Source organism: Mycobacterium sp. NGS67, assembly GCF_059812185.1.
In genome coordinates this window covers 1-43,235 of the sequence record NZ_JCALCF010000039.1, presented here as the reverse complement: position 1 = coordinate 43,235, position 43,235 = coordinate 1, and the positions used below count along the sequence as shown (strand labels likewise).

Below are 43,235 nucleotides of genomic sequence, written 5' to 3'. Positions count from 1 at the left end.
GCCTCCAAATGGCGCCCATCGGCGCTGCGCACCAACAACTTCGGATCCTCGTCGGTGGGTGTCACCGTCAACCAGTGCCCCGGCGGCACCCGTAACTGCGCGAGCACCGAAGCCACCTCGTCCTCGGGCAGCGCCACCCAACCCCGCCCCGCGGCCACATCCTCGGCGATCTCGGCCGGGGCATCCACCCACCCCGAGGACACCAGGCTGTAAACCTGCACCCGGCCCCGCTCATCAACCCGGGCCGCCCACCACAACCGCCGCCGCCCCGCCGCATCCACCGTCACCAAATACCGCATCACACAACCACTTTCATCGCCCACCGGAACCATTCGGCCCGGCTCCTGTCTTGTCCCGGTCGTCCTGATCGTCCAAGCCCCACATAAGCGCCGGCGGCACCGGCATCAACCACGGTCCCGATCGAGGGACAACCCAAGTGCGCACATCGGACATCACCTCCGGCGGGAGCTCCCCGGCGACAATCTTCGCGATGTTGGGCAGCGCTGGGCTGTCCAACTCGAAGTACGAACTGTGCGCATCGGGATGCCGAGCACCGTTGACATCCCACACGTGTCCACCGAACCAGACGTGATGCGGCATCGTCCCGTGCCCGATCTGCCCGAATGTGAGAAACCCAAGACCGGTCCTCCTGGCCCAGTCCACGATGTTGATGAGGTCGTCGGAGCGGGTCATGGTGTGCACCGGGGCCTCCCCCGGCACCAGGTATTGGCCTTTGAGTTGCAGCCCGGAAACGTCCGCAACCCGCAACCCGGGGCTGCCCAGGTTGATGATCCCGTCGGCATTGAGCCCGTGCAGGCCCTTGGCGGCCTCGCCGACCAACACCGTGCCGTAGGAATGCCCCACGACCCACAGCGTGTGCTCGCCCGTCTGGTTGCTGTGCTGCAGCCGGTCGCAGTGGTTGCGCAGTTCAGCCGCCCCCTCTTTGGCGAACCGGGGGTTGGCCGCACCGGTGACCGGGTTGAGCAGGCTCTGCGGCGCGCGATAGTTCTGGTAATCCACCACCGACACCCGACTGTCGTCCAAACGCTTGAATAGCTGATCGTGAATGCGCCGACAGACCTCCATGTAGCCCGGTCTCTCGACGCCACTCTTGAGCGTGTAGGGATTGAGCCGCTCGTGACTGGTCATAGTTCCCGGCGCGAACACCACCGTGTGCGTGGCGGTATCGGGATTGCCCACCGCGGTGATACTGCGGCCATCGTGTTCGAACCCGAGCAGGAACCGCCTCGACTCTTCGGGTCGATCTCGGACCGACTCGAGGATGTTCTCCAGCGGGCGCCGCTGCCCGGGGTCGGTGATGGTATCCAACAGGTCCTGAGCGGCCTGGCGGGCATAATGGTCGCAGACTTCGACCGGCAGTTCGGCATGCTCACCGAACATCGGTTCCAATCGGTAGAGGTGCCCGCGCTCCTCTGGCGTGAGCCCATCCCAGAAGTCCCGCAGCGCCTGCCGCTCCGCCGAGGTCAGATCCGAGCCGTCGAACAGCGGCTCGTGCGGGTGCGCGTATTGAGCACCGTCGCGGATCGCGTGGTCGCCCGCTGGATCCGTCGGATCGCGCTGGATGGCCCGATGCTCGTCGATCAATTCTCGGGCGCGTTCGACGCGCTGATCGACAGGCCGAATTCGATCGGGATCTCCGTGTGGCGCTTGCTGTTTCGCGACCGGATCCTCGACGGGTCTGCCATGGCTGTCGGCCGCCGGCGGGTGCGCCGAACCGACATGGGCCGGACGCAGCGGCGCGTGAATCTCCGCGCTGCCCGGAGGCCCAGGTACCGCATCGAAGATTTGGGCCTGTCGTCGCTCCAACTCTCGGACCCGGCCCAAATCTGGCAGCCCATCGCCGTCCGGTGCAATGCCCGTCGTCTCACCCTGATGGTCCGGCCGTTGCCCGATCGCCTCGGCAGGCTCAACGGGTCCGCGGCCGCCAGGGACGCTCTCGTGCGGTAGGCGTGAGAAGGGGTGTGTCGGGGTTCCGTCAGGGTTGAACGTGACGATCTTGCGTCCCACCACGCCGGGGACTTCGGGCAGGTGCGGCACGAGCGTCGCGGAACCGTTGTCGAATATCCGGACGCCGTCGGGGTGGGGTTCGACGATGCTGAGGTGCGCACCGGGGTGCCCGGGCGGCAGAGAGGCTGGGTCGTAGAAGTCGACGACCCACACCGATTTTCCTTGCTCCAACGCGTGGGCGATGTCGGCGGTCGTGGCCTCGCGCAGTGGACTGTTGAGCGTCCGTTCCAATTCCGCGGCCGGAACGCCCTGGCCGTTGTGGTCGGCGATCTCCCCGATCCGAGCCTCCGGGTGTTGCTGGGCGAACCATTCGACACCCTGTCGCACGCAATCGCCGGGTCCGGGGTAGCCGGTGGCCGGTTCGGCCGTCCGTGCCCCCGCCGGGTCGCCGCCGAACCGATGCTGCGGGTCGTGGGGCGCTTCGAGGGTGAGTTTTCCCGGCTCGTCGTTGACGATCTTGCTGAGGTTGTCCAGAGATTCGCTCACCCGGGCGTGCGGATTCTCGCGCAACGAGACAGGTCTGCCGTCGGGGCCGATGACCTCCGAAGCGAACATATTGGTATGCGAGCTGATCAGGCCCGGTAACTCCGGTGCAAGGTACTCGGCGCGGACCCGTACCCCGCCCCAGTTCGGATCCGCGGGATCGATGCCCAACCCGAAACGGCCGAGGATCTTTCCCGCTCCCGGGTTGGCGAATCCGTCCAGCATGTGACCGCGGATCGGCAGGTCGGCGATCCTGCCGTAGAGGGGATAGCCGCGCTGCGGCGAGCTGCCGAGCTTGGTGACGATGTCCTTGCTGGACGACGCGACATACACCCGATCGCCGACGCCGAAATCACGTGCGTGGCCCAGCGGCCCGGCGCCCGGCGACCCCGCCAGAGTCACCGAGCGGACGTACCCGCCCAGCCGACCGCCTGCGCCGGCGAAAGCGGTGGTCGTCGAGCCGTAGGAGTGTCCGATCAGGTGGATGGTGGGATTGCTGCCGAAGGATGCGTGCAACGCCGCGACATCGTGCGCAAGCCGGTGTCCACCAGCCTCGGCGAACTTCGGCGAGATGGTCTGGCCGAGGATCCGCATGCCCGACGGGGCGTCGTAGCCCAGGAAAGCCACCGTGAGGCGAGGCGCGCCCTGGCTGCGCTCGCCGGCCCGGATGTGCAGCTGTTCGGCGTCTGCCACGATGCGGTCGAAGCTCAGGGCAGTGCTGCGGATACCCGGTGTGTAGACCGCGATCTTCTGCGGTGCGTGCAGGTCGCCGATCCCCATGATGACTTCGCCGTCACCGCCGAACTCCCGTGGATCGAACCGCAGCAGATGCCGCGGCCCGGCGCCGGGCGCCGGGTCATACCGCTCGTGCCAAATCCGGTCCACCGACCTTGCTTCGGCATCCAGCCGGATAGAGCGCATGACTTCCCTGGGCGCTGTGCCCCGGGAAGTGTCCGGCAAGTTCGCGAAGTCCTGCAATCTCGGTCGCGGATGATTTTCGGGGTCACGCAGATGCGCGTCCATCTTGTTGGCCCAGTCGCGAATTACCTCCGGGTTGCACTCCGGATGCTGTTGGGCGAAGCGCTCTTGCAGGTTGTGCTCCACGAACTTGGTGTGCACGTCCGGCGGCAGACCTCCTTTGAGGTCGCCGAGTTCGCTGAGACGCCCGGGCCGGGTCTCGTGGCTGACGATGGTGTCCCGCATCGCCGGGTCGAGATCGTTCCAGCGTTGCAGTCGTTGACTGTTCTGTTCATGAACCGACTGGGTCCAGGCTTTGCTGTTCTTGTCCGCGGCGACCAGCGGGTCAGCGGTGTCGCCTTTGAGGTAGTCGATCGCGCGTGCGACGTCCTCCGGGCGCGACGGCTGTAACGACGAGACTTCCGGTGCGGCCTGGTTTTCTGGTTCGCGCCACCCGTCGGCCTCGGGTCCGCGGGTCTTGTCCGGTCCGCCGGCGTGCTCGGCCCCACCGGGCTTGTCGGCTACCTGAGGTCCGTACGGCTTGGATCGATCCAGCGGTTCGCCGATGCGGGGCTCGGCAGCCGGCCGGACGCCGGCGCGATCACCGCCGACGCCGTCACCCGACTGCTGTGGCGTCCGGGTATCGCCCGGCCCGGCCAGATCCGCAGTGGCCGAGCGCAATGATTCACCCGATCCGCGGGTCGCCGCGGGCTCGGCAGGCCGTGGCGGTCCGCCGGCCTCCGTCGAGCTGCGCGTCACCGTCGGTTCGGCGGTTGGTGCGGCGGCGCGCGCCTCGGCAACCTGGGCGACGGGAACACCGTTGTGCCCCGTTGCCGAGGCCCCCAACGACGTAGTCCCCGAAGACAACGTGGCGCCGCGCGGCGTTGCCGTCTCGGACCGAGGCCCGGGTGCGGCAGGATCTGCGCCTCGCGCCTCCGGTGACGGTGATCGGATTCCGGCAGGCTCATTGCCGCCGTGCGGGTGCGATACCGGCACGCTCGCGTTGGGATCTGCGGTTACCGACGGGTGGCTGATGGGGTCAGATCGCGGCGGCGCGCCGTCGAGGTTGGTGCGAACTCCGGTGTCGACGGCGTGATCCGCTACCGGATGCAGAGACGCCTGCGTGGTTGCTGTCGGAGCCTCTTGCCAGGGCGCTCGCTCCAGGCCGTGACGTTCGAGGCCCTGCGCAAGAGCGTCTGGAAGCGGCTGTACGCCCAGCTTTGGACCGACGACATTGTTGACTCGCTCCGAGGCGACGTGCGTGACGGGGTCGATGGCACTGAAGGCAAGACTGGTTTGTGCGACGTGCGAGAGATCGACTTTTCCTTCTCGGATGTACTGCTCAGTGGCCATACCGCTGAAGTTGGCGGTAAATCCACTCAGGGGTACTCGGGCCCCGGAGATGACTCGTGAGGTGACGGGTGCGACCGTAGCCATCCGTTGCCCGAGACTGCCCAACCGCGACGCCGTCACCCCGGCGATGGGGGCACCGACACCACCCATGACCGCCCCCGCCAGCGTCGACTTGCCCAGCTGGCCGAGGTCGAAGTGGTCCCGTTTCCCGATGCCCATCTCGAGGCCCTGCGTGGTGACGTCGTAGCCGGCCATGCTCCCGGCACCGATCAGCGAACCCTTCCCGGCTATCAAGCCGGTTCTCACGGTCGCCTGAACCACCGCGTTCGCCAGGGGCTTTGTTGCCAGCTTTGTCAACGCCGTGGCCGCCACTTTCGCCACGATCCGGCCAACGGCGGTCCTGATGGCAAGGTAGATCGCCGCTCGGGCCACCCCGACCGCTACCGCGTCGACAAGTGGGCCGAGGAAGAATGACAGGACAACCGACGCGGCTAGTGCGGTCAACGCGATGATGAACGCGTTTTTGGCGTCCCTGATGCTGCCTTCGACTTCTCGCAGCCGGTGCTCCAAATTTTGGAAGTTCTTGACCACGACGTCGACCCCGGCTGGAATGTGGCTCAACTGGTCGGCGAGATAGTCGTGGAACTCACCTGAACCGAAACCTTCGAGAGCGTGATTGCGTGCCCCGTCGATGACCGGGCTGACGCTTTTCAGCGTCTCGGCGAGATGTTTCCACTGGTCGGCCTGGGCACGGCAGGCGTCTTCGTCACCGTCGGGCCACTTCGCGCCGACTACTGTTTCCAGCAGCCAGCGCAGCGTCCCCGGAAGATCTATTCCCATGGTTCAAACGCTCCGCGCCATCCGTCGTTCAGCGCGCGGCACTGCACTCTGCCCAGATTTGCGTAGCGTCAGGCCAGGCCGCGGGCCTGCTTCAGGATGACGTCGGCCGCCTGGGTCAACACCGGCTCGACGGATGCCACTGTTCCGGCTTGCTGGTTTGCCTGCTGCTGAGTTGTGGTGCGGTCGGGCTCGAATTTCTCGTTGAATGCGTTGCCGATCTCGTCGCTGCCCCAAGGCTTGTCGGTGATCTGGGCCGCGGCGTCGGCCACCGACTTCAACGTCTGAGCGGCCTCTTTCCAACGTGCGGCCGCGACCCGTGCCAGCGGTTCGTTGAAATCGAATGCGGTCACCAATGCCCCCTACCGGTTCACATTCCCCGAATCGTTATCTTAAGGCACTGACAAGCGGTTAAACCGCACCGATTCCGGGCGGCCGAATCAACACTATTCGTGCAGGTAGTACCCGCTGGATATGCGCAGCTCGAAGTTGCCGTCGTCAGCGGGATCTCTGATCGTGGCCATCAGGCCGTCCCTGACATGGATGTCGAGCAGGGAGCGTCCCGGCCGATCGCCTGTGCTCACGGTGAGGAACCCGATGTACGGTTGGGCCCGCGTCCGGATGTGTTCTTCGCTCACGCTCAATGTGACCGGCGCCGTCAGTTCGAAGCCCTCGTATCCCGCCTCACCGGAACGGCCCTCGCCAGGCTTCCATCGCCCGTCGGTCGGCGGGCCGACAACGAAACCAAGGAATGCCCCCCAGTCCCGAACCTCAGCCAAAGTGCGCTGTGCAGCAGCGGGAACCGCGTCGCGGGGCGTGTGCCGCCGGTTGGGCTTCTCGTCGTAGACGATCGGCCCTCGTTCGTCCTCGGGATCCAAGGGCCAATGCCGAGACCCGACTGTGCCCGGCCAGTCGTGGCTGGCTTCGAGGTAGCGCAGGTAGTAGGTGGCGCTGGTGACCTCGATCTTGACGGTGTTGGAAGCGGTATCCGACTGATACGGCGGTGGGGGAAGCTGCAGGGAAATCCGCGACCCGTAAGGCCCGGCGAGGTAGTGGGCCCGCCACGCCGGATGCAACTCCGGAACCGGATATGGCTCGCACACCTTCGGCAATATCCGCTGTGAGAGCAGAAGGGAGTCGACGGCGTTGCGCGGCACAGCTACCGCACTGCTCAGGCCCACACCATTGGAGTCGGCCCCACTGATGAACAGCCGCTTGCGGCCGCCCGAGGAAGTCACGCGCGGGTATTGCTCGAGCCACGAGTTCATCGGCTCGATGCCCTCTTCGGCCAGCGCCGCGACGATTTCCCGGACAAACAGCACCCCGAACGCGCTGACCGCATTGGCCTGCTGCCAGGTCAACCACCGCCGGCGAGACACCCAGCCATTCGCGCAGCCCGGCAAATCGACTTCCGGTACCGGCTCTCGGAGACCGTCGCGGAAAGCGGACCGCAGCTGCACCCACGACCATTCGAGACACCCGTACTCGTTCCACGGCGGCGGCACCCGCCGAGCATACGGTGAACGACGGCGCCGAACACCTCAGCGCTGCGCGCGGATCCGGGTGGCGAATCGGGACGCAAAATCGAAGAACATGCCCTCCGGATCGCGCATCGTCGTCGGCTCGACGACGGCGTCGTCGGCAACCAAGAAGATCGTCGCATCGATCTGGATCTCGCCGGGCGCCACCGGCACATACAGGTCCCAGCCGCCGTCGATGCGGGCGGCACGCAGCTGGTCCACTGGGTAGCCGCGCTCGCGGCAGTATTCGTGCACCAGCGCGGTGGCGGTGGCCTGATCGATCGGTGGGAACGCAGGCAGCAACACATCGGCGGCGTCGAGCTGGGACAGCCCCTCGGCCACATCGAACCCTTGCGGTATCCCGTCGGCGAACAGCGCGTTCAGATGCTGCTCGGTGCAGATCCCGGCCTCGGCGGCACGCACCAGGCGAGCCGGTGCATGCGTGTTGGCGGTGCTGAACTCGACGCCGATGCGTCCCAGCACCCGGGTGATCAGACTGGCGGTGCTCTTCGCCGACCACACGCCAGGGATCCCGCGGACTATCTCGTCGGTGGGAGTCCAGGTTGGCTCGTCCCGAACGAGCGCTGCGGCCTCGGCCAACTCAGCCCGATACCAGTGCCCGCCCTGCCACCAATAGCAGAACGACAACATCCCCGATGCGGCCCGCGGATCCAGGTATAGGTTGTGCACCCAGCCGGGGGCACCGCGGTACAGATCGGGCCAGGCAATCGCACCCTCATACGCCGCCGACAGCAGCCGGGAATCGTCGCGCCCGCCGGACAGAACCGCCCGATTCCCGGGCAGACGGGCGAGTACGCACCCGCCTGAGTCTCCGACGTGAGCTTGGAACGACGGATCGGTGCGGGGCCCCACCGGCGCGTCCGAACCGCGGCATATCGCGGCCAACACCGCGATTCGCGCCCACAGCTGCGGCAGCGGCGGGATCTCGTCGTCAGCAACTCGGATGTCGCTGATTTCGCCGGCAGTGGCGCTGTTGCGCTGCGCGTCGGCAGCGCTGCGCATCTGCTGGCCCACGTTGCCCATGTGCGCCAGCAACCACAGCGGCAGGTGGGCCCGCGGGTACTGCTGGACGTCCCGGATATAGGCCTCGCTGGAGAGCAACTGATCGGCCGGTAACTGGTTGTCCCCGTAGTCGAATCCGGTCCGCAATGTTCCGATGTTGTCGCATTCGAACAGCAACCGCAGCCACGGGCCTTCGGCTCCGGCGGTCATTCTGCGGTGTTCTCGAATAGGTTCCAGCACGTTCGATGCGACGGGAAGCGCGCTGAGGCCGTCGGGGGTTTCCGCAACCACCTGTGCGATCTCTTCGCCGCCAGCCATGCTGAAGGTGCCGTGCAGCTTTACCCAGCCGGCCGGTGCGACCCGAGCCATGGCCTGAACGACCTCGTCCACCAACGTTTTCGGGTCTGGGTCGGCGCCGGCTTCGTGCTCGACAGTGACCGGGATACCGGCGTCGGCGAGTGCCTCCGCTGCGTACCTCAACGGGTCAGTACTGCCCGGATCAGTCATCCAGCGATCCCCGCTCGCCCGAACTTGCGCGACACGTCGGCATGACGTCCAGCGTGGGTAGCCAAGCCACTCAGCTCCTGTCCGAAATCGTGAGGTGCCATTCCCCGTTGTCCCCGTTGTCGTCGTGGTCCCTGTTGTCCCTGTTGTCCGGCTTCGCGTCCATCGCTGCGGCAGCGGCACGGCGCTCGCGCGAATCGGGTGCCGAGAGCGGCACCGTCGGATGTAGCTGTTGGTATTGGGGGAGTTCGTCAAGGGGCCTAGCCTCCAAGGACCCCAATACCCCCAGCCTCGAGGCCTGCTGGAACAGCCCCGCCTGCAGCGCCTCGGTCTTTTCGCGCACCTTCGCCGCCGCCGCCTGAGCTGCCCGCACCACCGCGTCAGCAGCCTGCGTCGGGGTGGCCTCGGCGAAGCGCCGCTCATCGAATTCGGTCTGGATCACCACGCCCTGCGCATTCACCCAGACCCGGGCCAGACCGTCAGGGGACTTCGCGTCGGCGGTCTCGATCGCGATCCGTTGCGCAGATTCGGCTGCCGCGGACTGCAGCTCCTGCAAACCGTGCAACATCTCGTCGATCTCGGGATCGCCGGTGGCCTCCCCGTCGAAAATGCCGTCGAACAATCCCATGGCGGCTCCCTCCTGACTCCAGGCGGCCGCCGCGCCGCGCGCGGCAACCATGAACCATTCTGGCATCCCGGCGCAGGGGTAAATCCCGCTTGATGTGGTCGGGGACCGGCACCCGATTAGGCTTGCCCGGTGACCGTAGACGCTGACGGTGCGGGGGCATTGGGCGAGCGAGGGCTGGTCGAGCAAGCAGTCCAGCTGGTGCTGGCGGGATTGCCGACAGGTTGGCGGAGCGTGCACGCGGAAGTCGAGCCCGCGGCGGTTCCGGTTGTCGCGCTCGCCAGCGCCTCGGTTGGTGCCGGGGAGTCATATCCGGTGGCCGTCCCCGTGCAGGCGATCGAGGCGCTGGCCGAGCATCAGCGCCGAGCCGCCGTGGCGGGAGTGCCCTGGCGGCGGATGATCATCGATTGCGACAGTGACTTGGCTTTGTCGGTACGCACCGAACCTGTTGTGTCCGTGTTGGTTCCACGCAAGCCACGCCGATGGCCGGTGCTGGTCCTGTTGCTCGTCACGCTCGGTTGTCTCGGCGCGGCGGCGGTAATTTTCGCGACACAGTGGCAATGGGCTCCGCCGCCGCGGGCGGGTATCGTCGCGTTACCGCCGCTGCCACCTCGCCAGCGGGAAGCGACCGACGTGATTGCACAGTGGCTCGATGCCGAGAATCGGGCCGACGTCACGGCGCTGCGCGGTATGGCATGTGCCACCCCGGCGGAGTCGGTGCGAGTGTGGTTCAGCACGCTCGAACAATTCGGCCAGCATCAGGCGCTCGTCTATCCGGATGCAGTCACCGAGTTTCATGATGAAGGAGCGCGCATTCGGGTGACGGTCGCGGTCCGGATTCGTCCATTGAACGAGGCTCAGCAGCAGGAGGTGCAGTCCGCACAGGAAGAGGGCGGGTTCTTCGAGGATGAGTACACGCTCAGCGACGAGGGTGGCGTGCTGAAGGTTTGCGACGTGCCTGTGGTTCGGGGTTGAGTCGCGACGTGGTGGATCACGAGAGCGCGGCGCCGTCTTCGGCGCCGGCGGCCGGGCGGAGTCGCGGCTGGCTGACGATATGGCTATCAGCGCTGGCGGCGGTGGCGTCGGTGGCGGTGTTGGTGGTCGCGATCACCGGCCGAGAACCCAAGGGAGGCGCGACGTTACGGCCGATGGCGGCCAGCGAGTCGATGTCTGATGCGCAGGCTCGTGTGGTCGCTATCAGCACGGTGCGGACCTGGGTGCGCGAACGCAATGAGCGGCATCTGGCCAACCTGAAGGCGTTGTCGTGTCCAGACCCACCGGGCATGGTTGGCCGCGAGATCGAGGCGGTCAAAGCGGGACGGCCTGCTGATCGGGAAATGCGCGTGGTCGCGACCGGCGCGCTGAACCGGCGCGGCGCATTGTGGGGGCTCAACACCCACCTGGAGGATCAGAGCATGGTCTTCGTGCTGCGGATCGACGACGGTGAGCTACGAGTGTGTGCGATCGGTTCGGCATTCGTGCCGTGAGCGGGAGTGGTGATGGGTTCGGGTGAGTCGTCCGGGGGGTTTCGGTGGGTGCAGCCCGGTGGTGAGTCGGCGTCGGTGCCCGGTGGGGGTGGGCCGCGGGGCGGGGGTCGTCGGTGGTGGTGGGGCGCTGTGGCCCTGGCGGTGGTGGTGATCACCGGTGTGGGGGCGGTGGTGTGGTGGCGTACTGGTGAGCAAGGCGGCGGGGCGGGGAGCGGTGGTGCGGCCGCGCCGAAGGAGGCGCCTGTTGGGACGCCGAAGGATCGGTTGATCGGGTTTGCGTTGGATCGCCAGCCGGTGCCGGGTTGGCAGTTGACGGCCGCGCAGATCGGGTTGCCGCCGGATGTACCCGTCGGCCACGTTTTCGCCGCGGTCGGTGCGAAAGCGTTTTTCTTGACTCAGTTTTGTCACGGGACGCTGTGTGACGATCCGATGGGTTATGTGTATGCGGTCGATACGCGTAAAGGTGCGTTGGCGTTCCCGCCGATCCCGCTGAACGGGTTCTATGGCGATGTTGATGACTGCGCCACCAACGGTCCGTCCACTGCGGTGTGCGTCAACCCCGACTGTGAAGGGCTCCACTATTGCAGCGGCCGGGAGCGGGTGTGGGTGATAGACCTCGACCGCGGCGCGGTGAAGTTCAGCGGGCCCCCGCAGGTGCACACTCATAACAGCCCCGGGGAGCCGCGCCTGCGCGCGATCGGCAGTCGGCGTGGACAGACCCGGCTGGTCGCCGTCACCAAGGGCAAGGGTGTCTATGGGGTGGGGGATCATGGCGAGCTGACGTGGTTTTTGCCCGGCAGCGGCGTGGTCTATGAGTCCGACCATTCGCCAACCGTGGATATGGCACCGTTGACGTTGGGTGTCCAGGCTGCTGATCCGTTGACGGGGCAGGGTTATCGGGTGTTTTCGGTGGATGGTGTCGATTTGACGCCGACGCCGCCGCGAGGACTGAATCTTGGTGTCGCCCAGCGGTATAACGGTGGGTTCGCTTATGAGTTCAGGACTCAGAAGGATTACAACGCGGGGGTGGCGTTGTACGACAGCGACGGCCACCAGGTGGCGGTGGTGCCCGATGCGAGCCGTCCGGAACCCAACCAGGTGATGCCGAGTGTGTTGGCCGGTGGCGGGCTGCAGATTTACACTGCTGCAGGCAAACTCGTCACGCGACTACCCGCGTCGGGCGATTACTACCAAACGATCGGCACCAAACTTTACATCGGCAGCCCTGATCGCTGGCGGCAGTTTGACCTGCTCACTGGTCAAGGCGGCACCTGCGATCTCGATTTGCAGTTCTACGTGGGCTCGGACGGCGCAACCCTCATCACGAAGGCGCTTGATGGAGGCACCGTTCGCGCCTTTGTTGCGACCGATGCCACGACGTGTCGCACCCTCTGGGAAATCCCTACTGATGGGAGTTTCCCATGGGTTATGAAGGCGGGCAGCGCTCTTCTGCAGACCACCAAAGGCGCCGTCGACGGTCTGCGCGCGCCGTCGTGAGTGTTTGGTGGGGTGCTTGGGTGTATGTCGTGATTTCGGTTGTGGTTGTGCGGTGAGGGGGGAGTGGTGATGGGTTCGGGTGGCTCGCCGGAGGGTTTTCGGTGGATGGAGTCCGGTGGTGAGCCGGCGTCGGTTCCGCATGCTGGTGGCGGGGGGTCGGGCGGCCGCGGGGGTCGTCGGTGGTGGTGGGGCGCTGTGGCCCTGGCGGTGGTGGTGATCACCGGTGTGGGGGCGGTGGCGTGGTGGCGTACTGGTGAGCAAGGCGGCGGGGCGGGGAGCGGTGGTGTGGCCGCGCCGAAGGAAGCGCCGATCGGAACGCCGAAGGATCTGTTGATCGGGTTTGCATTGGATCGCCAGCCGGTGCCGGGTTGGCGGTTGACGGCTGCGCAGATCGGGTTGCCGGCTGAGGCGCCGGTCGGGCACCTGTTCGCCGCGGTCGGTGACAAGGCGTTTTTCGCGACTCAGTTCTGCCACGGGACACTGTGTGACGATCCAATGGGTTGGGTGTACGGGATCGATACTCGCAAAGGTGCGTTGGCGTTCCCGCCGGTACCGCTGAACGGGTTTTACGGTCGGGCAGATGACTGCGCCACCAACGGTCCGTCCACTGCGGTGTGCGTCAATGACGACTGCCCCGATGTCGACTTCTGCCGGAATCGGGATCGAGTGTGGGTGATCGATCTGGACCGTGGCGCGGTGAAGTTCGCTGGATCCTCGCAGCTGAGGTCTCCGGTCGGTGTCGGGGGGCCGCGCCTCCGTCCGATCGGGACGCATCACGGGGTGACACGGCTGGTGGCCGCAGAAAAAGGTAAAGGTGTGTATGGGGTCGGCGACCACAGCGAGTTGACCTGGTTCCTGCCGGGCAGCGGCGAGCTCTTCGAGGTTTATTCGTCGCAGACGGTCGACACCGCACCGCTGACGTTGGGCATACAGTCGGCGAATTCCTCAACCGCGCAGGGTTACCGGGTGTTTTCCGTTGGTGGTGTAGATCTGACCCCGACTCCGCCGCAGGGGCTGACTTTGAGTTATGCCCAGGTCTACAACGGTGGTTTCGCGTATGAGTTCCGGACTGCGAAGGATTACAACGCCGGGGTGTCGTTGTATGACACCGAAGGCCATCAGATCGCTTCGTTGCCCGATGCGATTCGCCCGCAACCGAATTCGGCGATGCCGACTGTGTTGGGCGGTGGCATGCTGCAGATCTATACGGCCGCAGGCAAGCTGCAGACCCAACTGCCCGGCTCGGGCGATAGCTATCAAACGATCGGTACCAAGCTGTACGTCGGGACCGTCGACCGGTGGCAACAGTGGGATCTGCTCACTGGCCAACCCGGCCCCACTTGCGATGTCCCCCTCAACTCCTACGTCGGCTCCGACGGTGTCACCATCATCACCCAGGTGCATGTCGAGGGCGGCAACTTTCGGTTCGTTGCAATGGATCCGGCGACGTGTCGCACCCTCTGGGAGACCCCGACTGATGGGTCGCTTCGACTGGAGAAGGCGGTAGGCGCTCTGCTCCAGACCACCCAAGACGCCGTTGTCGGTTTGCGTGCGCCGTCGTGACCCCGGCGTACTATGACAATCCCCGTGATTCTCGTATTGCGGCAACGTCTTCGGCGATGAGTTCGTCGATCCGCTCGGTCAGTCTGCGGGCGTTCATCGGGGTCAAGTGCGTGAACCCCGGGGCGAAGATGTAGTCGCCGTCATCATCGATCCGCACCCACACCACCGCCTTCTTCCCGCGATCGAACCCGTAATCCCGAGGCGGCTCCCAGCGGCTCTGGACCCGAGCGAACAGCGCTATCTCAGCACGCGGTACCACCGCCCCATCGGGAACCTCGATCTGGTGGCGCACGGAAACGGCATCGGGTTCGTTATCAACGTCGCGTTCCGGGCGCCGAGAGAGCTCAGGGATGACGACCTTCGAATATTTCCCTGGCTTGGTCAACGGAGATAAAGATGTGATTGCCTCGCCCAGCTCGTAGGGCGACAGCGCATACACGTCGACCAGATCCTGATCGAATTGCTGTGCCGCCACGAAACCGACCTGGTCCGCTCGGTGCGCAACGATCCGATCCCGGCGCGCCTCGCGGCTATCGATCGCGCATTCGACCCGTAGATCAGCACTGACGTAGCTGGTGAACCATCGCTTGAATCCGACCAGATCCCCGTGCATGACCCGGTCGACAACCTCGGTGGCGTACGCGTTGTACTCGTCGAGATTTGCGAACGGTGATGACCGCGTGTGCGCCAAGGGGTGCGGCATGAATTCGCGACCGTGGAATTCGCTGAGCGCGTCCACCCCGAGCACCTTGATCGTCCCCACCTGGTCCAGGGTCGACCGGTCCATGCCGCGATCACCACCGTTTCATCCCAATAGCTGCCGACGCATTCGCTCGTGCGTGACAGCGCTGCAGATCGGAGAATACGGCCGGAGTCAGCTCGATTTGTCAGGTGTGGATTCCTTGGGGTCGGCTCCGACAACCTGCACGACGGCCTCGCCCTCGCTGATCACGCCGTGTCTGTTGTGATGCAGTGCCTTGCTGGCCTTGTGCACCTTGTCCCCGGCGCCGCCTCGATGACCTGCGGCGGGAGCTCCGGCGCCGGGTGCCCCGGAAGCACCGTTACTGATGCCTGCACGAGACGTCGGCGTGACCGCCTTGTTCAGCGCGGCGGACTCGGTAGCGGGTTTGGCGGTCGCGATTCCGAGGGATCGTGCTGCTCCCGATCCACCGGTCCTGCCGCCACCCGCGCCGCCGCCCTTGCCGGCACTGCTGAGGCCTTTTGGGCCCAAGCCAAGTATGCCTTCGGGCAACGCCGTCTTGTTCTGCTTGAGCGCGTCGCTCAGCGCCTGTTGTGCGGCGTTGGCGCCCTGTTGCCCTGCGTTAGCGCCTTGCTGTGCGGCCTGCTGTGCTCCCTGCCCCGCCTGTTGGGCCGCGTCGCCAGCACCCTTCGCGGCGTCGCCGATCCCGTTTATCGCATTTGCCGGGACCGTCTGGACGGCATCAGTTGCAGACGGCGCGGTCAATCCGGTGGGCACCATGGGGGTACCGAGGCCGCCCGCCGGAAGTCCGCTACCGACACCTGGCCCGCCAGCGCCACTCGGCATGCCGGTGGGGTTCCCGGACGGATTGGTCGGGATTTGCGGCGCCGGCGGCAAGTCCGGGTGGTTGTAACCGATCATGTCGATCGGGGGGTTATAAGAATCTCGAATTGTTACCTGCGTGGCCCAGTCAAGTGCATCGTGCGCGTCCTGACCACCGTGCAGGAATATGTCATCGTTTTCCGAGCTCATGAACCACTCTTTGGTGCGGCTCATATCCTGCGAGAACATGTCGACTAGAAAATCCATGCGATGCGCACCGCTCGCTGTGAATGTGAGGCTGTTTTGGAGATCCAATAACCTGTCGCGGATGGCCCGCGCGGTGGCGCCTTGAATTGCGGTGCCGGCGTCGCCGCCCACCCAATCCCGGAGTGTGTCGGCGGCTCCGCTGATCATACTTCCAGCGGTGTTCCATTTACCGTGTTGCCCGGGCGCCACATCGCTATTAGCGCCCGATATGCCGTTCTTGCCATCGATAAATTTCGTGATATGCGCAAGCGCCACACGTCGATATTTCTTGCGGCCATCCGTACCGCCTTTGGAGTTAAATACGTTGATCCGGCCCGCGATACCGTAGATATCGGCGCTCGGATGATAGGAAGGGTTAGTCCGGTAATCGTAGTTACTCACGGGCGGACCTATCCCATCATTGAAATTGGGTCCGTACGGGTCGTTTCCATTCCCAACTACCCATGGGTCGGGCGACATGGATTCTCCCTTGAGTTGCTTGCGGAAGCGTCAGCCGCCTGACTGAATCCGAATCCGGTCAAACGCCGACTGAATGATCTGCTGCGCGGCTTCGGCTACCTCAAGGCTAGCCCTTATATTGTCCTTCACCACTTGCCCTGAGATGTTCAAATTATTCGCGGTCTGCATCGCAGAATCGTAGAGCTCGCTCACTTCACCGACATCGACGTGGTTATCGGCGACTAATTCCTGTGCATTCCTGAGTGCTCCAACGACATCATTTATTTTCCTTTTCCACTCCCCAAGTGCGTTTTCATTCAACTCAACTAGCAACTGCTCCGGCGACGCGTTGCGGATCTGGTTCGCATACCCGCTCATCTCCTCGATCGAGGGCGGATTATTCTCACTCATCGCATCCTCTTCTGGTCGGGTGTAGGCCGTTAGCGCCAGATCCTCTGCGCCTCAGCCAAGATTCGGCGAGAAGCCTATACAAGCCGACCATGCCGCGACACTGAAACACGGCAGTGCGGCGTAGCGGCCAACGGCTACATGTTGCTCAGTCGCTGATCCAGTCCGAACATGTCGTGGACCTCGCCCGGTGCGGTTTCGCTCAACAATTTGACGAGCTGCGCGTGCGCGTCCTCGAACTTCTCGTTGATGATCCGGTGGTGCTCCCTGATGGATTCGGAGGCACCCGCGACGAAGACCTGAGGGATCTGGGTCTGGAAGACGTCGTTGATCTCTTGGGTCAGATTGCCGGCTTCCCGGATTTTGGCGTGGGCCTCCTCGTAGTGCGTGAGAGCTGCCGGGTCGTAATGAATGTCGGCGCCATCAGACATATTGAAATCCTTTCCTATCGAGTTCGGCTAGGCGGGCATCGGCATTGGAGCATGCCCGCCCTGCTGCAGGAGTGCATTGCCCTTGTGGTAGACCTCGTCGCGCGTCTGCGTCATCTGGTTCACGATTTCCCTGAGGTCGCTCTCCAGATTATTTGCATCGTTCATGATGCTGGTGGCGTTGTCGCTCACGTGCAACCGCTTGACGGTTTCGAGTACCTCCGTCATCTGCTGGATGTGATGCCGCGTATTTTCCAGGCAGGTCTGCACGTTTCCCATCGCGCTGCTGACGGCTTGTACATTTATACTTACCGGTCCGCTCATTTAAAAGCTCCTTGCTATTTGGATGATGATGCCTGGCCGGGCAACAACGGCCTGGTCGGCCGACATCAGCCGAGGATATTGGCGGCCTGGCTGCGGTCGAGCTGCTGAACGTAGTCGTGTTGCGAGACCGCGTGCGCATGCGTGTGGTGCAAGTCCTGGATGATCGAGTCCATCCGGTTGGAGATGTCCACTCGCCGGGTCTGCATCGCCTCGGCGCCCTCGCCGTGGTAGGCCTCTTCGACGAGGACCTGGAACAGCTTGTCGACCTGCGTCCGCATTTCTTCTGCATCGTGAGCCGCGCTCTGGATCACGTCGAGAATTTCGCGGTTCGTGTCGAACTCGTACTTGATTTCGTCATTGTTAGCCATGGTGTTGGTCCTTCCTTCCTAAGCGTCCGCGCTGACGTGTTCTTGGATGTTCTTCTTGCCCATTTCCGCGAGTTCGGTGGTCTCATCGAAAATCCTGGTGAGGTCAGCAACGTGGTCGTGCATGGCCTGCTGGAACCTTGCTCCTTGATTGCCCATCCAGGTACTGCCCAGGACCTCGACCTCACTCTGGACCTTTTTGATCACGTTGTGCGTGTCCAGCAGCGTGTTATCGATCTTGCCTTTTACTGCGTCAGCCTGCGTTTGCGAGACGAAGAATGTCATATTTTTCTCCTTGTTGGTGTGCTCGGCGGGGCCGGACACAGGTCGAACGAAAAACTCATCTGAGAAAGTCCTAGACCAATGACGCCTCCCATTGGTCCGTCGATAATTCGACAAGCTGACCGATCGCTTGTCCGATCGCATGGTCCGAACCCGGTTTCAGCGTCGTCCACAATTGCCCGCTCGGTGAGGCGCTCGGCGCCCCCACGATCCGGCCCCGCTTGGTGTAGAACACCCCGACCGCGGCGGGCCGACGGGAGATGCGGTCGGCGTCGCTGCACAGCGCGTAATACACGATCTCGGCGAACGCCATCCGCGACGACAACGCCGAGCCCAACAGCATCGCCGCGCGTGGTTCAGCGCCCAGCGCCCGGACCCGGTCGGCCAGCTGCGCCGCATCATGGGTCCCGATCAGCTTGCGCGTCACCACCTCCGACGGCGCGCCCACCGGGGTGAGCGCCGCGGCCTCCGAGCGCGGCAGCCCACCCAGCAACGACTGAATGGCCCAGGACAGGTCGGGTGCGCTTTCGGCCACCCGCAGCCGAATCTCGTCGCCGACGCGTCGCGCCACAACGCCGGCGGCGCCGCACCGCACCACCGACATCCGGGCCATACCGTCCGGCGTCACCAGACGCATCGCCAGCTCCCGCTCGGGCCGCCGCAACGCCCGCAGCACCGCCACCAGGTCCGGCTCGATCGCCCCGTCGACGATCAGGCCTCGCCCGATCAGGCTGCGCGTCGCCGCATCGAAGGCCGCCTCGAGCTCGTCCACCCTGCCGTACCGCGGCCGCACACCCAACACCGTCGGGAAGGTCTGCACGCCGATCCGCTGCCCGACCACCTGGAGTTCGTCGTCGGTCAGGGTGAACGCGGACAGCGTCGCGGCGGTCACAGGCTCACCTCCTCGGCGCCGATGACCGCCGGTGAGACCCAACTGTCAGACAATTGCTGCAGTGTCCGTTCGGGTTCGGCCGCGAAACCCTCGGCCTGCTGCGGCTCGGGTACCGCGAGATCGTCGAAGATCGCGGTGTTGGGACCCCAACTGACATGGGAGACGGTGAAGGGCGCATCGCTCTGCTGTGCGGCGGGCAACCAGGACTGCCCCCCGTCTGACAAGCCGGCTCCCACTTCGCCCGCGCCCTCGAGGGTCTCGGCCTCGCGGAAGGACTCGTAGGCCTGGCCGCCGCCGTCGCGCCGGCTGCCCGCCATCGGGGCGTAACCCCCGCCGCCCCGCCCGAGGCCGTTGCCGCCGGAGGACTCACTGGTGAAACGGGTCTGCCGCACCTGTTCGGGCTGCTTGCTCGGCGCGACCGGGTTGGCCAGCATCGGCGAGAGCTGCCTCGGGGCCGCGCCGCCGCCACCGCCGCCACCGCCGCCGCGGGAGCCGCCGCCCTTGCCTTCTCTCTCGGCTTTGAGCGCACCGCTGTTGACGACCTGCGGGGGGACGGGCTGCTCCCACGGCTCAGCCAACTCGGTGCACGCCTCCTCGTAGCGGTTCATCACCGCTGCGGCGTCGGCCTGTTGCGCCGACGCGGCGTCGTCGAGTTCGGCGAAACTGCCGTGCAGAATCGCGCCGTTGTACGCCGCCAGCGACGCCATCATGTCCTGGGCCGCCTTGGCTTCGATAGCTTCCGAGACGGTGGGCATGGACAGGATGGCCACGGTGTTGGCGACCGCGGCCTCCTCGGCGCGGCGGCCATTCGCCGCGGCACTCAGGCTCGCCGCCTGCAGCCACTTGCCGAACGTCTCGAGCTTGCGGACCACCGCATCCGACGTGTTGCTCTCCCACGCCGCACGGAACGACTCGATGAGCCGGTCGTAGTCCTCCGAGACCTTGGCGAACTCGTTGGCCACCCGAATCCAGGCGGCGCCCGCCTCGCCGACCGAGGACGGTCCGGGGCCCTCGGTCAGGTCGCGCGCCAACTGCTCGGTGTCGCGCGATTCCCACACCACATTGGTGAAACCCATTGTCTGAACCCCCCTTTCGCTGCGTCGGTCGAATTCGCTGAACCCGGTCGGGTCAGCGAGAGATGTGTCAGTCGGCCAGGTCCGCGTCGGCGATCCGGCCCGAGTGCGCGCGCAACGCGGCCGAGGCCTCGTGGATCTCGTTGGAGCCCTGGTCGGAGGCCCTGGTGAAGGACGCGTGCACCTCGTTGAGGGTGTGCGCGACCCGTTGGGAAACCTCGTCCTGACCTGACGAGATGGTGGTCAGGTTGGGCCGCTCGGTCTCCATCACGCGCTGCAGCCGGTTGGCGAGCTCATCGAGCTGGCGGGTGGCCTCGGTGAGGTCGGCGGGCCGGATGGACAGGTTGTCGCTCATGTCTTGTCTCCTAGGTGATGCGAAGTTTGATGTCGGGGTCGTCGTCGAAATTGACCGAGTTGTCGCCGATCACCGGCGGGCTAGCGCTGCCCAGATCGCCCACGATCGCGCCGCCCTGATCGGTCGTATGCAGGAATGACGCCGCGGTGTGGCTACCGCCGGCCCCGGCTTTGCCGCCTCCTGCGCCGTAGCCGGCGCCGCCCGCGCCCATCATTCCCGCACCTCCGCCCATCCCGGCGGCACCGCCAGTCGGCCGTGCCGACAGCGAACGCGACATGGCCGCGGCGTTGGAATTCTCGTTCTGCACCATCGGCGACGACGGTGTCGCCCGCGCCGGTGTGGTGGCACCGACGCCCCCGCCGCCGCCGTGCCCACCACCTCCGGTCGGATGGGCTGCGCTGACCATCCGCGCCGGGTGGGACAGGGCAGACGCGGCATTCGCGCCCGTGCCCGCCTGTCCCAGGCTCGACATCAGCCCGGTGCCGGCCTGCATACCCGCCTGCAATGCCTGCGTACCCGCTTGCATGCCCATCGTCAGCGGCATCATGCCCACCTGCATCGCGGGACCGATCATGCTCATCCCCACCGACAGCAGCGGGCCCATCATCTGCATGGCCATCTGCGGACCCTGGGCGACGGCGACCGGGGCGCCGGTGGCGGTGGTGGCCGCCGCCTGCGTGGTCAGGGTGCTCTCCAGCTCGGTGATCAGCTCGGTGGTCATCGCGGTGGCTCGTGACGCGGTCTCGACCATCTTGGGTGCCGTCCACGGCAGACCACCCGACAGAGCCGCGAGCTCGTCCTGGCAATCCTGGATGATCTGGATCAGCCGCGCCTGGCCCTGCGCGACATTGGCGGCCGCGGCGCTGTACTCGCCGCCCAACGCGGTGCCCTGCGCCGCGACGGCGGCGCCGTTGGCCAGGGTCTCACCCGTTTTCGCAGCGGCCGCGCCCGCGCCGGCACCCGACCAGCCCGAGCCGCCCCCGCCGCCCATCATCTGGCCCAGCGCCTGCTGCAGACCGCCTGCCGCCTGCTGGAAGGCCTGGCTGATCCCGCCGAACATCTGGGTGGGGTTCAGGCCCTGGAAGATGCCGTTGCCCAAGGTGCCCAGCATGTCGGTCATGGGCTTCATCAGCCCGCCGGCAAAGTTGCTGCCCATCCCGCCCGGAGCGCTGGTCAGGTCGGCGGGGATGGCATCGCCGAAGTCGGGTCCGCCAGCAGGCAATTGTCCGAGGTGGAACTGATTCAAGATTTCTTGCACCGGGCGATTCAGCCAGGCCTGCAGGTCGTTCTCCATCTGATTGACGACCGGTTGATGGTCGAAGTCCGCCAGTTGGTCGAACTGTCCGGGTGGCCCTGGCTGGGGCGCAGGGTCGTAGGTGGCCATTCGGCTCGGTGCCTAGACTTCGGTGGTTCCGTCGGCGGCATCGGCCGCGGCGTGCTGCGCGTCGGTGACATGGGTGGCAACGCCGAGCAGACCGTGCTTCGCTGCCGTAATCATGCCGCTGGCGACGTTGTTGGCCGATGACTCATACATCGCCGGGATCATGTTTGCCGCCGCGATGGGACCCAGGGCCATCGAGAAGGAACTCATCTGGGCCGAGGTGACCGTGCTCAGTGCCGTGGTGATCATGGTGCCGGCGGTCTCTTGCGCCGTCGTGAGCGCCTGCATGAAGTCAGGCTGGATTTCGAATGTCATGACTTCCCCCGTAGCTTCCCACTGAACCTGCAACTTGCGCTGGTCTCATCAGCTTAAGCACCCCAGCAGGCATTAAATTGCACGAATTCTAAGCAGACTTTTGACCGTTCCGCGATTCACGCGTGTGTAATAAGATCGTGATTCTTTTTAGCATGTGTTGAATAAGCGCTCTTAAGCCGTTATTCGGGCTCGAAGACGGTGCCATCCGAGCGGGTCAGGGGCGCTTTCTGCAGCTCGTCCATGCGAGTCATGAACTCTTTGAGCAGGAAGTTGTACCGTTCGGCGGACACCTTGGCGGCGGCCTGGGCGGTTTCGACGATCAGGGCGGCCAGGGTGTCGGGGTCAAGTCGGCTGGCCGGTGGCCCCAGCCACAGTCCGGTCAGGCTGCCCAACCCGTCGACCTCGGCGCTCACCGCGCGGTCGCGGCTGGTCACCCGCGCCGAGATCGTCTTGGTCTGTTCGGTCATCGACTGCAACAGGTCGCGCTGTTTGATCGCCCTGGCGATCACCGACTGCGCCAAGCTGGTCATATCGACCTCATCCAGGTCCCCGGAAGCTCCTCGTCCTCGTCGTCGCCGAACAGCTCCTCCTCGGCGCGGGTCAACTCCTCATCGGTCGGCAGCCCGAGCTCGCGAATCGTCGACGGACTGAAACCCTTGTCAGACAGCCCGCGGCGATAGGCCACCTGGGCGCGTAAGGCCGACAATTTGCACAACGCCAGGATCTCGGCCGCCAACTCCTGCGGCGGCCGGGCGAGCTCGGTGCGGTCGATCTTCAGCGCCGTCGGAAGGCCGCGCTCGGTGGTGGCGACGACGATCGTCCCCGTGCGGGAGCGCACCGGCTGCGGTCGTTCCGGTCGTTCCGCTGGCACTTGGCTTCACCTCCACAGTGGCGTCGGCCGGCTCGAAATTCGTCCCGGATTCTGGCGCGACAATGCGACTCAACAGATCGGTACAATAACTTTCTACCGCTAGATGCGGGCTAAATGGACGTTTCTGCTCGCTTTTGCCGCCAGACGGTAGTCACCAGCTGTGCTAGTAGTAAGGACACCAAGCAGATGCCTGGCACCAGGGACGCGCAGCGCGTCTTCGACGCCGGAGTGTTGTCACTGGGAATCCCCATCGACGGGTTGGAAACCGACCGCGACGTGCAGTACGCGGCGCTGGCTTTCAAGCGCGCCACCGAGCACGATCCGCAGATGAGCGACGCGTGGTTGGGCCGCGCGGCCGCCGGCGACACCAGCGGCGAGGTGATCTATCACCTGTGGCGGACCAGCAAGGAGAACCTGAACCGCGAGCAGCGCCGCCTCGGGTTGCCCCGGCACGCGTTGTCCGGCCGCTTCCAGACCGGGTTGTACCTGGACTACACGCTGAGCACGCTGACCGAGGTGTGGCTGGCGTACGCGGCCGGCATGATCGCCGGCAAGGACTACGACGAGGCCGAGCGGGTGCTCGACGAGTTGGACGATATGCGCCGCTCCATGCCCGGCGGCGACGCCGACTCCGCCGAGATCTGCGCCTACATCCGCGCCGTGTTGCACTTCACCACCCAGCGGTGGCCGGATGTACTTGCTGCGCTGGCCAATTCGTCCTCGTTCAATGACGAGTACATCGCCGCGGGGGCGCACTTGATGGTGGGTTCAGCGTGCGCGCAGATGGGGTTGTTCGGTGAGGGCATCCGCCGTCTCGACCAGGCGATCGAGGGGCCGATACCGGCCGCGAGCCGGGCGGCGGAGTTCTGCAAAGGTCTGACCCTGCGGGAAATGGGCAAGGAACCCGAAGCCAGGACCATCTTCGAGCGGATCTACAGCGAGGAGCCGGGCTTCGAGGCCAACGCCGCCGCGCTGCACGACCCGAAATTCCGGCTCATCATCACCAGCAAGGACGACATCGAATCCCGCACCGACAAGTGGGATCCCAGCACCGCCCGCCGAGCCGGCGAGCTCGACGCCGAAGGCCTGAACGAGCGCAGCAACTCCTACCTGCGCGCCGCGCAACTGGAGCTGGACCGCCAGATCGGTCTGACCGACGTCAAGCTGCAGGTGGCCAAGTTGCGCTCGGCCGCCAAACTGGCCAAGGTCCGGGAAGGCAAGGGGCTCAGCGCCGCTGCGCGCAGCCTGCACCTGGCCTTCACCGGGCCACCCGGGACCGGCAAGACCACCATCGCCCGGGTTGTCGCGCAGGTCTACTGCGGGCTGGGATTGCTCAAGACACCCGCGGTGATCGAGGCCAAACGCGCCGATTTCGTCGGCGAACATCTGGGCAGCACCGCGATCAAGACGTCCGCACTGATCGACACGGCGATGGACGGGGTGCTCTTCATCGACGAGGCGTACACGCTGATCCAGAGCGGACTGGCCGGCGGCGACGCGTTCGGGCGGGAAGCGGTGGACACCCTGCTGGCGCGGATGGAGAACGACCGGGACCGGTTGGTGGTGATCATCGCCGGTTACGACGCGGAGATCGACCGGTTCCTTGCCGCCAACGAGGGAATGGCCTCGCGGTTCACCAAGCGGATCCGGTTCGCTTCGTATAACGCGGTCGAACTGGGCGACATCGGTCGGCTGATCGCCAAGACCCGCGACTCCGAACTCACCGAGGCCGCCTACGAGGAATTGGTCGACGCCTGCCGGGTGCTCTACGACAGTCAGTCGGTCGACGAGTCCGGCCAGTTGCGCCGTGAGGTCGATCTGGTCGGCAATGGGCGGTTTGTCCGCAACGTGATCGAGACGGCCGAGGAGGAGCGGGAGTACCGGCTGAGCGAGCGTCCGGATGTCAGTGTCGAGGACCTCGATGAATCGGAGCTGATGCGCATCGAGCTCGGTGACATGCGCGCCGCGCTGGAAAGCGTGCTCGGAATGTCCACCCGGCAGCTGACGTCGAGAACGCGCTAGTGAGCCAATCCGACACGCCCCGACCGGGTTTCAAACGCAGCAGTGACGCGGACACCAACCCGATCCCCGTCGCGCTGATCCAGGCCAAGCTGGCGGAGGAATCCGTTGTCGACGAGGCGCGGCCGGGTCCGATGGAGGCGGGCACGAAAGTCATCGACCTGCCGCCGGCGGAGGTGGACGATGTGCCGCCGGATCCGGAGCCCGAACTGGAAGCCGAACCCGTGCCCTTGTCGGACCCGGAACCCGTGGCCCTGCCGGAACCGGAACCGGAGCCCGTGTCCTTGTCGGAACCGGAACCGGAGCCCGTGTCCTTGTCGGAACCGGAGCCCGTGTCCTTGTCGGAACCGGAGCCCGTGTCCTTGTCGGAACCCGAACCGGAATCGGCGCGTCCGGAACCGGAATCGGCGCGTCCGGAACCGGAACCCGTGCCAAAACCCGAACCGGAATCGGCGCGTCCGCAACCGGAATCGGCGCGTCCGGAACCCAAACCGGAGCGTCCGGGACCGATGGCCGAGGGCACCCGCGTGATGGAGCTGCCGCCGGTGCCGCCGCCGCCCCCGCCGCGTGACCGTCCGGGCCCGATGTCCGACCGCACCGCCGTCTTCAGGCTGCCGCCTCATCCCCGGACACGTCAGGCTCCTTCGCCCGCGGGCGGGGAAGCACCCGCCGCACCGCCGGTGCGTCCGGCCCCGCTGCCCACGCGCCCCGCGCCCCCGCCCATCGAGGTACCGCGCACCCCCGCGGCCGTCCAGCACCCCGCGCCCCCGGCGCCCGGTCCGGATCCCCGGCTGCATCCGCCCGGATCCCCGCCTGTGGCAACACCTTTCACCCGCGCCAACCCGAACGCGCCGGGACCGCAACCGGGCGGACCGGACCCGCGGATCCCGTCGCACACCGATCTCGGACTGGTGCGCCGTACCCGACCTCTGCCGCAGAGCGGTTGGCGCAGAGTGGTGCACCGTTTCACCGGCCTGAATCCCGGTGAGTCCGAACTGGAGAACACCCGTCAGAAGTTGGTGGCGCGGGTGAGCCAACCGGTCCGCGGCGACTACAGCATCGCCGTGTTGTCGATGAAGGGCGGTGTCGGCAAGACCACGACCACCGTCGGACTGGGTTCCACCTTCGCCGCCATCCGCGGCGACCGCGTCATCGCCGTCGACGCGAACCCCGACTTCGGCACCCTGGCACAACGCGGGCCCGACCAGAGCCGGTCGACGGTGCGAGATCTGTTGTTGGACGACAACATCTTTCGTTACTCCGACATCCGCAGGCACACCTCACAGAGCACGAGTCGGCTGGAAATCCTTGCCTCCGAACGTGATCCGGCAACCTCTGAGGCGTTCTCCGACGCCGACTACCGAGTGGTGATCCGGTTGCTGCAGCGGTTCTACAACCTGATCCTCACCGACTGCGGCACCGGACTGGTGCATTCGGCGATGTCGGCTGTCCTCGACGAGGCGGACGCGATCGTGCTGGTCGCGTCACCGGCCATCGACGCGGCCCGCAGCGCGTTCGCGACGCTGGACTGGCTGGAGCACCACGGCCGCGGGCATCTGGTGCCCAACGCGACGGTGGTCATCAGCGCCGCACGCCCGGGCAAGGCGTCGGTGGATCTGGACAAGCTGGCCACGCAGTTTTTGACCCGCATCCGCTCGGTTCATGTCATCCCGTTCGACGACCACCTGGCGCAGGGGTCAGAGGTCGTCTTGGACCTGATGGCTAACCGCACCCGCCAGGCGTTTCTGGAGTTGGCGGCGTCGATCGCCGACGGATTCGCCGACACCAAACGCGCGCGGGGCTGAGCAGGCCCGCCGAACCGATCGGCGGATTCGGGCCGTCGAACGGGCATCGCTCTGATATACGTGTCAGATCGTTATGCGAAGCAGGGGGTGCCGTGAAAGCAGCGGTCGTTGCGGTCGTCGAGTTGTTGGGGATCATCGTCGCCATGGCGGCGTGGGTGTACCTGGATGCCAGAGCGCACGCCGGGCGCGGCCGCCCAATCGTCTCTTCGTGTGGTTCGCTTCGACTCGCCACACCGGTGGCGTGGTTCTTCGCGTGTCTGGTGATGTGGGAGACGTTTTTTCCGCACTACATGGATATGCGCAGCCTGGTCTAGGCGCCGCGGGTGCTGCTGCCGGGTGGGGGCGCGGCAGTCGAGATTGCATCTTGGCGGGTGTGCGCTCGATCTTTTGCTGCAGATTTTCGGTCTGGGCGCACTAGCCTCCCCGCGCCGCGATCATCGCCGAGCGGTTGACCTTGGTGGCCGCGGTGCGGGGGATCTTGTCGACGAATTCGACCGTCTTGGGTGCTTTGTAGGGGGCTAGGCGACCCTTGGCGTAGTCGATCACCTGCTGCTCGGTCAGCGGCGCGGTGGCGTGCGCGGACACCTGCACCACGGCGTGCACCCGTCGGCCCCACTGCTCGTCGGAAAGACCGATGACGACGACGTCGGCGATGTCGGGGTGCCCGGACAGCGCGGACTCGACCTCGGCCGGGAACACATTGGCCCCACCGCTGATGATCATGTCGGCGCGGCGGTCGGTGATGTAGAGGAAGCCGTCCTCGTCGAGGCGGCCGATGTCGCCGGCGGATCGAAACCCGTCCTCGGTGGACGGCAACGGCGGTGCGCCACCCAGATAGCGGTACCCCGCGCTCATCGGCGCCCGCAGGTAGATGTCTCCTTCTTCACCGGGCCCCAGCGGATTCTTATCGGCGTCCAGGATCCGGATCTCGGTGTCGCGGAAGCCGCGGCCGACGCTGCCCGGATGGGTCAGCCACTCGTCGCCGCGCAACGCGGTCAACCCGAGATTCTCGGTCATGCCGTAGGCGGTCACGATCTGCTCCGGGCTGAGCAGCTCGAACCAGGTGCGTAACAGCGACGGCGGCATCACCGCGGCGCCCTGCAGGATGAACACGACGCTGGACAGGTCGCGCTGGCGGATGTCGGGCAGCGCCGCCACGCGCGCCAGCATCGTCGGTGTCGCGGTGAAGTTGGTGATCCGGTAGCGCTCGATGGTGTCGACAAACAAAGGGGCGTCGAACTTTTCGAGAATCACCAGATGGTCGCCGCTCAACAACATCAGGAACGTGGCGAAGCCGTTGGTGTGATACATCGGCGCGGGCACCATGATCCGCTGCGGCTTGGCCACCGGCGTCCAGTTCGACAGAAAAGGCTCGCCCTGCTGCGGAATCCACAGCGACGGCGCCAGGTTGAGGATCACCTTCGGCACGCCGGTGGAGCCGCTGGAACAGATCCCGTTGGCGGTGGGAGAGACCGCCGCCGGCAGCGGGTTCGGGGACGCCGCGGCGGCGAGTTCGTCGAGTTCCCAGCGGGAAGCGTCGTCGACGACCACGACGGGATCGATCACCTCACGCACCCGGCTGCGTTCCCACTCGGGCAGATCCCAGTGCATCGGAATCGGAACCGCGCCGATCTTCCAGCAGCCCAACGTGGCCAGCACCAGGTGCACCGAATTCGGGATCGCAATGGCGACAAACGAACCCGTCTGCGCGCCGCGGTCGGCCAGCGCCCGTCCCCACTGGTTGGCGCGGGCATCGAGTTCACCAAAGGTCAACGCCTGCGCGCTGCCGTCCAGGGCGACCACCGTCACCCCGAGGTCGTCACGCTGGTGCTCGGCCAGCTGCTGAAGTTTGCTGCTGAACGGTATTCCGTCCGCGAACGGGTTGACCGGCGCGTCCGGGGAGCCGGGCTGGGTGGTCATGCCGAAGTGCGTCCGCTGAACAACGTCTCCAGATGACCGCTGCGCACCTCGGGTATCAGTCGCAGGCTCAGCGCCTCGGGGCCCAGCGGCAGCCGGATCAGCGGCTGTACGTGACGGTCCAGGACGCTGACATCGGATTCGTCACAGAATCCCAACGCGCCGAGCAGTTGGTGCGCGGTGCGCAGCACCTGGCGTGCGGTCTCGGCCGCCTTGAGTCGCAGCACCAGTGCGTCCGCCGAAAGGGTCTGCGCCGGAACGGTTTCGGGTCGGCAGATGGTGTATTTGGTGAGTTCGTGCAGCCCGCGCACCGCGACCGATGCGTCCGCGACGGCGAATCTGACGGCCTGGAAATCCGCCAGTGGCTTGCCGAACTGTACGCGCGCCTGCACATGCTCGGTGACGATGTCCAGTGCCCGCTGCACCGTCCCCAGAATCCGCCATGATCCCAGCACGAGATGCAGGTCGATGTCGGCCTGCGGAACCGTTGCGCCGGCACCTGTCAGCGTGACCGGCGCCAGGAACGGACCCAGCTTGGCGCCCGTCCGCGCCGCTGGAAGCGCCCGGAAACTGTTGCCGTCCAGGTCCGCGGCGATCCATTCGCCGGGCAGGTCACCGTGGTCGATGCGCGGAGCCTCCGGGTGGACCAGCGCGAGTCGCGCGCCGTCGATCGCCAGCAGCTCCTCGACCAGCGGATAGGGCAACGCCGTGGCACCGGCGACCCGGCACAGCACCGCGGCGGCCAGTAGATCGTCCGAGCCCGAGCGGACGTCGAGTTCGAACGCGCCGAGTTCGCTCAGCGCATCTCGTGCCGCGTCGCGCACGGTGTCGTCGGTTTCGGCGCGCAGCGCCGCCTGCGGCCCGCCCAGTCGGGTCAGCCGTTTGAGGGCCACCGCCGCGAAGTCGGTGATATCCTGTGGCAGTTCGGTATTCATCGGCGTTCTCCCAACACGTCGCGCGCCACCATCATGCGTTGGACTTCGATGGTGCCAGAGGCCACCGTCGCGGCCTGCGCATAGCGCCAATGGTCGTCTACCGCGCCGTGCAGCGCCGCGGCGGCCCCGCTGTCCAGCGCCGTGGGACCCAGCACGTCGAAAAGCAGTTCGGCGACCACCTGGTCACAGGTGGTGGTGGCGATCCGGGCCGCACTGGCCGCCGCGCCGGCCTGCGGGTCGTCCTGCAGCGACACGGCCCGGTACGCCATCAGCCTGGCCACCCGCAGATCGACCAGCGCTCGCACCCATCGGCTCCTGATGGACTCCGGCAACCGGTCCCAGCCGTCGCCGAGTGCGGCCTGCATACGGTCCAGTAATGCCTCACAGCGTGCGTAGCGCGCGATGCCGACGCGTTCGAACGCCAGCGCCTCGCGCATCACCCGCCAACCGTCGCCGGGCTCGCCCAGGATGTCTTCGTCGGTGGCCTGCACCCCGTCCAGGAACACCTCGTTGAGATGATGCGGCCCCAACATCGACGGAATACCCCGGACGGTGAAACCGGGACGGTCCATCGGGATCAGAAACAGGCTGAGCCGCTTGGACTTCGGCGCGTCCGGATGGGTGCAGGCTGCCAACACGCACCAGCACGCCATCCGCGCGTAGGACGTCCACACCTTCTGTCCCTCGATGCGCCACCCGGTGCCGTCCGGTACCGCGCGGGTACGCAACGACGCCAGGTCGGTGCCGGCTTCCGGTTCGGAGAAACCCTGACACCAGATCACCTCGCCGGAGGCGATGCCGGCCAGGTGCTTGGCCTTCTGCTCCTCCGTCCCGTGTCGCATGATTGCCGGGCCGACCCAGTTGATCCCCATGTACTGCGGCCCACGCGGCTCGTAGTTGGCCCACATCTCCTCGCGCAGCACGGTCTGCTGCCAGATCGAACCGCCGCCGCCGCCGTGTTCCTTCGGCCAGGCCAGGGCCAGTAAGCCTTCCGACGCCAGCAGCTTGCAGAACGACTCGGTGGTGGCCAAGTCGTCCGGATCGTCGGTGCAGGCGCCCAGGAAGTCAACCGGAATGTGGTCGGCGATCAACTGGCGCAACCGGTTTCGCAGTTCGCCGGCGTCGTCGCCGAGATCGTAATCCATCGTGGTCATCCCTTCGGCAACCCGAGCACACGCTCGGCGATGATATTGCGCTGAACCTCAGAGGTTCCGCCGTAGATGGTCGCGGCCAGGGCGTCCTGGCGTTCGAACAGCAGGTCCGGGTCGGCGGTCGACCCCGGACCGGCCGCAGCCGCGCTCAACTCCCAAACGCGTTGCAGGGTAAGCGACCCCAGGAGCTTCATGGTGTCCGCCTCCGGGCTGGGCCGCCCGGCGAGCTCGTTGTCCAGCGCGCGATACCCGGTGGCCCGCAGTGCTTCGGCGTCGGCCAGCAGCATGCCCAGTTCGGTGTGGATGTCGGGGTTGTCGACGACCGAAGCCAGCCCGCGCTTTATCTCGACCCAATTCATGATCCAAATCATCTGGCGCTCATGGTGTAACGACGACAACGCCACATTCCAGCCGCCGTTGACCGGTCCCAGTAGATTGGCGACCGGCACCTCGACGTCGTCGAGGAAGACCTCGCAGAAGGTCTCGTCGGAGATCGACGACATCCGGATGGGCTCGATCCGCACCCCGGGCGACTGCAGATCGAGGATCAGGCAGGAGATGCCGCGGTGTTTCGACGCATCCGGGTCGGTGCGCGCGTACAGGGTGCACCACCGCGACAGGTGCGCCTGGGTGGTCCAGATCTTGTGTCCGCTGACCCGGAACACCTCACCGTCGCGCTCCGCGCGGGTACGCAGGCCCGCGAAATCCGACCCGGCCTCCGGTTCGGACATCCCCAGCGCCCACCACTCGTCGCCACGCAGGCAGGGAACCAACAGGCGGTCGATCTGTTCGGGGGTGCCGAATTGGCGGATGCCGGCCGCGGCGACGTTCGGGCCGGCGATGTTGGGCAGTTTGGGCGCGCTGCGCAACGCGGCCTCGATGCGGATCTCCATGGCGTCGCGCAGACCCAGCGAGCGCCCCCCGTGCTCACGGGGCCAGGTGGGTTGGATCCACCCCGCTTCGAACGCGGCCCGTTGGTAGTCGCGCCGCAGCGGTATGTCCCAGCGGTATTCGCGGTACCGCTGGTAGTAGTCGTTGGGCAGGAACTCGGTCAGCCACGCGCCGAACTCGTCGACAATCGTCATACCGACCCTCCTACGAAACGCCGGCCCACTTCGTTGTAGAGCGCGCGGCTGTCGCCCAGCAGCGCGGCACCCTGCCAGGCGTGCCGGACGAACAGGTGCGCGTCGTGCTCCCAGGTCTGGCCGAGCGCGCCGTAGATCTGGACCGCCGTGCGTGCGCAGGCGGACGCGGCGTCCCCGGCGGCCGCCTTGGCCATCGCCGCCGCGGTCCACCCCTCTTCGCGCGGGCCTTCCTTGCGCGAACCTTCCTTGCGCGAGCAGACGCAAAAGCCCCCTGAAACGCACGTTTCCAGGTGCTTTTGCGTCTGCTCGCGGTTAGTGAGGTGCGCGGCGGCGGCGTAGGTGAGGCTGCGGGCGCGCTCCAAACTCACGTAGTTGTCGGCCAGCGCGTGCTTGACCCCCTGAAACGCGCCGATCGGCGAGCCGAACTGGCGGCGCGTCTTGGCGTGTTCGACCGATCGCTGCAGCGCCGCTCCCGCCACCCCGACCAGATCGGCCGCGGCCGCGACCAGCGGTGCGGCCAAAGCGGATTCGATGCTGTCGACGGGTGCGACGGCGAGCGGCACGGCGTCGATCTCGGCGTCCGCGACCGGTTGGGCTGGATCGGTGGACTCGCCGGCCAGCACGGTCACGCCGTCGCCGGCGCGCACTACCGCCGCCACCAAACCGTCCTCGGAGTCGGCCAGTGTGACGATCAGCTCGGCGCGCGAGAGGTGGGGGATCGCGACCGCGCGCCCGCGCACCCGGCCGTCCCGCAGCGTCATGGGCGCACCGGGCAGCCGCGATCCGGGACTGTGTACGGCCAACGTCGCCGCCACACCCGAGGCGATCTCCGCAAGATGTTCGTCGACCTCGGGCCCGGCGGCCTGCAACACGCCCGCGGCCAGTCCGACACCGCTCAACAGCGGGACGGGAGCCAGTGCCGCCCCGCACTCCTCGAGCACGACCACCAGCTCGGCCGGACCGTATTCGTCGTCGGCGTCGCGGGCGGCCAGCTCCGTCCAGCCGAGGTCGACGACCGTCTTCCACAGCGTGCGCCAGTGCTCCTGATCTTCCAGGGCCTGGCGGGCGGCCCCTGGTGGGCACTCGGTGCGCAGGATGCCGCGCACGGTGTCGCGCAGCGCCAACTGCTCCGTAGTCAGACCGACATCCATAAGACCCCTAACATAGTAAAAATAGTAAACTAGCCACCCGCGCGCAAACCCACCCGGTGTGGCCATGCTTAAGTGATCGGATGACCGAGTGGTATCTGTTCCTGCCGCAGGTGCGATTGCCGGTGCCCGACATCGTCGGCCGGGCGCAGCACGCCGAGGCTGCCGGTTTCGACGGGATCGCGTTCATCGACCACCTCGAAGCCCCGGGACAGCCCGGCGAAAACATCTGGGAGGCAATGGGCGTCGCAAGCTGGGTAGCCGCCAAGACGCAACGCCTGCGGGTCGGTCACCTGGTCCTCTGTGACGCGTTCCGGCATCCAGCGGTGCTGGCCAAACAGGCCGTGACCCTGTCCGAGGCCTCGGAAGGACGGTTCGAGCTTGGTCTGGGGTCGGGATCCTGGCCGGCGGAGTTCACCAGATTCGATGTCGGACAGCAGGATCCGGTGGCCCGGGTGGAGCAGCTCGGACGCCACCTAGAGCTGATCCGGCAGTACTGGGCCGAAGGTCAGCATCCCCGGCCGACGTATCCGATACCGCTGGTTCTGGGTGGCAGCGGACCGCGGATGATGAAACTCGTTGCCGAACACGCGGATTGGTGGAATCTACAGGCCAACCACCTCGACCGCCTGCCGCGGCTGGCCGGCGCCACGGGCCGGGCACGGGTATCGGTTCAACAAATGGTGGGCTTCGCGCGGCAAGGCAGCGATCCCGGCCAGGTCACGGAGATCAGCACCCGCCGCTTCGGCCACCTGGGATCCGGCCTGGTCTGCGGGGATGCCGACGGGTTGACCGCGCACTTCACCGGACTCACGGCGCAACGGGTGGAGCGGTTCTACGTGTGGTTCGCCGACTTCGCCGACCCGCAATCGCTGACCGAATTCGGCGAATCGGTGATCAAGAACTTCCCTGCGCCGTAGCGCGGCGGCGGGCTTCGGTCGGCACCACCGGGGGACGGGCGTAGGGCCCGCGCTGCACCGCGCTGAGCCGGATCTCGGGCAGGTCCACCGAGGGATCGACGGTGTCCAGCCACGCGACCGCGCTGGCGATATCGGCCGCCTGGATCGCGTACATCTCGAACGGAACATCTTGCAGCATCTCGGTTTCCACCGGGCCGGGAGTCACCAGGTGCACGGCGATGCCGTCGCGGTCGACCTCCATCGCCAGGGCGCGGGCGAAGGCGTTCATGCCGGCCTTGGATGCCGAGTAGGCGGTGCGCGCCATCATCGGTTCGTGCGAGGCCGAAGAGGAGATGAAGATCAGTCGTGACCCCGGCCGCATCCGCGGCAATACCGCCGAGGTCAGCACGAAACACGAGTCGAGGTTGGCCGAGATGATCGCGCGCCACTGTTCGAAAGTCTGCTTGCGCGCATAGGTTCCGCCCAGCGCGCCCGAGGCGTGCACGACGAGGTCGATGCGCTCGAGCGGACTTATCGCAGCGGCGAACCCATCCGCGTCGGACGCGTCGGCAGCGATCGCGCGGGCGCCGATCTCGGTGGCCGCCGCCCGCAACGGGGCTTCGCGCCGGGCCACCACCGTTACGTCGTAGCCGAGATCACACAGCTTGGCGGCGCACGCTTTTCCGATGCCACCGCTGCCGCCGGTGACCAAGGCGGATCGGGGAGTGGTCAAGGGCGCCGGACGTCTCGCGGACGGGACAACGCCTGCGGGGACAGCGCATAGATCCGCTGCTCGGCACGGTCGGACAACACGTAGTTCTGGGTGTCGGCCAGATGCCGGCCCGCGATGCGCCGGGCCCGGTCGACGTCGCCCTCGGCGATGGTCTCGGTCAACTTGATGTGGGTGTTGAGCGCGGCGCGCCGCCTGGCCAGCGACGGGTAAGTGCCGCTTGCCGAACTCTCGTCGGCCCACTGCTGCTCGTGGCTGGTCCACAGCGTTTCCAGGCTGCCCACCACCGCGATGATCGTGTGGTTGCCACAGCCGCGAACGATGAGATTGTGGAATTCCCGGCCGATTTCGGTGAATTGCCGGCCGTCTTCGAGGTTTTCGGCCATGGATTCGTTGACCTGCTTGAGTTCGGGCACCAAAGTGTCGGCGCGGTCGGGCCGCTGTGCGGCCAGCGCGGCGCAGGCGGGTTCGAGTTCCTGCAGCGCCGAACCCAGGTCCCGGACGACCACGTTCTCGCTCTGCAGCAGCAGCCCGAGCATGTAGGCGGCGCTGGTCTTGGCCGGTGCGTGCACCACGGCGCCGCCGCGATTGCCCCGCCGCACCGAAACCAGGCCCTCGGTCTCCAAGATCCGCAGCGCTTCGCGCAGCGAGACCAGGCTGACCTTGAACTGTTCGACGAGCACTTCCTGGCGCGGCAGCAGGTCGCCGTCGGACAGTTCGCCGTCGATGATCTGGCGCCGCAACTCGTCGGCTACGATTTCGGCGATCCTCGGCGCCGACAACCGCCGACGGGCGTCGGGTCCAATTCCCAGGGCGGTCATCCGATTCCCTCCTGCAGCAGGAAAGAGCGCACGGCCGCGGCCTGCTTACTCGTCTGGCTTAGCTATTTTAGCAGTAATGGTATAAATAGCCGCGTGAGTCACGGGGCCGATCGCCGGCCGACGCCGCTCGATGATCTGCGTGTCGTCGAGATCAGTGACCGCGTGGCCGGCAGCTATTGCGGCAAACTTCTGGTGGACGCCGGCGCTGAGGTCCGGAAACTCGAACCGCCACAAGGAGATCCACTGCGCCGGTACTCGGCCACCTGCTCACCGGTCCCCGACGGCCGCGACGGCCCGTTGTACTGCTACCTCAATGCCGGCAAGAGCAGTGTGAGCGTGGCGGCGGATTCGGATCGCTACCGTGCCGAAATCGCCGGCGCCGACGTCGTCATCGTCGCGGCCGGACGCACGCAGGCGGCCGCGCTCGGCATCGACCCGCAGCGCCTGCTGGCGCAGTCTCCGCAAGCGGTCGTCGTCACCATCTCCGACTTCGGCTGGACCGGCCCGTTCGCCGAGCGCGCGGCCACCGAGTTCACCCTGCAGGCGTGGTCGGGCTGCACCGGCTTCCGCGGAGACCCTTCCGGCCCGCCCATTTCCATCGGCGGCGACCTCGGGGAGTACATGGGCGGGGTGTACGCGGCGTTCGGTGCCCTCGCCGTACGCCGCCGCGTCGAGCACGGCGGGCCGGGGGAGCACCTGGACCTGTCCATGCTCGAAGCGATCACCGCGATGCAGAGCAGCGAATGGCTGCACTCCCAACTCCTTCAGGTCCCTGCGATCCGGCGCACCCTGGAGGTGCCCTCGATTCTCGCCGCCAAAGACGGCTACGTCGGCATCACCATGGTCACCGGACAGCAGTGGCTGGACTTCGCCGCAATGGTGGAATGCCCGCAGTTCGAGGACATTCCGCAGCTGCGCTTCCAGATCGGCCGCTGGGAGTACCGCGATCTCATCTACGAAGCGATCGGGCCGTGGATGGCCGAACGGACCGTCACCGAAATCGTTGAACTCGGGCAGTTGTTCCGGCTGCCTATCGCCCCGTTGGGCAACGGCGCCACCGTGCGCGACATGGACTACATGGTCGAACGCGGTGTGTTCGTTGCCAATCCCGCCGGTTTCGGGCAACCGCGGCCGCCGTGGCTGATGTCGCGGTGCGCCCCGGCGCCCGTGGGGGAGACCGCCGGGCTCGGGGCGGGCAACGACGAATCAGTCTGGCAACTAAGGGAACACGTGGCAACAGGGCCGGATTCCCCGCTGCCGCTGCAGGGTGTGCGCGTCGTCGATCTGACGGCGTTCTGGGCCGGCCCGGCCGCGACCCATCTGCTGGCCGCGTTCGGCGCCGACGTCGTCAAAGTCGAGTCGATCCAGCGCCCCGACGGCATCCGGTATTCCGGCGGCATGCGCACCGACGTAGACGACTGGTGGGAATACGGCTGGGTGTTCCATGCAATGAATACCAACAAACGTTCGGTCACACTGGATCTCGGGTCGGCGGAGGGACGCCGGCTCTTCACCCGGTTGGCCGCCGATGCCGACGTCGTGATCGAGAACTTCTCGCCCCGGGTGATGGACAACTTCGGGCTCACCGCCGACGCGCTGCTCGACATCAATCCCGGCCTGGTCGTCGCGCGGATGCCGGCATTCGGGCTGGACGGACCGTGGCGTGAGCGGGTCGGGTTCGCGCCCACCATGGAGCAGATCGCCGGCCTGGCTTGGGTGACCGGGCTGCCGGAGGCGCCTCCGGTGACCCCGCGCGGTGCCTGCGATCCGTTGGCCGGTGTGCACGCCGCGTTCGCGGTACTGGCGGCGTTGCACTTCACCGATCGCACCGGATCGGGCCAGCAGGTCGAACTGCCGATGGTCGAAACGGTGTTGAACACCACCGCGATTCAGCCGATCGAGCACGAGGTGTTCGGCCGGACGCTGACCCGGCGAGGCAACCGCGGGCAGGGCGGTGCCATCCAGAACATCTACCGGTGTGCCGGTCCGGGCGACGAATGGATCGCGCTGAGCGTCGGTGACGACCGGCAGTGGACGGCGCTGGTGGACCAGCTGGGCCGGCCCGCCTGGGCCAACGGGCTGGACACGGAGGCGCGACGACGCCACCGGGCCGACGAGATCGACGACCGATTGCGGGACTGGTTCGCCGACCAACCGCGCGACGCCGCGGTGGAACGGTTGTTCAGTGCGGGTGTCGCGGTGGCACCGGTCGTCTCGCCCACCTTGGTGACCGAGAACATCCAACTGCGCGAGCGCGGCTTCTTCGAGTCGTTGGATCATCCGCGCACCGGTCCCGGCCTGTATCCGACGCCGCCGTTCGCGTTGTTGACCGGGCAACGTAGGTGGTTGATGCGCCCACCGCCGACGCTCGGCGAGCACAATGAAGAGGTACTCCGCGACGAGTGCGGCCTGACCGACGAAGAACTCGCGCACCTTGCCGCCGGCAAGGTGATCGGGACCCGACCGGTGGGCATCGAACGAAAGTAAGGGGACATCTGATGCGCGTGATCGTTGATCCGGACTTGTGCGAGGCCAACGGGTTCTGTGAGTCGCTGGCCGCCGACATCTTCGAGTTGGGCGACGAGGACGTGGTGCAGATCGCCGACGGGCCGATTCCCGCCGACCGGGAAATCGACGTGCGCGCCGCGGTCGACCAGTGCCCGCGGGCCGCGCTGCGACTCACCGATTGACCCACCGCCGTTAGAGCAACCAAAGCCGTTCGGCGACAGCGTGATCGGTGTGCGGCATGGTGACGATCCCGACGGTCTCACGAGCTTGCCGGACGAGATCGATGCCGTCGACGCCGCGACGCTGCTGGCCAGGCGCGTTGACGTTCAATGTCTAAAATAGTAAAAATAGACTAATCGCCGGACCCTGGTGAAGTGTGGCGACCGATTGACACGCGGACCGCGTGCGAAACGGAGAACTCGTGACGGAGACATCCACAGACTTGAGCTCGGTCGGCGACCCATCGGAACGGGAGTTCGGTCCGTCGGGCATCGCGCTGTCGACGTATCGTTTCCCGACCGGCTGGTTCATCGTCGGCTTCGCCTCGGACCTCGCGCCCGGAGAGGTCAAGCGCGTGCACTACTTCGGCGAGGAGTTGGTGCTGTTCCGGACGAAGTCCGGCTCCGTGCACGTCCTGGACGCCTACTGCCAGCATCTCGGCGCCAACATGGGCGTGGGCGGCACCGTGGAAGGCGAGCACATCGTCTGCCCCTGGCACGGCTGGCAGTGGCGTGGTGACGGCACCAACGCGCTGATCCCGTACAGCAAGATCGGCTGCAAGAACAACGTCCGCATCCGCACCTACCCGACCACCGAGTGGTACGGGTTCATCCTGGTCTGGCACGAACGGCACGGTCGCGCGCCCTACTGGCAACCGCCGGTGCTGCCCGAGCTGGAGACCGACGAGTATTACCCGCTGCACCCGCACACCCGAATGGTGAACCGGGTCAAAGTGCACGCGCAGATGATCATCGAGAACGCCGCCGACCCCTATCACGTCCAGTACGTGCACAAGGCCGCCAACCCGGCCAACACCGCCTCGTTTCAGGTCTCCGGTTACCACCTGCACGCCACCGTCAACGCGCATTTCGGTGGCGGCCGGGCCAAGACCTGGCTGACGCCGAACGGCCCGGTCGACGCCAAGATCATCTACGACAACTATTCGCTGGGCTTGGGCATCGTGCGCTTTCCCAGCGACCTGGTGAACACCGTCCAGGTGACCGGCCAGACACCGGTCGACGAGGATTACACCGATTACTTCTACACCCAGGCCTCCGTCCGGGAGCCCGGCGACACCGGTGATGTCCCCACCGGACGGGCCGCGAAATTCCTGGCGCTGCAGCAGGAAGTCATCAAGCAGGACTTCTTCACCTGGGAGAACATGAAGTACCTGGAGAAGCCGAACCTGGCGCCGGAAGAGGCGCACGACTATGCCGCACTTCGTCGTTGGGCCCACCGCTTCTATCCGGGCACCCAACCGTCGCCAACCGACTTCGGCTACACCGCCGACGGTGAGCCGGACCCCGCTGCCGCTCCAGCCTGATGGCGCCCGCCGGTCCTGCCGATTTCGGTGTCGATCGGTTCACCGTGCCGGCCGTGCTGGATCGTCGCGCCGAGCAGTTCCCCGACCGGGTGATGATGTCGGTCGGCGGTGTCGACATCACCTTCGCCCAGATGCGGGAGCGGTCGTGCGCGGCGGCCGCGCTGTTGGCCGATCTCGGTGTCGGACAGGGTGATTGCGTCGCGCTGTTCAGCGCAACCTGCCCGGAATGGATCTATTTCTGGTTGGGGGCGGCCCGGATCGGTGCGGTGAGCGCCGCGGTGAACGCGGCGAATAAGGGCGACTTCCTGCTGCACAACCTCGAGCTGTCGCGGTCGAAGGTGATCTTCACCGACGCCGAGCGACGGCCCCGCGTCGACGACGTCGTCGCCCGGCTGCCCTGGGTGACCGACCTTGTGGTGCAGGGTGATTCGCTCACTCAGGCGTTGCTGCGCGGTGCGGGCGTGCCGGACGATCCCGTCGAACCGGGCGAGGTCGGCGCGCTGTTCTTCACCTCCGGCACCACCGGGCCGTCGAAAGCCGTTGCCACGTCCTGGCATTACCTGTTCTCGGTGGCCGCCACCGTCGCCGCCGCGTGGGAGTTCGCCGCGGGAGAGGCGGTGTGGTCGGCGATGCCGCTGTTCCATCTGAGCGCCGCGCCGAGCGTGCTGGCGCCGCTGCTCGTCGGCGGAAAGACGGTATTGGCGAGCGCTTTCCATCCCGGTGAGGTCTGGGACGACGTACGGTCGCACGGCGCCGTCGGCTTCGCGGGCGCCGGCGCGATGGTGTCCATGTTGCTGAACTTGCCGCCCGATCCCGGCGACGCACGGCTGCCGTTGCGGTTCATCTCGGCCGCACCCATCGCCGCCGATTCCTACCGGGTGATCGAACACCGCTACGGTTGCCGCATCGTCACGATGTACGGCCTGACCGAAGCATTTCCTGTTGCGGTCAGTGGTGTCACTGATGACGGTGTCTCGGGCACGTCCGGGCGGCCCAATCCGAACTTCGACGTGCGCATCGTGGCTGCCGACGGCACAGAACTGCCGGCCGGCACGGTGGGGGAGATTGCTTGCCGCCCACGGTTTCCGCATGTGATGAGCGAAGGTTATGTGCGTCCGGGCACGGGGTCAGGCTTGTGTTTCGAACCGCATCCGGACTGGTTTCGCACCGGCGACCTGGGCAAGCTCGACGGCGACGGGAATCTCACCTACGTCGACCGGAGCAAGGATGCGCTGCGCCGCCGTGGTGAGAACGTGTCCTCCGTGGAACTGGAGACCATCGTCGCGAGCCACCCTGCGGTGCTGGAAGCCGCGGCGGTCGCGGTCCCCAGCGACCTCGGCGAGGACGACATCCTGCTGGTCGTGAGGCTGCAACCCGGTGCTGCCGCACTGGATTTCGTCGACTTGCTCGACTTCTGTGCGGCGCGGATGCCCTACTTCTGCGTGCCCCGCTACGTCGAGACAGTCGACGAACTGCCGAAGAACGTCATCGGCCGGGTACGCAAGGACGTGCTGCGCGCCCGTGGCTTGACCGCTGGCGCATGGGACCGTGAAAGCCATGGATACACAGTGAGCCGGTGAAAGGCTGGGAACAGAAATGCCGCTGACCTATCAGGAACAACAACTGCTGCAAGCCGCTACCGCGCGCGGAGCCATCCTGGATCTCACCGCCCGGCACAACCGCGCCCATTCCGAGGGTGACCGGGACGCCTGGATCGCCACCTTCCGTCACTCCGGCGCCAGTTACGTGCGTGACGGAGAGTCCTTCACCGACCTGCGCGCCGCGTTCAACGGCGGCGGCGGACAGCGTTTGGTCACCGTCGACCACGAGATCCACGTCGACGGCGTGAAGGCGACCCAGCATTGCATCGCAATCCTTTTCGCGGCGGTGCATGGCGAGACCGCCCTGCAGGCCACCGGGACCTACCAGGATCAGCTCGTCTATGAGCGTGGCGGCTGGTATTTCACCTCTCGTGAACTGCAATGGGATTCGATGCCGAGTCGCCACCTCGTCAGCTAGGCGGTTCGTACAGGATTGTCGACTTCGCCTGCGAGCGTTGGGAAGTCCGTGCTGACGCCGTCGGTCCTATCGATGTGATGGCTGGCGCCTCCGTGAGTCGCAGCCCGGAGGTCGGGCGCCATATGCCTCGTTAGGACAGCGGTTGCCACTGCCAAAAACCACCCTCATCAGCGTGGCCAAAGATGAATCCGCGGCCGGAGCGGTCCCGCGCGGTCGGGTGGCGCGCTGCTCCGCGGTTGGCCTGCGTTATCTCGTCGACATCGAGATCGAGGCGACCCCAGCGCGGCGCGTTGTGCTGCCTGATGCAGGTCTGGGTGTGTGATGGATATGTCGCCGAATTGAGTTTGCGCAAAACGGGCGGAATTACCGTTGGAAACGGTTATGTTGGCCGCCGAGCCAAATATTTCTTGTCGCGTCAATTTCTGTGCGTCAAGTCCTGATGACTTGCGTCGAGTCCTGATGATGGGTGTGCTATGTCGTCGTACGTCTTTGTGGTGCCCGATGTTCTGGTTGCGGCGGCGGCGGATTTAGGCGGGGTTGAATCTGCGGTGGGTGCGGCTTCGGCGGCGGCGTTAGCGCCGACGACCGGGGTGCTGGTGGCGGCGGGCGATGAGGTGTCTGCGGCGATTGCGGCGATGTTTAGCACGTATGGGCGGGAGTATCAGGCCGTCAGTGCCCGGGCGGCAGACTTCCATGCTCGTCTAGTGCAGGCGTTGACGGGTGCGGGCCGCCTGTATGGGGTTGCGGAGGCCGCGAGCGCTGCGTCGTTGGAGTCGTTTGACGCGCTCGGGCAGGCTGTTTTGGATGCGATCAATGCGCCGACCAATGCGTTGTTGGGGCGTCCGCTGTTGGGCCCTGGTACCGATGGCGCGGCGGGGTCGGGGGCTGCTGGTGGTGCGGGTGGGCTACTGATCGGTCGGGGCGGCAACGGCGGGTCAGGTGCGTCGGGCCAAGCAGGTGGAGCCGGGGGGGCGGCCGGCCTCTTAGGTGCGGGCGGCGCGGGCGGTACCGGCGGTGCTGGTGCTGCTGGGGGTGCGGGTGGCACTGGTGGCTGGCTGTTCGGTAGCGGGGGCACTGGAGGCACAGGCGGATTCGGCGGTGGCACCGGAGGTGCCGGAGGTGGCGCGTGGTTGCTCGGCCATGGCGGCGCCGGTGGCGTGGGTGGGACCGGGGTGGCGGGTGCGCTCGGTTCTGCCGGTGCGGCGGGTACGCAGTTCGCGGCCGGCGGCACGGGTGGAGTGGGGGGTGATGGTGGGGCTGCGGGATCGGGTGGTGCTGGTGGTCGTGGTGGGCTGATATTCGGAGATGGCGGCGCGGGTGGCGCCGGTGGAGTGGGCGGCGTCGGGGGTGCCGGCGGGGCCGGTGGCGCGGGTTGGGAGGCGACCACCGTCGGTGGCTCGGGTGGCGATGGCGGTGCGAGTGGCGCGGGCGGGCAAGGCGGTACCGGTGGTACCGGCGGAGTCGGTGGACAGGGTCATGGGTTGTTCGGTCGTCCGGGTGTCAATGGCAACGGTGGGGTCGGCGGCGGTGGCGGCAATTCGGGCATTGCGGGGACTGGCGGAACGGGCGGGGCCGGAGATGCGGTGACCGCTGGAGGTATCGGCGGGGTTGGTGGCGACACCGGCGGCGGTGGTGCGGGCGGCACGGGCGGAGCTGCGGGCGGTGCTGGTGCAAGTGCGGGCGCTACGGGTGCGGTGGGCATGGCAGTGGCCGGCGGCAATGGCGGCGCGGGTGGGAAAGGGTTCAGCGCCACGGCAGCGGGCGGGTCCGGCACTGCCGGTGGTGCCGGCGGCGCGGGCGGCAACTACGGCAATGGTGGTGCCGGCGGTGCGGGTGGTGACGGCGCGGTCGGTGGGA

General features: G+C 66.5%; 42 protein-coding genes and 1 pseudogene. 15 read left to right on the top strand and 28 right to left on the bottom strand.

The window, feature by feature from the left end:
* From AC5Y4D_RS24705 to AC5Y4D_RS24680, 6 genes and pseudogenes are all read right to left on the bottom strand, one after another.
* Window positions 1-299 (bottom strand): annotated as a pseudogene (locus AC5Y4D_RS24705) (hypothetical protein); the annotation flags it as partial.
* A gap of 13 nt (window positions 300-312) precedes the next feature.
* Complete coding sequence (locus tag AC5Y4D_RS24700) at window positions 313-5,661, bottom strand: alpha/beta hydrolase (protein WP_500038458.1); 5,349 nt, start codon at window positions 5,659-5,661, stop codon at window positions 313-315.
* Between the two features lie 68 nt (window positions 5,662-5,729).
* On the bottom strand, window positions 5,730-6,011 hold the full coding sequence (locus AC5Y4D_RS24695) for a hypothetical protein (protein ID WP_500038457.1): 282 nt from the start codon (window positions 6,009-6,011) through the stop codon (window positions 5,730-5,732).
* Between the two features lie 93 nt (window positions 6,012-6,104).
* Window positions 6,105-7,163, bottom strand: a complete 1,059-nt coding sequence (locus AC5Y4D_RS24690) for a hypothetical protein (RefSeq protein WP_500038456.1) — start codon at window positions 7,161-7,163, stop codon at window positions 6,105-6,107.
* A 36-nt stretch (window positions 7,164-7,199) separates the two neighbouring features.
* Window positions 7,200-8,708: a hypothetical protein gene (locus AC5Y4D_RS24685; RefSeq protein WP_500038455.1), complete on the bottom strand. Its 1,509-nt coding sequence runs from the start codon at window positions 8,706-8,708 to the stop codon at window positions 7,200-7,202.
* Window positions 8,709-8,778: 70 nt separating this feature from the next.
* Complete coding sequence (locus AC5Y4D_RS24680) at window positions 8,779-9,399, bottom strand: YbaB/EbfC family nucleoid-associated protein (RefSeq protein WP_500038454.1); 621 nt, start codon at window positions 9,397-9,399, stop codon at window positions 8,779-8,781.
* 246 nt (window positions 9,400-9,645) lie between these two features.
* Here AC5Y4D_RS24680 and AC5Y4D_RS24675 point away from each other — a divergent pair, with 246 nt between their 5' ends.
* From AC5Y4D_RS24675 to AC5Y4D_RS24660, 4 genes are all read left to right on the top strand, one after another.
* The gene (locus AC5Y4D_RS24675) at window positions 9,646-10,305 is read left to right on the top strand and encodes a hypothetical protein (RefSeq protein ID WP_500038453.1); all 660 of its coding nucleotides are present in this window, start codon (window positions 9,646-9,648) and stop codon (window positions 10,303-10,305) included.
* An 8-nt stretch (window positions 10,306-10,313) separates the two neighbouring features.
* On the top strand, window positions 10,314-10,817 hold the full coding sequence (locus AC5Y4D_RS24670) for a hypothetical protein (protein ID WP_500038452.1): 504 nt from the start codon (window positions 10,314-10,316) through the stop codon (window positions 10,815-10,817).
* Window positions 10,818-10,946: 129 nt separating this feature from the next.
* Window positions 10,947-12,314: a 9-bladed beta-propeller domain-containing protein gene (locus AC5Y4D_RS24665; protein WP_500038451.1), complete on the top strand. Its 1,368-nt coding sequence runs from the start codon at window positions 10,947-10,949 to the stop codon at window positions 12,312-12,314.
* 69 nt (window positions 12,315-12,383) lie between these two features.
* The gene (locus AC5Y4D_RS24660; RefSeq protein WP_500038450.1) at window positions 12,384-13,877 is read left to right on the top strand and encodes a 9-bladed beta-propeller domain-containing protein; all 1,494 of its coding nucleotides are present in this window, start codon (window positions 12,384-12,386) and stop codon (window positions 13,875-13,877) included.
* A gap of 10 nt (window positions 13,878-13,887) precedes the next feature.
* Here the strand turns inward: AC5Y4D_RS24660 and AC5Y4D_RS24655 are convergent, their stop codons facing one another.
* The 14 genes from AC5Y4D_RS24655 to AC5Y4D_RS24590 form a co-directional block, all read right to left on the bottom strand.
* Window positions 13,888-14,664 carry an ESX secretion-associated protein EspG gene (locus tag AC5Y4D_RS24655; RefSeq protein WP_500038449.1) on the bottom strand — a complete coding sequence of 259 codons (777 nt, stop codon included), beginning with the start codon at window positions 14,662-14,664 and terminating at the stop codon, window positions 13,888-13,890.
* Window positions 14,665-14,751: 87 nt separating this feature from the next.
* Complete coding sequence (locus AC5Y4D_RS24650) at window positions 14,752-16,047, bottom strand: hypothetical protein (RefSeq protein WP_500038448.1); 1,296 nt, start codon at window positions 16,045-16,047, stop codon at window positions 14,752-14,754.
* A 108-nt stretch (window positions 16,048-16,155) separates the two neighbouring features.
* Window positions 16,156-16,515, bottom strand: a complete 360-nt coding sequence (locus AC5Y4D_RS24645) for a hypothetical protein (protein WP_500038447.1) — start codon at window positions 16,513-16,515, stop codon at window positions 16,156-16,158.
* Between the two features lie 134 nt (window positions 16,516-16,649).
* The gene (locus AC5Y4D_RS24640) at window positions 16,650-16,943 is read right to left on the bottom strand and encodes a hypothetical protein (RefSeq protein WP_500038446.1); all 294 of its coding nucleotides are present in this window, start codon (window positions 16,941-16,943) and stop codon (window positions 16,650-16,652) included.
* Window positions 16,944-16,970: 27 nt separating this feature from the next.
* Window positions 16,971-17,264: a hypothetical protein gene (locus AC5Y4D_RS24635; RefSeq protein ID WP_500038445.1), complete on the bottom strand. Its 294-nt coding sequence runs from the start codon at window positions 17,262-17,264 to the stop codon at window positions 16,971-16,973.
* Window positions 17,265-17,329: 65 nt separating this feature from the next.
* Window positions 17,330-17,632: a hypothetical protein gene (locus AC5Y4D_RS24630; RefSeq protein ID WP_500038444.1), complete on the bottom strand. Its 303-nt coding sequence runs from the start codon at window positions 17,630-17,632 to the stop codon at window positions 17,330-17,332.
* 18 nt (window positions 17,633-17,650) lie between these two features.
* Complete coding sequence (locus tag AC5Y4D_RS24625; RefSeq protein WP_500038443.1) at window positions 17,651-17,914, bottom strand: hypothetical protein; 264 nt, start codon at window positions 17,912-17,914, stop codon at window positions 17,651-17,653.
* Between the two features lie 70 nt (window positions 17,915-17,984).
* Window positions 17,985-18,803 (bottom strand): ESX secretion-associated protein EspG, encoded by an 819-nt coding sequence (locus tag AC5Y4D_RS24620; RefSeq protein ID WP_500038442.1) that lies wholly within the window; start codon window positions 18,801-18,803, stop codon window positions 17,985-17,987.
* Window positions 18,800-19,879 carry a PPE domain-containing protein gene (locus tag AC5Y4D_RS24615; RefSeq protein ID WP_500038441.1) on the bottom strand — a complete coding sequence of 360 codons (1,080 nt, stop codon included), beginning with the start codon at window positions 19,877-19,879 and terminating at the stop codon, window positions 18,800-18,802. Before AC5Y4D_RS24615 ends, AC5Y4D_RS24620 begins: the two co-directional genes overlap by 4 nt.
* 67 nt (window positions 19,880-19,946) lie before the next feature.
* Entirely contained in the window at window positions 19,947-20,231 is a 285-nt protein-coding gene (locus AC5Y4D_RS24610; protein ID WP_500038440.1) for a PE domain-containing protein, read from the bottom strand.
* A 10-nt stretch (window positions 20,232-20,241) separates the two neighbouring features.
* Window positions 20,242-21,615: a hypothetical protein gene (locus AC5Y4D_RS24605; protein WP_500038439.1), complete on the bottom strand. Its 1,374-nt coding sequence runs from the start codon at window positions 21,613-21,615 to the stop codon at window positions 20,242-20,244.
* A gap of 12 nt (window positions 21,616-21,627) precedes the next feature.
* Window positions 21,628-21,927, bottom strand: coding sequence for a hypothetical protein (locus AC5Y4D_RS24600; RefSeq protein WP_500038438.1), 300 nt, complete (start codon window positions 21,925-21,927; stop codon window positions 21,628-21,630).
* A gap of 179 nt (window positions 21,928-22,106) precedes the next feature.
* Window positions 22,107-22,457: a YbaB/EbfC family nucleoid-associated protein gene (locus tag AC5Y4D_RS24595; RefSeq protein WP_500038437.1), complete on the bottom strand. Its 351-nt coding sequence runs from the start codon at window positions 22,455-22,457 to the stop codon at window positions 22,107-22,109.
* Window positions 22,454-22,798, bottom strand: coding sequence for a hypothetical protein (locus AC5Y4D_RS24590; RefSeq protein ID WP_500038436.1), 345 nt, complete (start codon window positions 22,796-22,798; stop codon window positions 22,454-22,456). The genes AC5Y4D_RS24595 and AC5Y4D_RS24590 overlap by 4 nt, the downstream gene beginning before the upstream one ends.
* Window positions 22,799-22,984: 186 nt before the next feature.
* On the opposite strand from AC5Y4D_RS24590, the gene eccA reads away from it, so the two are divergent.
* The 3 genes from eccA to AC5Y4D_RS24575 all read left to right on the top strand — a co-directional run bounded on the left by eccA (window position 22,985) and on the right by AC5Y4D_RS24575 (window position 26,936).
* On the top strand, window positions 22,985-24,820 hold the full coding sequence (gene eccA, locus AC5Y4D_RS24585) for a type VII secretion AAA-ATPase EccA (protein ID WP_500038435.1): 1,836 nt from the start codon (window positions 22,985-22,987) through the stop codon (window positions 24,818-24,820).
* Window positions 24,820-26,622, top strand: a complete 1,803-nt coding sequence (locus AC5Y4D_RS24580) for a nucleotide-binding protein (protein WP_499940865.1) — start codon at window positions 24,820-24,822, stop codon at window positions 26,620-26,622. Before eccA ends, AC5Y4D_RS24580 begins: the two co-directional genes overlap by 1 nt.
* 92 nt (window positions 26,623-26,714) lie before the next feature.
* On the top strand, window positions 26,715-26,936 hold the full coding sequence (locus tag AC5Y4D_RS24575) for a hypothetical protein (protein ID WP_500038434.1): 222 nt from the start codon (window positions 26,715-26,717) through the stop codon (window positions 26,934-26,936).
* Between the two features lie 100 nt (window positions 26,937-27,036).
* Here the strand turns inward: AC5Y4D_RS24575 and AC5Y4D_RS24570 are convergent, their stop codons facing one another.
* The 5 genes from AC5Y4D_RS24570 to AC5Y4D_RS24550 are packed head-to-tail and all read right to left on the bottom strand — an operon-like array spanning window position 27,037 to window position 32,861.
* A complete protein-coding gene (locus AC5Y4D_RS24570; RefSeq protein WP_500038433.1) occupies window positions 27,037-28,542 on the bottom strand; it encodes a class I adenylate-forming enzyme family protein in 1,506 nt (501 codons plus the stop codon).
* Window positions 28,539-29,474 (bottom strand): acyl-CoA dehydrogenase family protein, encoded by a 936-nt coding sequence (locus tag AC5Y4D_RS24565; protein WP_499940859.1) that lies wholly within the window; start codon window positions 29,472-29,474, stop codon window positions 28,539-28,541. Before AC5Y4D_RS24565 ends, AC5Y4D_RS24570 begins: the two co-directional genes overlap by 4 nt.
* Window positions 29,471-30,628 (bottom strand): acyl-CoA dehydrogenase family protein, encoded by a 1,158-nt coding sequence (locus tag AC5Y4D_RS24560; protein WP_499940857.1) that lies wholly within the window; start codon window positions 30,626-30,628, stop codon window positions 29,471-29,473. Before AC5Y4D_RS24560 ends, AC5Y4D_RS24565 begins: the two co-directional genes overlap by 4 nt.
* Entirely contained in the window at window positions 30,625-31,710 is a 1,086-nt protein-coding gene (locus AC5Y4D_RS24555; protein ID WP_499940856.1) for an acyl-CoA dehydrogenase family protein, read from the bottom strand. The genes AC5Y4D_RS24560 and AC5Y4D_RS24555 overlap by 4 nt, the downstream gene beginning before the upstream one ends.
* Entirely contained in the window at window positions 31,707-32,861 is a 1,155-nt protein-coding gene (locus tag AC5Y4D_RS24550) for an acyl-CoA dehydrogenase family protein (RefSeq protein WP_499991037.1), read from the bottom strand. The genes AC5Y4D_RS24555 and AC5Y4D_RS24550 overlap by 4 nt, the downstream gene beginning before the upstream one ends.
* Window positions 32,862-32,941: 80 nt before the next feature.
* On the opposite strand from AC5Y4D_RS24550, the gene AC5Y4D_RS24545 reads away from it, so the two are divergent.
* On the top strand, window positions 32,942-33,778 hold the full coding sequence (locus AC5Y4D_RS24545) for an LLM class flavin-dependent oxidoreductase (protein WP_499940853.1): 837 nt from the start codon (window positions 32,942-32,944) through the stop codon (window positions 33,776-33,778).
* Here the strand turns inward: AC5Y4D_RS24545 and AC5Y4D_RS24540 are convergent.
* The gene (locus tag AC5Y4D_RS24540; RefSeq protein WP_499940851.1) at window positions 33,756-34,490 is read right to left on the bottom strand and encodes an SDR family oxidoreductase; all 735 of its coding nucleotides are present in this window, start codon (window positions 34,488-34,490) and stop codon (window positions 33,756-33,758) included. The genes AC5Y4D_RS24545 and AC5Y4D_RS24540 overlap by 23 nt on opposite strands.
* Window positions 34,487-35,308, bottom strand: coding sequence for a FadR/GntR family transcriptional regulator (locus tag AC5Y4D_RS24535; protein WP_499940849.1), 822 nt, complete (start codon window positions 35,306-35,308; stop codon window positions 34,487-34,489). The genes AC5Y4D_RS24540 and AC5Y4D_RS24535 overlap by 4 nt, the downstream gene beginning before the upstream one ends.
* 81 nt (window positions 35,309-35,389) lie before the next feature.
* Between AC5Y4D_RS24535 and AC5Y4D_RS24530 the strand changes: the two genes are divergently transcribed.
* Window positions 35,390-37,795, top strand: a complete 2,406-nt coding sequence (locus tag AC5Y4D_RS24530) for a CaiB/BaiF CoA-transferase family protein (protein ID WP_499941375.1) — start codon at window positions 35,390-35,392, stop codon at window positions 37,793-37,795.
* An 11-nt stretch (window positions 37,796-37,806) separates the two neighbouring features.
* The gene (locus AC5Y4D_RS24525) at window positions 37,807-37,998 is read left to right on the top strand and encodes a ferredoxin (protein ID WP_499940847.1); all 192 of its coding nucleotides are present in this window, start codon (window positions 37,807-37,809) and stop codon (window positions 37,996-37,998) included.
* Between the two features lie 10 nt (window positions 37,999-38,008).
* Here the strand turns inward: AC5Y4D_RS24525 and AC5Y4D_RS24520 are convergent, their stop codons facing one another.
* Complete coding sequence (locus AC5Y4D_RS24520) at window positions 38,009-38,146, bottom strand: hypothetical protein (RefSeq protein WP_499940845.1); 138 nt, start codon at window positions 38,144-38,146, stop codon at window positions 38,009-38,011.
* Window positions 38,147-38,237: 91 nt separating this feature from the next.
* Here AC5Y4D_RS24520 and AC5Y4D_RS24515 point away from each other — a divergent pair, with 91 nt between their 5' ends.
* From AC5Y4D_RS24515 to AC5Y4D_RS24495, 5 genes are all read left to right on the top strand, one after another.
* Complete coding sequence (locus tag AC5Y4D_RS24515; RefSeq protein WP_499940843.1) at window positions 38,238-39,359, top strand: aromatic ring-hydroxylating oxygenase subunit alpha; 1,122 nt, start codon at window positions 38,238-38,240, stop codon at window positions 39,357-39,359.
* Window positions 39,359-40,939 (top strand): AMP-binding protein, encoded by a 1,581-nt coding sequence (locus AC5Y4D_RS24510; protein ID WP_499940841.1) that lies wholly within the window; start codon window positions 39,359-39,361, stop codon window positions 40,937-40,939. The genes AC5Y4D_RS24515 and AC5Y4D_RS24510 overlap by 1 nt, the downstream gene beginning before the upstream one ends.
* Before the next feature lie 16 nt (window positions 40,940-40,955).
* Window positions 40,956-41,378 (top strand): nuclear transport factor 2 family protein, encoded by a 423-nt coding sequence (locus AC5Y4D_RS24505; RefSeq protein WP_500038432.1) that lies wholly within the window; start codon window positions 40,956-40,958, stop codon window positions 41,376-41,378.
* A gap of 172 nt (window positions 41,379-41,550) precedes the next feature.
* Window positions 41,551-41,700: a hypothetical protein gene (locus tag AC5Y4D_RS24500; protein WP_500038431.1), complete on the top strand. Its 150-nt coding sequence runs from the start codon at window positions 41,551-41,553 to the stop codon at window positions 41,698-41,700.
* A 151-nt stretch (window positions 41,701-41,851) separates the two neighbouring features.
* Window positions 41,852-43,235, top strand: a 1,384-nt coding sequence (locus AC5Y4D_RS24495) for a PE family protein (protein ID WP_500038430.1), incomplete at its 3' end; no start/stop codon positions are given.

Coding starts and splice junctions, on each gene's coding strand:
- AC5Y4D_RS24505 (WP_500038432.1), top strand. CDS start 40,956: ATGCCGCTGACCTATCAGGAACAACAACTGCTGCAAGCCGCTACCGCG.
- AC5Y4D_RS24630 (WP_500038444.1), bottom strand. CDS start 17,632: ATGGCTAACAATGACGAAATCAAGTACGAGTTCGACACGAACCGCGAA.
- AC5Y4D_RS24555 (WP_499940856.1), bottom strand. CDS start 31,710: ATGACGATTGTCGACGAGTTCGGCGCGTGGCTGACCGAGTTCCTGCCC.
- AC5Y4D_RS24660 (WP_500038450.1), top strand. CDS start 12,384: ATGGGTTCGGGTGGCTCGCCGGAGGGTTTTCGGTGGATGGAGTCCGGT.
- AC5Y4D_RS24700 (WP_500038458.1), bottom strand. CDS start 5,661: ATGGGAATAGATCTTCCGGGGACGCTGCGCTGGCTGCTGGAAACAGTA.
- AC5Y4D_RS24625 (WP_500038443.1), bottom strand. CDS start 17,914: ATGACATTCTTCGTCTCGCAAACGCAGGCTGACGCAGTAAAAGGCAAG.
- AC5Y4D_RS24635 (WP_500038445.1), bottom strand. CDS start 17,264: ATGAGCGGACCGGTAAGTATAAATGTACAAGCCGTCAGCAGCGCGATG.
- AC5Y4D_RS24680 (WP_500038454.1), bottom strand. CDS start 9,399: ATGCCAGAATGGTTCATGGTTGCCGCGCGCGGCGCGGCGGCCGCCTGG.
- AC5Y4D_RS24605 (WP_500038439.1), bottom strand. CDS start 21,615: ATGGCCACCTACGACCCTGCGCCCCAGCCAGGGCCACCCGGACAGTTC.
- AC5Y4D_RS24640 (WP_500038446.1), bottom strand. CDS start 16,943: ATGTCTGATGGCGCCGACATTCATTACGACCCGGCAGCTCTCACGCAC.
- eccA (WP_500038435.1), top strand. CDS start 22,985: ATGCCTGGCACCAGGGACGCGCAGCGCGTCTTCGACGCCGGAGTGTTG.
- AC5Y4D_RS24510 (WP_499940841.1), top strand. CDS start 39,359: ATGGCGCCCGCCGGTCCTGCCGATTTCGGTGTCGATCGGTTCACCGTG.
- AC5Y4D_RS24525 (WP_499940847.1), top strand. CDS start 37,807: ATGCGCGTGATCGTTGATCCGGACTTGTGCGAGGCCAACGGGTTCTGT.
- AC5Y4D_RS24565 (WP_499940859.1), bottom strand. CDS start 29,474: ATGAATACCGAACTGCCACAGGATATCACCGACTTCGCGGCGGTGGCC.
- AC5Y4D_RS24595 (WP_500038437.1), bottom strand. CDS start 22,457: ATGACCAGCTTGGCGCAGTCGGTGATCGCCAGGGCGATCAAACAGCGC.
- AC5Y4D_RS24560 (WP_499940857.1), bottom strand. CDS start 30,628: ATGACCACGATGGATTACGATCTCGGCGACGACGCCGGCGAACTGCGA.
- AC5Y4D_RS24610 (WP_500038440.1), bottom strand. CDS start 20,231: ATGAGCGACAACCTGTCCATCCGGCCCGCCGACCTCACCGAGGCCACC.
- AC5Y4D_RS24550 (WP_499991037.1), bottom strand. CDS start 32,861: ATGGATGTCGGTCTGACTACGGAGCAGTTGGCGCTGCGCGACACCGTG.
- AC5Y4D_RS24600 (WP_500038438.1), bottom strand. CDS start 21,927: ATGACATTCGAAATCCAGCCTGACTTCATGCAGGCGCTCACGACGGCG.
- AC5Y4D_RS24655 (WP_500038449.1), bottom strand. CDS start 14,664: ATGGACCGGTCGACCCTGGACCAGGTGGGGACGATCAAGGTGCTCGGG.
- AC5Y4D_RS24570 (WP_500038433.1), bottom strand. CDS start 28,542: ATGACCACCCAGCCCGGCTCCCCGGACGCGCCGGTCAACCCGTTCGCG.
- AC5Y4D_RS24645 (WP_500038447.1), bottom strand. CDS start 16,515: ATGAGTGAGAATAATCCGCCCTCGATCGAGGAGATGAGCGGGTATGCG.
- AC5Y4D_RS24535 (WP_499940849.1), bottom strand. CDS start 35,308: ATGACCGCCCTGGGAATTGGACCCGACGCCCGTCGGCGGTTGTCGGCG.
- AC5Y4D_RS24685 (WP_500038455.1), bottom strand. CDS start 8,708: ATGACTGATCCGGGCAGTACTGACCCGTTGAGGTACGCAGCGGAGGCA.
- AC5Y4D_RS24615 (WP_500038441.1), bottom strand. CDS start 19,879: ATGGGTTTCACCAATGTGGTGTGGGAATCGCGCGACACCGAGCAGTTG.
- AC5Y4D_RS24545 (WP_499940853.1), top strand. CDS start 32,942: ATGACCGAGTGGTATCTGTTCCTGCCGCAGGTGCGATTGCCGGTGCCC.